The organism is Duganella sp. CF458 (assembly GCF_900113115.1).
Classification (GTDB): domain Bacteria; phylum Pseudomonadota; class Gammaproteobacteria; order Burkholderiales; family Burkholderiaceae_D; genus Rugamonas.
In genome coordinates this window covers 166,873-223,593 of sequence record NZ_FOOF01000009.1, presented here as the reverse complement: position 1 = coordinate 223,593, position 56,721 = coordinate 166,873, and the positions used below count along the sequence as shown (strand labels likewise).

The 56,721-nt window shown below is 62.3% G+C and carries 51 protein-coding genes (2 of these 51 cut by a window edge); 21 read left to right on the top strand and 30 right to left on the bottom strand.

Going from position 1 to position 56,721, the window contains the following annotated elements; all coding sequences use genetic code 11:
- Nucleotides 1-816, top strand: the 3' portion of a protein-coding gene (locus BM269_RS15785; RefSeq protein ID WP_090438521.1) for a GNAT family N-acetyltransferase. Its footprint begins 30 nt before the window's first position; 816 of the gene's 846 nt are visible here — the last part of the coding sequence; its start codon lies beyond the left edge, outside the window; the stop codon is at nt 814-816.
- Nucleotides 806-1,594, top strand: coding sequence for a PIG-L deacetylase family protein (locus BM269_RS15780; RefSeq protein ID WP_090438518.1), 789 nt, complete (start codon nt 806-808; stop codon nt 1,592-1,594). The genes BM269_RS15785 and BM269_RS15780 overlap by 11 nt, the downstream gene beginning before the upstream one ends.
- Before the next feature lie 22 nt (nt 1,595-1,616).
- Here the strand turns inward: BM269_RS15780 and rffA are convergent, their stop codons facing one another.
- From rffA to BM269_RS15740, 8 genes are read right to left on the bottom strand one after another with little or no spacing between them, the layout of a single operon-like run.
- Entirely contained in the window at nt 1,617-2,783 is a 1,167-nt protein-coding gene (rffA, locus tag BM269_RS15775) for a dTDP-4-amino-4,6-dideoxygalactose transaminase (RefSeq protein WP_090438515.1), read from the bottom strand.
- Nucleotides 2,776-3,570 carry a class I SAM-dependent methyltransferase gene (locus BM269_RS15770; protein ID WP_090438512.1) on the bottom strand — a complete coding sequence of 265 codons (795 nt, stop codon included), beginning with the start codon at nt 3,568-3,570 and terminating at the stop codon, nt 2,776-2,778. Before BM269_RS15770 ends, rffA begins: the two co-directional genes overlap by 8 nt.
- Nucleotides 3,571-3,582: 12 nt before the next feature.
- The gene (locus BM269_RS15765; protein ID WP_211482701.1) at nt 3,583-3,993 is read right to left on the bottom strand and encodes a GtrA family protein; all 411 of its coding nucleotides are present in this window, start codon (nt 3,991-3,993) and stop codon (nt 3,583-3,585) included.
- Entirely contained in the window at nt 3,990-4,709 is a 720-nt protein-coding gene (locus BM269_RS15760) for a phosphoribosylglycinamide formyltransferase (RefSeq protein WP_090438509.1), read from the bottom strand. Before BM269_RS15760 ends, BM269_RS15765 begins: the two co-directional genes overlap by 4 nt.
- A complete protein-coding gene (locus BM269_RS15755) occupies nt 4,699-5,619 on the bottom strand; it encodes a glycosyltransferase family 2 protein (RefSeq protein ID WP_090438505.1) in 921 nt (306 codons plus the stop codon). The genes BM269_RS15760 and BM269_RS15755 overlap by 11 nt, the downstream gene beginning before the upstream one ends.
- Entirely contained in the window at nt 5,616-6,305 is a 690-nt protein-coding gene (locus tag BM269_RS15750; RefSeq protein ID WP_090438502.1) for a WbqC family protein, read from the bottom strand. Before BM269_RS15750 ends, BM269_RS15755 begins: the two co-directional genes overlap by 4 nt.
- Nucleotides 6,306-6,333: 28 nt before the next feature.
- The gene (locus BM269_RS15745; protein WP_139232755.1) at nt 6,334-8,595 is read right to left on the bottom strand and encodes a hypothetical protein; all 2,262 of its coding nucleotides are present in this window, start codon (nt 8,593-8,595) and stop codon (nt 6,334-6,336) included.
- The gene (locus BM269_RS15740; RefSeq protein ID WP_090438496.1) at nt 8,592-10,133 is read right to left on the bottom strand and encodes a hypothetical protein; all 1,542 of its coding nucleotides are present in this window, start codon (nt 10,131-10,133) and stop codon (nt 8,592-8,594) included. The genes BM269_RS15745 and BM269_RS15740 overlap by 4 nt, the downstream gene beginning before the upstream one ends.
- Before the next feature lie 232 nt (nt 10,134-10,365).
- Between BM269_RS15740 and BM269_RS15735 the strand changes: the two genes are divergently transcribed.
- The 9 genes from BM269_RS15735 to BM269_RS15695 are packed head-to-tail and all read left to right on the top strand — an operon-like array spanning nt 10,366 to nt 19,083.
- Nucleotides 10,366-11,391 (top strand): glycosyltransferase, encoded by a 1,026-nt coding sequence (locus BM269_RS15735; protein ID WP_090438493.1) that lies wholly within the window; start codon nt 10,366-10,368, stop codon nt 11,389-11,391.
- Nucleotides 11,391-12,548 (top strand): NAD(P)/FAD-dependent oxidoreductase, encoded by a 1,158-nt coding sequence (locus tag BM269_RS15730; protein ID WP_090438491.1) that lies wholly within the window; start codon nt 11,391-11,393, stop codon nt 12,546-12,548. Before BM269_RS15735 ends, BM269_RS15730 begins: the two co-directional genes overlap by 1 nt.
- Nucleotides 12,545-13,336 carry an NAD-dependent epimerase/dehydratase family protein gene (locus BM269_RS15725; RefSeq protein ID WP_090438488.1) on the top strand — a complete coding sequence of 264 codons (792 nt, stop codon included), beginning with the start codon at nt 12,545-12,547 and terminating at the stop codon, nt 13,334-13,336. Before BM269_RS15730 ends, BM269_RS15725 begins: the two co-directional genes overlap by 4 nt.
- Nucleotides 13,333-14,172: a sugar phosphate isomerase/epimerase family protein gene (locus BM269_RS15720; RefSeq protein ID WP_090438484.1), complete on the top strand. Its 840-nt coding sequence runs from the start codon at nt 13,333-13,335 to the stop codon at nt 14,170-14,172. The genes BM269_RS15725 and BM269_RS15720 overlap by 4 nt, the downstream gene beginning before the upstream one ends.
- Complete coding sequence (locus BM269_RS15715) at nt 14,169-14,519, top strand: DMT family transporter (protein ID WP_090438481.1); 351 nt, start codon at nt 14,169-14,171, stop codon at nt 14,517-14,519. Before BM269_RS15720 ends, BM269_RS15715 begins: the two co-directional genes overlap by 4 nt.
- 22 nt (nt 14,520-14,541) lie before the next feature.
- The gene (locus tag BM269_RS15710) at nt 14,542-15,345 is read left to right on the top strand and encodes a glycosyltransferase family 2 protein (RefSeq protein ID WP_090438478.1); all 804 of its coding nucleotides are present in this window, start codon (nt 14,542-14,544) and stop codon (nt 15,343-15,345) included.
- The gene (locus tag BM269_RS15705) at nt 15,338-16,705 is read left to right on the top strand and encodes an FAD-binding oxidoreductase (protein ID WP_090438475.1); all 1,368 of its coding nucleotides are present in this window, start codon (nt 15,338-15,340) and stop codon (nt 16,703-16,705) included. Before BM269_RS15710 ends, BM269_RS15705 begins: the two co-directional genes overlap by 8 nt.
- Nucleotides 16,698-17,441, top strand: a complete 744-nt coding sequence (locus BM269_RS15700; protein ID WP_090438472.1) for an SDR family NAD(P)-dependent oxidoreductase — start codon at nt 16,698-16,700, stop codon at nt 17,439-17,441. The genes BM269_RS15705 and BM269_RS15700 overlap by 8 nt, the downstream gene beginning before the upstream one ends.
- Nucleotides 17,442-17,472: 31 nt before the next feature.
- Complete coding sequence (locus BM269_RS15695) at nt 17,473-19,083, top strand: glycosyltransferase family 39 protein (RefSeq protein WP_090438469.1); 1,611 nt, start codon at nt 17,473-17,475, stop codon at nt 19,081-19,083.
- Nucleotides 19,084-19,260: 177 nt separating this feature from the next.
- Here the strand turns inward: BM269_RS15695 and BM269_RS15690 are convergent, their stop codons facing one another.
- From BM269_RS15690 to galE, 11 genes are all read right to left on the bottom strand, one after another.
- Nucleotides 19,261-20,346, bottom strand: a complete 1,086-nt coding sequence (locus tag BM269_RS15690; protein ID WP_090438466.1) for an acyltransferase family protein — start codon at nt 20,344-20,346, stop codon at nt 19,261-19,263.
- Between the two features lies 1 nt (nt 20,347).
- Nucleotides 20,348-24,850 (bottom strand): methyltransferase, encoded by a 4,503-nt coding sequence (locus BM269_RS15685; protein ID WP_090438464.1) that lies wholly within the window; start codon nt 24,848-24,850, stop codon nt 20,348-20,350.
- Nucleotides 24,847-26,196, bottom strand: a complete 1,350-nt coding sequence (locus tag BM269_RS15680; protein ID WP_090438461.1) for an ABC transporter ATP-binding protein — start codon at nt 26,194-26,196, stop codon at nt 24,847-24,849. Before BM269_RS15680 ends, BM269_RS15685 begins: the two co-directional genes overlap by 4 nt.
- Nucleotides 26,186-27,040 carry an ABC transporter permease gene (locus tag BM269_RS15675; RefSeq protein ID WP_229204668.1) on the bottom strand — a complete coding sequence of 285 codons (855 nt, stop codon included), beginning with the start codon at nt 27,038-27,040 and terminating at the stop codon, nt 26,186-26,188. The genes BM269_RS15680 and BM269_RS15675 overlap by 11 nt, the downstream gene beginning before the upstream one ends.
- The gene (rfbC, locus tag BM269_RS15670) at nt 27,037-27,582 is read right to left on the bottom strand and encodes a dTDP-4-dehydrorhamnose 3,5-epimerase (protein ID WP_090438458.1); all 546 of its coding nucleotides are present in this window, start codon (nt 27,580-27,582) and stop codon (nt 27,037-27,039) included. Before rfbC ends, BM269_RS15675 begins: the two co-directional genes overlap by 4 nt.
- Nucleotides 27,579-28,466: a glucose-1-phosphate thymidylyltransferase RfbA gene (rfbA, locus tag BM269_RS15665; protein WP_090438456.1), complete on the bottom strand. Its 888-nt coding sequence runs from the start codon at nt 28,464-28,466 to the stop codon at nt 27,579-27,581. Before rfbA ends, rfbC begins: the two co-directional genes overlap by 4 nt.
- Nucleotides 28,467-28,468: 2 nt before the next feature.
- Complete coding sequence (rfbD, locus tag BM269_RS15660; protein ID WP_090438453.1) at nt 28,469-29,365, bottom strand: dTDP-4-dehydrorhamnose reductase; 897 nt, start codon at nt 29,363-29,365, stop codon at nt 28,469-28,471.
- Nucleotides 29,362-30,429, bottom strand: a complete 1,068-nt coding sequence (gene rfbB, locus BM269_RS15655; RefSeq protein ID WP_090438450.1) for a dTDP-glucose 4,6-dehydratase — start codon at nt 30,427-30,429, stop codon at nt 29,362-29,364. The genes rfbD and rfbB overlap by 4 nt, the downstream gene beginning before the upstream one ends.
- Before the next feature lie 147 nt (nt 30,430-30,576).
- Nucleotides 30,577-31,359 (bottom strand): glycosyltransferase family 2 protein, encoded by a 783-nt coding sequence (locus BM269_RS15650; protein WP_090438447.1) that lies wholly within the window; start codon nt 31,357-31,359, stop codon nt 30,577-30,579.
- A 205-nt stretch (nt 31,360-31,564) separates the two neighbouring features.
- Nucleotides 31,565-32,452 carry a UTP--glucose-1-phosphate uridylyltransferase GalU gene (gene galU, locus BM269_RS15645; protein ID WP_090438444.1) on the bottom strand — a complete coding sequence of 296 codons (888 nt, stop codon included), beginning with the start codon at nt 32,450-32,452 and terminating at the stop codon, nt 31,565-31,567.
- Between the two features lie 102 nt (nt 32,453-32,554).
- Nucleotides 32,555-33,562, bottom strand: a complete 1,008-nt coding sequence (gene galE, locus BM269_RS15640; protein WP_090438441.1) for a UDP-glucose 4-epimerase GalE — start codon at nt 33,560-33,562, stop codon at nt 32,555-32,557.
- 313 nt (nt 33,563-33,875) lie between these two features.
- Between galE and rnk the strand changes: the two genes are divergently transcribed.
- Nucleotides 33,876-34,259: a nucleoside diphosphate kinase regulator gene (gene rnk / locus BM269_RS15635; RefSeq protein ID WP_090438438.1), complete on the top strand. Its 384-nt coding sequence runs from the start codon at nt 33,876-33,878 to the stop codon at nt 34,257-34,259.
- 15 nt (nt 34,260-34,274) lie between these two features.
- On the opposite strand, the gene BM269_RS15630 is transcribed toward rnk, so the two are convergent.
- Nucleotides 34,275-35,474 (bottom strand): diguanylate cyclase domain-containing protein, encoded by a 1,200-nt coding sequence (locus BM269_RS15630; RefSeq protein ID WP_090438435.1) that lies wholly within the window; start codon nt 35,472-35,474, stop codon nt 34,275-34,277.
- Nucleotides 35,475-35,530: 56 nt separating this feature from the next.
- Entirely contained in the window at nt 35,531-37,969 is a 2,439-nt protein-coding gene (locus tag BM269_RS15625) for a penicillin acylase family protein (RefSeq protein ID WP_090438432.1), read from the bottom strand.
- A gap of 120 nt (nt 37,970-38,089) precedes the next feature.
- On the opposite strand from BM269_RS15625, the gene BM269_RS15620 reads away from it, so the two are divergent.
- Together BM269_RS15620 and BM269_RS15615 are read left to right on the top strand one after the other, a co-directional pair.
- Nucleotides 38,090-38,794: a glutathione S-transferase N-terminal domain-containing protein gene (locus BM269_RS15620; protein WP_090438429.1), complete on the top strand. Its 705-nt coding sequence runs from the start codon at nt 38,090-38,092 to the stop codon at nt 38,792-38,794.
- A gap of 62 nt (nt 38,795-38,856) precedes the next feature.
- Nucleotides 38,857-39,837, top strand: a complete 981-nt coding sequence (locus tag BM269_RS15615) for a cyanophycinase (RefSeq protein ID WP_090438426.1) — start codon at nt 38,857-38,859, stop codon at nt 39,835-39,837.
- On the opposite strand, the gene BM269_RS15610 is transcribed toward BM269_RS15615, so the two are convergent.
- Nucleotides 39,827-40,366 (bottom strand): DUF2058 domain-containing protein, encoded by a 540-nt coding sequence (locus BM269_RS15610; RefSeq protein WP_090438423.1) that lies wholly within the window; start codon nt 40,364-40,366, stop codon nt 39,827-39,829. The two genes, BM269_RS15615 and BM269_RS15610, sit on opposite strands and share 11 nt — an antisense overlap.
- A 51-nt stretch (nt 40,367-40,417) precedes the next feature.
- Between BM269_RS15610 and BM269_RS15605 the strand changes: the two genes are divergently transcribed.
- The 3 genes from BM269_RS15605 (at nt 40,418) to BM269_RS15595 (ending at nt 43,577) form a co-directional block, all read left to right on the top strand.
- Nucleotides 40,418-41,266 (top strand): CAP domain-containing protein, encoded by an 849-nt coding sequence (locus BM269_RS15605; protein WP_090438420.1) that lies wholly within the window; start codon nt 40,418-40,420, stop codon nt 41,264-41,266.
- Nucleotides 41,267-41,352: 86 nt separating this feature from the next.
- Entirely contained in the window at nt 41,353-41,784 is a 432-nt protein-coding gene (locus BM269_RS15600) for a nuclear transport factor 2 family protein (protein ID WP_090438417.1), read from the top strand.
- A gap of 14 nt (nt 41,785-41,798) precedes the next feature.
- Nucleotides 41,799-43,577 carry a tetratricopeptide repeat protein gene (locus BM269_RS15595; RefSeq protein ID WP_229204667.1) on the top strand — a complete coding sequence of 593 codons (1,779 nt, stop codon included), beginning with the start codon at nt 41,799-41,801 and terminating at the stop codon, nt 43,575-43,577.
- A 78-nt stretch (nt 43,578-43,655) separates the two neighbouring features.
- Here the strand turns inward: BM269_RS15595 and BM269_RS15590 are convergent, their stop codons facing one another.
- Nucleotides 43,656-44,534, bottom strand: coding sequence for a CsgG/HfaB family protein (locus BM269_RS15590; RefSeq protein WP_090438416.1), 879 nt, complete (start codon nt 44,532-44,534; stop codon nt 43,656-43,658).
- A gap of 157 nt (nt 44,535-44,691) precedes the next feature.
- Here BM269_RS15590 and BM269_RS15585 point away from each other — a divergent pair, with 157 nt between their 5' ends.
- Nucleotides 44,692-46,560, top strand: coding sequence for a putative bifunctional diguanylate cyclase/phosphodiesterase (locus BM269_RS15585; protein ID WP_090438413.1), 1,869 nt, complete (start codon nt 44,692-44,694; stop codon nt 46,558-46,560).
- Here BM269_RS15585 and pepN read toward each other — a convergent pair.
- The gene (gene pepN, locus BM269_RS15580) at nt 46,557-49,211 is read right to left on the bottom strand and encodes an aminopeptidase N (RefSeq protein ID WP_090438411.1); all 2,655 of its coding nucleotides are present in this window, start codon (nt 49,209-49,211) and stop codon (nt 46,557-46,559) included. The genes BM269_RS15585 and pepN overlap by 4 nt on opposite strands.
- Nucleotides 49,212-49,281: 70 nt before the next feature.
- Here pepN and BM269_RS15575 point away from each other — a divergent pair, with 70 nt between their 5' ends.
- Both BM269_RS15575 and BM269_RS15570 read left to right on the top strand, forming a co-directional pair.
- Nucleotides 49,282-49,731, top strand: coding sequence for a GNAT family N-acetyltransferase (locus BM269_RS15575; protein ID WP_090438409.1), 450 nt, complete (start codon nt 49,282-49,284; stop codon nt 49,729-49,731).
- Nucleotides 49,728-50,057 carry a nucleotide pyrophosphohydrolase gene (locus BM269_RS15570; protein ID WP_090438406.1) on the top strand — a complete coding sequence of 110 codons (330 nt, stop codon included), beginning with the start codon at nt 49,728-49,730 and terminating at the stop codon, nt 50,055-50,057. The genes BM269_RS15575 and BM269_RS15570 overlap by 4 nt, the downstream gene beginning before the upstream one ends.
- Before the next feature lie 13 nt (nt 50,058-50,070).
- Here the strand turns inward: BM269_RS15570 and BM269_RS15565 are convergent, their stop codons facing one another.
- Nucleotides 50,071-50,481 carry a hypothetical protein gene (locus BM269_RS15565; RefSeq protein ID WP_090438402.1) on the bottom strand — a complete coding sequence of 137 codons (411 nt, stop codon included), beginning with the start codon at nt 50,479-50,481 and terminating at the stop codon, nt 50,071-50,073.
- Between the two features lie 507 nt (nt 50,482-50,988).
- Between BM269_RS15565 and BM269_RS15560 the strand changes: the two genes are divergently transcribed.
- Nucleotides 50,989-51,791, top strand: a protein-coding gene (locus tag BM269_RS15560; protein WP_373994395.1) for an IS5 family transposase whose coding sequence is annotated in 2 segments (ribosomal slippage) — nt 50,989-51,328 and nt 51,328-51,791 — 804 coding nt in all. Because the reading frame shifts where the segments join, the coding sequence is not laid out codon by codon here.
- A gap of 8 nt (nt 51,792-51,799) precedes the next feature.
- Here the strand turns inward: BM269_RS15560 and BM269_RS15555 are convergent.
- The 5 genes from BM269_RS15555 to BM269_RS15535 all read right to left on the bottom strand — a co-directional run.
- The gene (locus BM269_RS15555; RefSeq protein ID WP_090438399.1) at nt 51,800-52,561 is read right to left on the bottom strand and encodes a tRNA(His) guanylyltransferase Thg1 family protein; all 762 of its coding nucleotides are present in this window, start codon (nt 52,559-52,561) and stop codon (nt 51,800-51,802) included.
- A complete protein-coding gene (locus BM269_RS15550) occupies nt 52,551-52,997 on the bottom strand; it encodes an ATP-binding protein (RefSeq protein ID WP_090438396.1) in 447 nt (148 codons plus the stop codon). The genes BM269_RS15555 and BM269_RS15550 overlap by 11 nt, the downstream gene beginning before the upstream one ends.
- Entirely contained in the window at nt 52,997-53,914 is a 918-nt protein-coding gene (locus tag BM269_RS15545) for an alpha/beta hydrolase family protein (RefSeq protein WP_090438748.1), read from the bottom strand. Before BM269_RS15545 ends, BM269_RS15550 begins: the two co-directional genes overlap by 1 nt.
- 307 nt (nt 53,915-54,221) lie before the next feature.
- Nucleotides 54,222-56,411: a DEAD/DEAH box helicase gene (locus BM269_RS15540; RefSeq protein WP_090438392.1), complete on the bottom strand. Its 2,190-nt coding sequence runs from the start codon at nt 56,409-56,411 to the stop codon at nt 54,222-54,224.
- Nucleotides 56,412-56,529: 118 nt separating this feature from the next.
- Nucleotides 56,530-56,721: the 3' portion of an SDR family oxidoreductase gene (locus BM269_RS15535; RefSeq protein ID WP_090438389.1), read on the bottom strand. 618 nt of this gene lie beyond the right edge of the window; 192 of the gene's 810 nt are visible here — the last part of the coding sequence; its start codon lies off the right edge, out of view — the gene reads right to left on this strand; it ends in the stop codon at nt 56,530-56,532.

Sequence of the window (56,721 nt, the reverse complement as noted above, 5' to 3'; positions counted from 1 at the left end):
GCGGCATATGCTGAGTATGTCCGCTTGTTCGCCGATTGCTTCCCTGGCGTCGACAAATTCAACCGGGACTATCTCGACTGGTTATATCGTTGCAATCCTGACGGCCAGGTTGTCGGTTTTGATGCGCGCGATGGGGAACGCCTGGCAGCCCACTACGTCTGCATTCCAGCGCGGGCAAAAATCGGCAGCGAGGAGGTGCCGGTTCTGTTGTCGCTTAACACAGCGACTCATCCGGAATATCAAGGCAAGGGCTTGTTTACGAAACTGGCCGAACTTACTTACGCTGCAGGTGCAGAGCTCGGCTACGATTCCGTGTATGGTGTGGCCAATGCCAACAGTACGCCAGGGTTCACCCGCAAACTGGGTTTCCAGCTGGTCGGGCCTTTGCAAGCCAGCGTAGGTGTCGGCCCTTTAGGGATCAACTTCTCGCAAGACACGTCGTCACTGCAGTTCCGGCGGATCTGGAGTGAACAGGCCCTGGCTTGGCGCTGCGCCTGTCCTGTCAATCCCATCAGCGCCAGGGCATGCAAAAGCCGCACGACACTTCTGGCCGCGGTGCCTGGCGTCCCCATGATGGCGGCGGCGGAAGTGGACCTGATCGCGCCGAAGGAGAGCAAGGCGGCTTCGATCTCACCGCTTCGGCTATTCCTCGGCCAGGTGCCGCCTGCCTGGCAGCGTCGCGCGCTCTACATAGCTATTCCCAAGCGCTTGCGCCCTTCGCCCCTTAACCTGATCTATCGCTCGCTGACAGGGCGGATAAAGGCCATCGACCCTGACGCGGTTTTCCTTGGGTTCATTGACTTCGATGCGTACTGATTCCGGTTCCCCACTTGCTCTTTTCCTGTTTCCGCATCAAGACGATGAGTTTGGCGTGTTCTATCAAATCGAGCAGGAGCGGCGGGCCGGCCGGAGAGTCTTTTGCATCTTTGTGACAGACGGCTCGACTACTGCTGACCCGCTGCGCCGCAACGCGGAATCGCATGCCGTTCTCCAACGGCTGGGAGTCGCACCGGACGCCATATTGTTTGTTGGCCAGGAGCTGGGCATTGCCGATGGCCTCTTGCATACGCGCGTGGAAGACTTGGCCGAATGGCTCAATGCGTTTATCGCTTCCCACCCGGAGATTGTTTCCTGTTACGTGCCGGCCTGGGAGGGAGGACACCCTGACCACGACCTGCTGCATGCGATCACGCTGCATGTGCCGGCCATGCGAGGCCGGCTCGATATCATCAGGCAGTTTTCGCTCTACCAGGGAGAAGGTTATCGCGGCCCGATGTTTCGCGTGCTGTCTCCCCTGCCCGGCAATGGCCCGGTGGAGCGGCAAGCGGTTGGATGGGTGGACCGCTTGCGCTACCTCCGTCTTTGCCTTGCCTATCCATCACAATGGCGTAGCTGGGTAGGACTGTTCCCCTTCGTCTGCCTGCACTATCTCTTCGATGGAGCCCAGCAACTGCAGCGCGTCGATGGCCAGCGCCTCGCGGCGCAACCGCACGCTGGTCCTCTCTACTATGAGCGACGGGCTTTCCTCGATTGGTCAACGCTGCGCGCCGCCATAGATCGACTCCAGGCCGCTCTCGGGACAAATAGGGATTGAATAAGCAAGTAGCCCCGTAGGGTTAGCTGGCGCAGGCCAGGTGGCCCGAACGCTTGACGCTGGCAGTCAGCACTTCCACCACCTTTTCCTGTTGATGTGGCGTGATCCCCATCCACAGCGGCAGGCGCACCAGGCGTTCCGACAGTGTGTCGGTCACCTCGAGGCGGCCGTGGGCGCGGCCATAGCGCTGGCCGGCAGGTGACGAATGCAAAGGGACGTAGTGGAACACTGCACCGATTCCGTTGCGCTTGAGCTCGTCAAGCACCGCCTGGCGGTCCAGGCCAGGATCGAGCAGCACGTAATACATGTGCGCGTTGTGCTCGCATTCGGCCGGGATCACCGGGCGCCGCAGCGCACCGCACAGTTCCAGTGGCTCCAGAAGATCGTGGTAGTACTCCCAGCGCGCCAGCCTTTCGCGGGTGATGGCATCGGCCTGCTCGAGCTGCGCCCACAGGAAAGCAGCCACCAGTTCGCCCGGCAGGAATGACGATCCCACTTCCTGCCAGGTGTATTTGTCGACTTCGCCGCGGAAGAAGCGGCTGCGGTCTGTGCCTTTCTCGCGGACCGTCTCGGCACGCAACACCAGCTCTGGATCGCGCACCAGCAAGGCGCCGCCTTCGCCGGCGATGACGTTCTTCGTTTCGTGGAAACTATAGGCACCCAGATCGCCGATGGCGCCCAGCGCGCGCCCCTTGTACGTTGCCATCACGCCCTGGGCGGCATCCTCCACCACGGCCAGGCCGTGGCGGCGGGCGATGTCCATGATGGTGTCCATCTCGCAGGCGACACCGGCGTAATGCACCACGGCGATGGCGCGGGTGCGCGGCGTAATGGCCGCCTCGATCAGGCGCTCGTCGAGATTCAGGGTATCGGCGCGGACGTCGACAAACACCGGCACCCCACCGCGCAGCGCAAAGGCATTGGCCGTCGAGACGAAGGTATAGGACGGCATGATGATCTCATCGCCGGGCCGGATATCGAGCAATAGCGCAGCCATCTCCAGTGCGGCGGTACAGGAATGGGTCAGCAGTGCCTTGCTGCTGCCGGTACGCTGCTGCAGCCACGCATGGCAGCGCTTGGTAAATGGTCCATCGCCAGCCAGGCGGCCATTGAAATGGGCCTCGGCAATGTAATGCAATTCCTTGCCCGTCATGTAAGGCCAGTTGAATGGGATCTGTTTGTCACTCATGATGCGAATATTCCTTCTGCTTTTCTTCAATGCTGCTCGATTTCCTTGCCACCAACAAGCGCGTGCCCCCCAATCGCCAGGAGCCGCCACAGCGTATCCAGGCCAGTTCGAAGCTGAGCACAACTTCGAGCAGGCGGTTCAACACGGGATGCACACGCAAGCCGGCGATATCGTCGCCGCTGATGTCTTTCTTGCCGCGCATCGCCAGGCGCGATGCCAGCATCATCGGCAGCAACAGGCTGACAAACGAAGTGCTGCGCACCAGTTCAAATCCGGCCGCAGCGACCTTGTGATGCAACTCAGCGGCCGTGTAGCGCCGCTCATGGCAGGCATACTCATCGACCGCGCTCCACAACCAGCGATGCTGGGGCACCGTGATATAAACATGGCCGCCCGGCTTCAGCGCCGCGTGGATGCGATCCAGGACCAGCTTGTCTTCTTTAATATGTTCAATGACGTCAAATGCGCCGATCGCGTCCCACTCCTCACGGTACGGCATGGCGCGTGCATCCATCTGGGAAAATTCGGCGCGCGACACGCGCTGCCGCGCATAGTCCAGCCCTTCGGCCAGGTGCTCGCTGCCAGCCATGCGCGCTTGCGGAAACTGCGCGGCAACCGCGCTTAATACAAACCCCGTCCCACAGCCAATCTCGAGGAAGGAACGCATGCCCGGCTGATACGCGCGTAAAGCCCAGAGTATCAGCTTGTTACGAGACCGGAACCAGAAATTCCTGGCCTCCACCGCGGCCAGTTCTTCGAAATAGTGGGGTTTGAATCCGATCTGCATGGGACGAACGCCTTACCCTTTCTCCCGGAATACGAGATATTTAAGTTCGACAAACAATACCAACGCCACTATCACCATTGCCGCGAGCTGCACTACCTGATGCGGGTAGCCAAAGCGGTCGACAAATACGTACAGCAGCAGCCAATTCAAGCTATAACCGGATCCATGCGCGAGAAAATAATAAAACGCGCTGCGGCCAGTCCCGCTGCGGTCGCGAAAAGTCCAGTTCCTGTTTCCAACAAAGCCGGTCAGCGCGCCAGTAACATAGACCAGCGTCATCGCCACCTTGGGTGCGCCGCCCCACCAGGCGATCAGCAAAAATACCAGGTAGCCGACGCTGTTGCTCAGTGCACCGACCAGCAGGTAACGCAACAATTGCGCATGCGACTCTCGCATACGCTCCATTCCCAGCCAGCGCATCATGCGGATACAGGGGCGCCGCGCAAGGCTGTCCAAAACGCTTCGGACGCGATCTGCGGGAAGCCGCTCACCGCTTCACTGAACATGCACAAGCGCTGCTTGAGCAGTACCGCTTCTTCACCAGCCTGGGCCTGGACATCGGCATCCTGCCCGCGCAGGCGCAGATTGACGCCCGCCGCCAAGGCCAGGCAGCCGCAACGGAATACCAGGTCCATCAGCTGGTCCGCGTCGTCGCCGTCGCGCACCGGAATCACGGCTTGCACCAGGGGCTTGCCGCCATCCAGCGTCTCGTCGACATCATGCACCGTGACGCCGACAAAACGCACGCCAAAGGCCAGCGCATCGCGGATAGGGCGCGCGCCGATAGCGCCGCCAAATGCCGGCAGCAGCGAGTAATGCAAATTGACCAGGCGGCCGCGATATTGGTCGGTCACCGCACCGGCCAAGATCCGATGTACCGTGGTGATGACCAGATCGGGCTGGAAGGCATCCAATGCCGCCAACAATGCCGCCTGGCCGGCGTCACTGAAATCGATGCAGGTTTCGTGAATACCCACGCTTCTGGCAAACGCATTGGCCGGGCATTCCCGGTCGGTGATCACCGCTGCCAGTGCTACTGCACCAAACCAGCCCTGGGCCATGGCCTGATGGATGAAGCGCAGGTTGCCGCCACCACCAGAGCATAGGAATACCACACGCTTGCGGTGATCAGCGACCATACACCCGCCTGACGATGGTGTAGGGGCGGCGCTTGGTCTCCGAATACATTTTCGACAGATAGACCCCAACCAGGCCGATAAAGAAGATCACCAGGCCGCCCAGCATCCAGATCGAGGCCATCACGGAAGTCCAGCCGCTGATCGGCTTGGACCACAACAGCCAGTTAAGCAGCAAGAACAACGTATATGCCCCGGCAAGCAGGGAGATGCCGGCGCCGAGATAGAAAATCCCGATCAGGGGCGCGTTGCTGAACGAGGTCACGGCATTGACCAGCAACGCAATCTTCTTGCGCAAGGTATAGCTCGAGCCGGACCGGGCTTTCTTGCTGACGACCTGGGCGCGCTGGTCGAAACCGGTGATATGCCACAGGCCGGCCATGAATACTTCGCGCTCGTCGTGCAGCAACAGGGCATCGACATAACGGCGCGTCATGACCCGTGCAGTGACGATATTGGGCGTCAAGCCGAGCCCGGTGGATGCATTGAACAGTGACCAGAACCATTGTCCGCTCCAGCGCTCGAACCATCCCCCCTTGCGCGCTTCCTGAACGCCGTACACGACGTCGCAGCCGTCGGTATCGAGCTGGGCGCAGAACGACGCGAGCCACTCGGGATCTTCCTCCAGGTCGACGTCCAGCAAATACACGCGCTCGCCGCGGGCATGCGCCAATCCCGTCATCATGGCCTTGTGGTGGCCGAAGTTGCGCGACAAGTCGACCACCACGACATGCGAATCCTGGGCGCTCAGCTGGACTGCCAATGCCAGGCTCGCATCCGGCGAGCCATCGTTGACGAACACGATCTCGTAGTCATCGCCGACCTGCGCGCGTGCCGCCGCGCTGGCGCGCTGGTGAAACTCGCTGATGTAAGCCGCTGACTGGTACAGCGTGGCGACAATCGACATTTTCATTGACCAACATACCTCATGTAACGGGCCGCATCGGGTCCACAATTGAACAGCAAATCGACAATACTAACATGGTGGGTAAACTCCCCCCAGCGCTGTGGATAGGGCGGATAACCGGCGTAATCGAACCAGGTCAGCTTGATGCCGGCAGCCTCCATCAAAGGCTCATCCATATACTCCTTGGCTGCCGGCCCGGAGACATATTCGCTGGCACCGACCTGCTGGCAAAGCGATACCAGGCGCTCGGTGCGCCCTTCGCCCAAGGTGAAATCCCAGGAATTATGGATCCTGGTGCGAATGCCAAGGTAACTGCAAATGGCCACGATCAAGCGCCGATTCAGCGCGGACAGGTTGTCGTGCGTTTCGGACAGATAGATCGGCGCCAGCCATTCCGCGACTTCCTTGAAGAAAGGAGCCCGCGCGTAATTGTTTTGCAAGGCTGTCCAATGCTTGCGTTGCCAGGAACTGTCCGGCAGGCCGACGTCGCGAATGCGGCGGCGGATATCCTGCCCGGCCGGCACGGTCAACCATTGCACCCCGCTGGGCGTCTTGATCAGGTTGCGGTTGCGCCAATCGTTCTTGGTAAATTGCATGTCGTCGTAGAGGATAAAATCGTCGACGGCGGCGATCAGGTCAAAATAACCTTTCCAAGGAATGTAGTTCGATTGCAGGATTGCTGCTTTTTTCATCAGGATAGTCTATTCGCGGGGGTATGGATTATATCTCCCGGCCCCGCAGCCGGCGCGCCAGCAGCAGCGCCAGTACCAGCAGCCAGAATGCATGGGCAATCCACGCATACCGTACAAACGGCATGAACCGCAGCCGAACCTGCGTGGCGTCCGGTGCCAGCTTCACCCCTTGGAACACGCCATTGACCTGGCCGGTTGGCGCCTCGCGCCAGGTGCCGCCGGCGAGCACCTGGGCCTGCCAGTCGCGATGATACTTTTGGCTCAGAACCAGCCAGGATGCCTGGCCCGGCGTGACATCGAATTCCAGCACGTCGGTCTGGTCGAGCCGTTTCGCCGCAGGCAAGCGCTGCAAGCCGCGCGGGTCCTCCAGCACCAAGTCGTGCGCGCCTTCAGCGCTGCCGGCCACCACCTGGATCGCTTCGCCCATCCGGTCCAGCACCTGGTAGACATGGATGCCAGCTTCGTCGCCCAGCAAGCGCAGGTTCGAATGCGCAAGGGGCGTTGCCGACAATATCGCGCCAACGTTAGTCATCCAGAACATGGCTGACCCATAGTCCGGAGCGATGCTGCTATTCAGGCGGCCAAACGTCAACACGTCACCGCCAAGCGCATCCATCAAGGTGTGGTAGCGGCGTGACGAAAGGCTGTTGTAACTATGGACAGAGGGCAGGCCGACGCTGGCATTCAGGTTCGGCGGCAATACCGGCAAGCCTGGCGCGGCGACGGCAAAGCGCGCGCCCGCCGTCAACCCGGCACGAATTGTCTCGGCCAGCGGGGACGAGGTCGCAATTTGCCGTGGGTCCTGATGCAACATCAGCGGCGCCGTGGTGATCACCAGCGACATGGCCGTCGCGGCAAGCGGCCATGCCGGATGCTTGCTCCTGAGCTGCCACAGCAACAGGACCAGCATGACAGCCATGGCGCCCAGCACGCGCGGACGGATCGGCATGCCGGTTGTCCGGCTCAGCACGAACGCGCCAAGCAGCACCGCTGCTGCCACAGCGGCCGCAAGCAACACGGCGCGTGAGCGCCCAGCCCCGAGCGGATCTTTGAGCAAGCCATCGACCCCATAGGCCGTGATGATGGTCAGTGGCAGCAGCAGGCAGCAGAGAGGATTGGTGCGCGACAGGTTCAGGCCCAGGTGCTGGACGCCAAACGTATAGATCGCATCGACGAACGTCAACAGGCAAATGCACAAGACCGCCAACCACCATCCCCAATGCTGGCGCAGGCGGGTAAACAATGCGGCTACGGCAAAGAACAGCACCGGCAGCGTGACGCTGATAGCGTTGTAAGCGTAGGGGAAGGCGGCGCCGGCCGGCTCGCCGAACAGCTCCGGAACCGTCCCGAATGCAACAAACTTGAAGGCGTCCAGCGCAGTGGCAAAGCGCGGCAGGACCACCGTGAAGAAGGACACTGGCGGCATCACCCGCAGCGATTCTTTCACCTCGCCGGCCACATCGAGATAAACCGGCAAGGCCAAGGCACCACCCAGTAGCGCCGCACTGGCGGCCAGTAGCAGGTAACGTAAGGCAAGGGAGCGGTCCTTGCGAAGTTGCCGCCACAATATCACCAAGCCATACCCCGCCAGCAAGTAAGCGTGGTACACGACCATTTGGGGATAGGCCGTCATCGGCAGGCTGTAAGCGCTGAAAGCCAGGATGCTCCAACTGGCCAGGTCGGCTTTACGGGCCAGTCGCGCCAGCCCCCACAATCCCATGGCGCTCCAGCACAACGCAGCGCCGAACATCGGAAAAGTCAGCCAATAGGTCAGGAAGGGCGAAAAGGCCAGGCTGCATCCAGCGATCAGGCCGGCCATCGGCGCGATACCGGTCTCCCGGCAAAAACAGAGCACAAAGAGGCCGGACAGGAAGACCAGCGACAGCGACAGGATTGTCATGAAGCGCCACGGACTATCGCACAGGTGAGAGATGATCCAGGAAGGCGGATAGGCGACGCTGAAACCGGAGGTATGAAACAGCGGGCGCCCTATTTCATTCTGCTTGCTCCACAGGGGCAGCCAGCCCGGGCCGGTGTGGGCGACCTGCGGCTGCACCTCGGGTATGTAACCATTGGCGAAATCGCTGAATTTCCGGTTTTCGCGATGCTGTGCATCCACGCGATCGGCCAGCCCCAGTTCGGCATGCTGGCGGTAGGGGGCGATCACCTCGCCGCGCCCCCAGTAATTAAATGTGAGCAGGACGAACAGCAGCAGGTAAAGCGCGCAGGCAATACGGTAGCTGTCAACAGGCAGCCAGGATTTCACTTGACGCAAAGCCAGGCCCATCATTTGAGCAAATCATTGGCGACATACACCTGGTACGCCGGGTTCGGGCCGCCGTCAATGCGCGTGAAATCATTCTGCAGGTAGCGGTAAGTCAGCGGATGGGTATGCTGGTAGCGCAGTTCGTCGCGACCATCGAGCGCGACGTCAAGTATGAAGACCATGCTGGTACGGGCTTGCTTCATACGTTCAATCTCCCCCTGCTCAACTCTGGCCGAGCGCGGAAACAGCGGATAGATATCCCATACCGGCGCCTTGCGGCCCAACGTAGCGTAGGCGCCCGGCCACAACGGCATTGCCGCCAGTGCACGCCCGTCCGGGACGTAACGGACCGCCAGCGAACGCAGCATCGCCACGTTGTTGACCGTATCGGGATCGACCAGCAGACGGTCGGAGGACAAATCAAGTTTAGTCCACTGTCCACTGTTGCGTGCTTGCCAGCCAGGGTGATAGACGAAGATGACCCAAATGCTGGACATGCACAACAGGGCGGCAGCAGGCCATTTCACCTTGCGGGCCTGCGTGGCCAGCAGCGCCATGCAACCTATCATGAGCGGGAAGATGTTCTGCGCCAAATGGCCGATATCGGCGCGCGACAAAGCGTACTGCGCGTATGGCAATGCCAGAAAGGCGGTCGCGACGCAAACCGGCTCGACGAACTGATTGCGCCACTTCCTCCACACCACCCACGCGATCGACAGCAGCCCATAAGCCAGCATGCCGACAAAGAACAGTCCGATCAGGAATGCGCGCAGCGCGTCGCCGGTGGCCTGCCCGGCCCATTGGACCTTCCAGGGCCAAGGGACTGGCAACGTCAGGTTGGTGGCGCCAGCTTCAAACAGCAGCAGGACGCTGTCCCAGAAACCCTGGCTGAACCCGGGCACAAGCAATAGCATGAGCAGCACGGGCGCAAACCCTGCTACGACGCCGCACGCCCACAGTACAGCGCCGCGCAGCAGTGTCGGACCTTCGCTTCGGCGCAGTGACAGCCAGATGATCACGCCTGCGCTGGCTAGCGCGCCGTACATGCCGTGGTTACGGCCAAAAACAGCGGCCAGGCCAACGCACAGCCCAGTCACGAAGTAGCGCCGGGCATCGGGTTGCCGAACCAGATAGCTGAGCGCCGCGACCAGCAGTATCGAGAGGGTGGCATCGAACAATTTATGGCGCGGCCACATCCACATGAGCAAGGTGATGCCGCACACCACCAGGTAGGCCAGTTGCCGGCCGCGGCCAGCAGCCATGATCAACCATAGTGCGGTCGCGAGGCCGATCGCTTGGAACAGCGCGACTGCTGCGCGTAGGGCGATGATGCCGTCGGCGCCGGCCAGCTTGAGCAGTGCGGCCGACCAATAATAGCGCCCGGGATCATAGGCCATGAAGTCGCGCAGCGGCACCTCGCCAGCCAGCACGCGCTGCACGCCATACCAAAGGAAACCTTCGTCCGATAAGTTATAGCCGGTTGCGCCTTGCCATAGGAAGGAGAAATACACCAGGAAAGCGGCCAAACCCAAGGTGAATGCAAGCAGCTTTTTATCGGTCATTTTTATTCGTACGGGTTCGCCGTGTTGCACAGGGGGAGGTCGCGAGGCCGTCATCCTACCATTGGCCCTGGTATTTGGTGAGCAAAAATGGTCAGTTTGACAGCACTCAAACGCCGTCCAAGTGGCCGGCACGGCTCGATTGACACCAAGTGCCGGCTCACTTAAAATTTAATGTTATTTATGCAAACGGGATAGCCACGTCTTCCGTTCGCGTCTAAGGAGGTTCTTTTAAATGGCGTTTTTCCCGGTTTTTCTATCGGTGGTTTTTGTAGTACGCAACCAGTCCGAACGAATTGAAGGAATCCTTGCACACGCGGCGGCCAAGATTGCGCCCCTGGTAAGCGACTACGAGCTCATCATTGTCGATAATGCATCCGACGACAACAGCGTCAGCAAGCTGAAAAACCTGACCGGCGAATCGGGCTTGCCAAACCTGCAAGTATATGCCCTGACCAAGGAAGTCGATGCCGACACCGCCTCCTGGGTCGGCCTGGAAAACGCGCTGGGCGACTTTGTCACCGTAATCGATCCCCTGGTCGACGATATCGGCTTCCTCCCCGAGATGCTGGACAAAGCCGTCAGCGGCGCCGACGTGGTGTTCGCGCGCAACGCACAGGCCCCGGTACACGGCCTGGCCTACCGCAGCGCCTTTGCGGTGTTCAACTCCCTCTACAAATGGTTTAACGGCATCCACCTGGCCAAGGATGCGCCGCAATACCGCGTGCTCAGCAAACGGGTGGTCAACTTCATCCTGCAACACCCGCAGCCTGCCATGACCTACCGCCACCTGCCCGCTACCGGTGGTTTCGCCCGCGAGTATCTTGAGTACAGCGCGCAGCCTACGTTACCGTCCTCGAAGAACTTGTGGGACAGCATCGACCGCGGCATGCGCCTGCTGGTGTCGACCACACGCGCGCCGATGCGCTTGGTGACTGCCTTATCCCTGTTTGGTGCCGTAGCCAACCTGGTCTACTCAGTCTATGTGGTCGCCATCGGCCTGTTCAAGACCTCGATCGCGCCGGGCTGGGTCAGTTTGTCGCTGCAGCAATCCGGCATGTTCTTCCTGATTTCGCTGGTGCTGCTGGTGCTCGGCGAATACATCCTGCACATGGCCAGCCTTTCCAATGAAGGGCCGCTGTATCACGTGGGCCAGGAATTCACCAGCGCCCGCCTGACCCAGCGCGAGAAACTCAATATCGAAGTGGTCGGCGCAACGCCGGCGGCAACTGCGGCGGCACACGCGGAACGAGTCGCTTGATGGCGGCGGCGGTACAGTACGACGCGGTCATCGTTGGCGGCGGTTTTTACGGCGCGGCCATTGCGATCTACCTGACCAGGCAGCGCGGCCTGCAGCGCGTGCTGCTGGTCGAACGCGAGACGGCACTGATGCAGCGGGCATCGTATCACAACCAGGCCCGTGTGCATAATGGCTACCACTATCCGCGCAGCTTCACCACCGCCTACCGCAGCCGCATCAACCTGCCAAGATTCGTGCGCGACTGGCCGCAAGTGGTCAAACAAGACTTCACCAAGCTGTATGCAATTGCGCGCCGCAACTCCAAAGTCACCACCAAGCAGTTCGAGCGGTTTTGCCGGGAAATCGGGGCGCCGATCCGCCCGGCTGACCCTGCCCTGCTGAACCTGTTCGAGCCGCGCCTGATCGAAGGCGTGTTCGAAGTCGAAGAATATGCCTTCGACTCAAGCAAGCTGGCAGCCTGGGCCAAGCGGGAACTCGAAGAATGCGCCGTCGAGCTGCGGTTCGAAACCCGCGTCATGGAGATTTCACGCGGCCCCGATCAAACCTCGAAAGTCAGGCTGGACGATCGCCACGGAATCAGCGAAGTGACGTGCGGCTATGTATTCAACTGCACGTACAGCGGGCTCAACCAATTTGCCGGCGATTTCCCTGGCACGCAAACGCGCTTGAAGCAGGAAATCACCGAGATGGCGCTGATGGATGTCCCGCCGGTACTCAAGGAACTGGGCATTACAGTCATGGACGGCCCGTTCTTCTCGATGATGCCGTTCCCGGCGCGCCAGCTGCATACACTGTCGCACGTACGTTATACGCCCCACTTGCACTGGGCCGATGCACCAAGCCTCGATCCGTACGGTAAGCTCAGCAACTACGCGCGCGCGACCCGTGTCGATCGTATGGTACGCGACGTGGCCCGCTACCTGCCAAGCATGGCACAGGCGCGCTACGCCGACTCGCTGTTCGAGGTGAAAACCGTCCTAGTCAAAAACGAAGGCGATGACGGCCGCCCTATCCTGTTCGAAAAACACGCCGAACTGCCAGGCTGCTACTCGGTACTCGGCGGCAAAATCGACAATATCTACGATGTGCTTGAAAAGCTCGACGCCGAACATTTTGTTCCCGCTGCGGGCACATCCGACCTAAGGAGTTCAGCATGACCAATGCACTTATCGGCCACAGCGGTTTCGTCGGCGGCACCCTGCTGCGCCAGACCACGTTCGGCGCACAATTCCGCTCCACCGACATTGACCAGATTGCCGGGCGCGAATTCGACACCCTGGTGTGCGCCGGCGCTCCGGCACAAAAATGGATCGCCAACCGCGACCCGGAAGCCGACCGCGCCAAGATCGATGGCCTGATCAACCACCTCAAGACCGTCCGCTGCAAGACCTTCATCCTCATCAGCACTGTCGACGTGTTCGGCGCTCCGCAGGGGGTCGACGAAGACTCCCCAGTGACGGAAGCCGGGCTGCACGCTTATGGCTTGAACCGGTATCGCCTTGAACAGTTTGTTGCCAGCCATTTCCCGAATCACCTGATTGTCCGCTTGCCAGGCCTGGTCGGTCCCGACCTGCGCAAGAATGTCATTTTCGACTTCCTGAACCAGAACAATGTGGGCGCGATCGATAGCCGCGGCGTTTTTCAGTTCTACCCAATGGTCAACCTCTGGTACGACATCCAGGTCGCACTGACAGCGGGGATCAAGCTGCTGCACCTGACCGCGGAACCGGTCAGCGTTGCCGACTTGTCCGAGCAAGGCTTCGGCGTGCCGTTTAACCAGCCTAAGGAAGGCGCTGCGGCCCGCTATGATATGCGCACCCGCCACGCTGCGCTGTTCGGCGGCAAGGAAGGCTATCAATACAGTGCGCGCGAGACCATCCAGGCAGTGCGCTCCTATGCACAGTCTGAACCGCGCACACTGCCGGCGGCCGGGGCTGCAGCATGAGGCTGTCCATTTCCAATATCGCGTGGGATACCGCTGAAGACGAGGCCGTCGCCGAACTGCTCAAGCGTTACGCGGTGGACGCCATCGACATCGCGCCCGGCAAATATTTTCCCGACCCAGCCAAGGCCAGCGAGGACGACATTGCTGTCGTACGCTCGTGGTGGTCGTCACGCGGCATCGAGCTGACTGGCATGCAAGCCCTGCTGTTCGGTACCAGCGGCCTGAATGTGTTCGGCGACGCAAGCTCGCAAGATGCCATGCTGGAGCACCTGGATGCGGTATGCCGCATCGGCGCGGGCCTGGGCGCCACGCGCCTGGTATTCGGTTCGCCAAAGAACCGTGATCGCAGCAGCTTGAGCGATGAACAGGCGCTGGCGGTGGCGGTACCGTTTTTCCGCCGCCTGGGCGCGATCGCGCAGGAGCGCGGCGTGACCATCTGCCTGGAACCCAATCCTAGCTGTTACGGCGCCAACTTCATGACCACCGCAGCGGAAACCGCGGCGGTGGTGCGCGCGGTTGCCCATCCTGCGGTCAAGATGCAGTTCGATACCGGCGCACTGACCATCAATGGCGAAGACCCGGCCCAGGTGCTGCGCGAGTACGCCGACCTGATCGGCCATCTTCATGCCAGCGAACGCAACCTTGTCACGCTGGGCGATGCCGATACCGATCACCATCGCATCGGACCGCTTCTTGCGGCGGCGCTCCCGGCCCATGTGGTGACCATCGAAATGGTGGCCAGCAACACGGAAGCACATATCGTGGCCATCGAGCGCGCGCTGCAGTGCGCGAGCAAGGCCTATCGCGATGGCATCACGGCACAAGGGCAGCAATGATCTGGCTTACCGTGCTTTTCGCCATTGTGCTCAATGCCCTGGCCAGCGTGATGCTGAAACTTGCCAGCCAGCCGCCGTTCCAGCTCCCGTCGCTGGCGCAGCCAATGACGTTCCTGACTAACTGGCCCCTGTTGGTTGGCCTGGTGTCGTATGGCCTCGCATTCGTCATGTATACGGTTGCCGTATCGCGCTTGCCGCTGGGTGTGGTGTATCCGGTACTGACTTCGGGTGCGATTGCGCTGGTGGTGCTGATTGCCTCCTTCTGGTTCAAGGAGCCAATGCATCCCTCGTCCATGCTCGGTGTTGTGCTGGTGCTGGCCGGCGTCGTCCTGATCACCCGTCAATAAGCATCTTTTTAATGGATTTGCCGTGACTTCTGCCCTTCCGAATGCCGCCCCTGCCTTATCCATCCTGATTCCTTGCTATAACGAGGAAGCCAGCATCGGTTCCACTGTCCGCGTGCTGGTCCAGGCGATGGACGCGGCGGCAATGTCGTATGAAATCCTGTGCGTGAACAACGCCAGCAAAGACAGCACCGAATCGGTGCTGCAAGGACTGTCCAGCGAATTCCCGCACGTGCGTTACGTTAATACGCCGCCGCTGGCCGGCTATGGCGTGGCAGTACGCTGGGGCTTGCAGCACTTTGCCGGCGACGCGGTGGTGATCGTCATGGCCGACGGTTCGGAGTCGCCGGAAGACATCCTGCGCTTTGCCGGCAAGATCGCCGAGGGCTACGACTGTGCGTTCGGCAGCCGCTTCCAGCCTGAGAGCGTGGTCGAAGGCTATCCGAAGTTCAAGATGCTGTTGAACCGCCTGGGCAACCGGCTGATTGGCTGGACCACCGGCTTCGACTACGACGACTTCACCAACGGGTTCAAATGCTACCGGCGCGAGGTGATCGATGCGATCCAGCCGCTGTACGGCGAAAAATTCAACCTGACCATCGAGATGTCGATCAATGCGACGATGACCAAGCCACGGATTGCGGTGGTGGCCAACTCGTGGCGCGACCGCAGCGAGGGCACCAGCAAATTTGACGTGCTGGGGCAATCCTCGCTATACCTGTTCACGCTCGGTTATTGCTGGCTGCGCCGCAAGATGCAGGGCAATAGCTGGGCAGATTTCAGCAAAGCCCTGTCCCGTCCTGCACGCACGCCTGCCGCTTATGACTAAGCCTTTGCCGGACAATCTGCCGCTGCAAGTGGTCGAACGCCACGGCTTTGGCAACTACCGCCACGCGATGCAAGCGTTGTACCGTCCTGAGCGCCTGCAGGATATCCTGACGCTGCCGGAACAGATGGCCAGCGTTCCCCTCCTCGCTTGTGGCTTGGGCAATAGTTATGGCGACGCCGCGTTCAACACCGGCGGCGTGCTGGCGAGCACCGAACGCATCAACCGCATGCTGTCGTTCGATCCTGAGCGCTCGGTCCTGCGCGCCGAGGCCGGTGTGACGGTGCTCGATGTCATGCGCGCCTTCGCGCCACGCGGCCTGACCTTGCCTGCCACGCCGGGACTGAGCAAGATTACCCTGGGCGGCTGCGCCGCGTTCGACATCCACTCGAAGAACCACTGGCTAGTCGGCGGCTTCGGGGAATCGGTGCTCGGCATGCAAATGCTACTGGCCGATGGCAGCCGCATCGAATGTTCGCGCCAGCACAACGCGGACCTGTTCCATGCAACGCTGGGTGGCATGGGCATGACAGGCATCATCCTGGAGCTGGAAGTCGCCTTGCATCCGCTGCCGGGCATGACGGCGGCCAACCGCTCGATCCCCTTCCAAGGCGTGCCCGCCCTGCTGGAACACATCGCCGAAGTACAAGCGCAGCCCGGCACCACCCACCTGGTGGCATGGCTGGACCTCCTGAACCAGCGCGAGGCCAGCGGTTATGTCATCGCCTCCAGCCTCGAGAACGGCCCGCAGGACCAGAGCATCTGGGACGACAAGAAAGCGCCCCCCCTTGGGCTGATCGCGCCATTTTTCAATCGCTGGTCAAACAAGGCCTTCAACCTGGCCTTCTCCATGAAACACCGGAGCCAGCCGTCCTCGAAAGCCGACCTGCGTTCCTTCCTGTTCCCATGGGATGCGCTGCCAAACTGGAACCTGCTTTATGGCCGCAAGGGCTTCGTCGAATACCAGTGCTGCCTGCCGTTCGAAGGCGCGCAAGTTTCGCTGGCGCGCGTACTCGACTACGTGCTCGCCAACAAGCAAAAATTCCCGGCTTATTTCGCTGCCATCAAGCGCGTGCGCGATGGCGCCGGCATGCTGTCCTTCCCGATCAACGGCTTCAGCGCCTTGTTTGACTTCCCGGTGTCGGACGGCTTGTGGGCATTCCTCGACCAACTGGATGAAATCGTCATTGCAGCCGGCGGCCGGGTCTACCTGGCCAAGGATGGCCGCGTTTCGGCCCAGGCCTACCACCGCATGTACCCGCGCATCGAAGAGTGGCAGCGCGTGCGCAGCACCTACGATCCCCGTAATCTGTTCGCGTCTGACATGGCCAGACGCCTTAACCTGGTGAGTAAAAATGGCTAATCGCATCCTCTTGCTTGGCGCAACTTCGACCATCATGCGCCAAGTGGCATTGAATCTGATCGGCAAAGACGACAAGGTGTGCCTGGCTGCCAGGAATACCGAAGAACTTGCCGTCATCGCCGCCGACCTGCGGATACGCACCGGTGCAGCCCTGATCACCACGCATAAATTCGATACCAGCGATTTCGCGACGCACCAGGAACTGGTGGAAACCGCGCAGCACGAACTTGGCGGGCTCGATATCGTGGTTGCCGGCACCGGCGCCCTGGGCGACCAGCTCAAGGCACGCCAATCGCTGGCCACGATCAAGGACATCATCGATTCCAATTATGTGGGGATTGCCACCACCTTCTCTGTGGCAGCCAATATCCTGGAGCAGCAAGGATCCGGTTGCCTGTGCGTGCTGTCCTCGGTGGCGGGCGACCGCGGCCGCCAGAGCAACTACTTGTATGGTTCGGCCAAGAGCGGCATGAGCGCCTTCATGCAAGGCTTGCGCAACCGCCTGGCCCCGGCCGGCGTGCGGGTGATTACCATCAAGCTGGGATTTATCGATACCAAGATGGTGGCAGGGAAGTCAGGCACGTTCCTGATGGCATCGCCAGAAGCTGCCGGCGCCCATATTGCTAAACGCGTGCGCGAAGGAGCGGACGTGGTGTACTTCCCGTTCTTCTGGCGCTACATCATGCTCATCATCCGGAATATCCCAGAGTTCATCTTCAAGCGCATGAAGCTGTAACCCAAAGACCTGAATAAAGATAACAGCCCTGATGTCTACTCCTCCGACCAGTCCGGCGCGCACTGCGCAAACCGGCGTCAACCGCAAACTCTTGACAGCACTTGCCTTGTTGGCAATCCTGGTGGGCGCGTATTTACGCTTTCACACCCTGGCCAGCATTGGCCTCTGGTCGGATGAATTGTTTACGGTTGCGGCGGCGCTCGATGTCGGCGCGGGTCATTCCTGGCTCAGCTACACGTCCAAGGTGATTCCAGAGCTGACCATGGACGACTCGTTCTTAACCTGGAAGGCAGCCGACAATACTCCGCCTTTGTTCGAATTGCTCCTGATCGTTTGGTCTAAGCTGTTCGGCGTATCTGACTTCGCGCTAAGGTCATTGCCGGCGGTGCTCGGCTCGTTGGCCCCGCTCGTGTTCTATTTCGGTTTGCGCAGGCCACTCGGCGCCCTGCCGGCACTACTGGGCGCAATTTGTTTCTGCGTCGCCCCGGCCGCCATTACTTTGTCGCAAGAGGTGCGGGCGTATATGTTGACAATGCTTCTGTCGACCATCGCAGTAATCTTGCTGATCAACCGCGTGCTGGCGGAAAACTCCGGATCCGAAGCCGAGAAAGCGGCCTTGCCTTCGTTCTGGCTGGACGTAGTCGTCTACATTCTGCTGGGTTATTCGCATTACACTGGCTTGTTTACCTACGGCCTGCTTTCCGCAGTCTATTTCTTTCTGGTCATTGTCCCCCGCAAGCGCTATTCCCACTTTTTCAAGCTGCTGTTGGTGCCTTTCGCGATCGCGCCATGGTTCGCACTAAGCTGGAAGGCGTTCCGCTTCACCAGTCAGGGTGGCCTGGCCTGGACCACCTATAGCACCAGCGACATCCTGGGCATGATGTTTCCGAAGACCCTCGATTTCTTCCTCGCCGGCGCCGGCCCACTCCTGCTGGCCGTTTGGTTGTCCGCCTTCATCTGCGCCCTGTGCGGCCGTGACGAGGGTGGCCGCTGGTTTCTTTCCAGCGCTAGTATCAAGCAAAGTCTGCAGCGAAAGAAAGCTCTTCTGGCGCTAATGCTGATCGCGGTCATCGCCCTGCAATTCGGCTATAGCGTTTACAACTCCTTCCATGCGCGCATGTGGCACCCGCGCTACTTTGCAGCTTCATTGCCGATCTTGCTGGTCTCGTTTGCCTTGCTGTTTTCCGCCATGCGCCCCGGTAAGCTGATTGCGACGGCGATCACCGCAGTCTTTGTCTGTTTCAGCCTGCTCGGCCTGAAGCCGTACTACGCCCAGCACTCCCAGCCAGGCGAGGAATATGACGCTTCTGCGGCATATGTTTCCAAGATCGCCGAGCCCAATCACGTGGTGCTGTTGGGCTGGGCCGCCAATGCGGCCTTTTACAACCACTATCTGAAGCAGTACCCACTTGCAGGAGGCCAAGCGTTCAAGTTGCTGCCGGTGTCAACACCTCAAGACACGTCCGACTTCTGCGCCGCTATTCGTCCGGACGGCAAACAAGTGATTGTGCTTCAGCACAACGGCATGCAATACGCTGAACAGCTCGCATCGTGCCCGTCATTGACGCTGATTCAGCGACAAGGCTTTCAAGGCTTAAACGTGACGACCTACCGCGCCCACAGCGCGAAGAGCGCACCGTAATCGTTTGACAAACCGGCGGAAGAATAGGACGATGAAATTGGGTTGGGCCAAGGCTTTGGCAAACCCAACAGTGTCATAAGAAACAAAATGGCCGCCCTTCGGGCGGCCATTTTTACGCAGGTGCGGGCGCTTTCATTTCGCGCCCAGCATTGGGTTACACAGCTGGACTCATGCAGTCTACGAAAGGGCCCCCACGGCTTTTTTCGGTAACGCCAACTTCCCCTTCAGTTTCAACGCCGGTTGCTCTACCAGTTTCCAGGACACGATGGCAAGGCCGATAGTTATCACGGATGACAGAATCAGCATCTGATATGGCTTTAGCGGCGGCATCATGTACGCAAGCGTTTGCTGCACAGGGAAGGCGTAGATATACAGGCCGAACGAGATATCCCCCCAGCGGTCCAAAGACGGCAGATTCAGCTTTGGATGAATGGCAACCAGGAGCACCAGGTAAGAGAAGAATACCGACTTGATAAACAGCGAGAAGGCGTAATTGCGGGTGATATAAGTCAGCACAGCCAATCCCAGCAGCCCAGCGAATCCTAAGCTGATCCGGCGACGGTTGACGTAGAAGAAAGTGCCAAGCAAGAACAGCAGGCCAAGGTGGGCGTGGCGCGGATCAGCCGCCATGAAAAACGTACCGGCGGGTGCCTGGGCATAGACCAGGCAAGTCAGCAGGAACAGGGCGTTGAAGACATATGCACGCCACAGCAGGGACAAGGCGCCCAGCACCGCCACCCAGAAATACATTCGCACTTCGATCGGTAGCGTCCACAGCGAGCCGTTCACGGAGCCAGGGAAAGGATTTGCTGTGAAAACGCCCGGCAGTTCAAACTGAATGCCAGCCACCAGGAACAGGTTATTCTTCAAATAGCCAACCGTCGCGGGCGACTTGAAATATGCAGCCACCGGCTCGCTCGTCACGCAAGCACCGATCAGAATGCAGAAAATCAAAGCCACCGCCAAACCTGGAAGAATGCGCAGCAGGCGGGCTTCGACGAATACCCAGAAATTTCTGCGTTGTACGTAACTGGCGCAAATCAGGAATCCGCTGATCACAAAGAACATGTCTACTGCAATGCTGGGCAAACTTTCGCCCCAACGCGGAATCAGCATATTGCTGATCGGATCCTCGCCGATTTTAAGTCCGCCCGACAGCACATAAGAGTGGCCGTACAAGACCGCGAAGGCGGCCAGAAAGCGCATCAGCGTGAAATTGTTCAGCCGCAGGTTCAGGCAATTTTGGATCGACAAATGATTCATGTTAGGACTTGATAGTGATATCGTGCATCGGGCTGCGGCTCAGCGAGCGCTTGACTGCGCGCTTGAGACCGTACGGCACCGCCGAGCTGGCCCAGCGCAGCGACGGATGGGTATGCAAACGCCATAAGCCGCGCAGCACCGCGTGGCGCCAGCCAGTCTTGTTCAATGGTCCGCGCACGATGTGCGCCGCATCGAATTCGAACGATGGCTTGCCGCTGACCGGCGGCTTGAGCGCGCGCGCCAGCAGGGGCAGGTAGTCGCGGGCGTAGAATTCCACTTGCGATTGGTCGCCCTGGAACACCGGTGCGCTGACGGTGCCGGCCTCAAGTGCAGTAATGAAGTCGCCGATGTGGCGATAAAGTTGGGCCACCGGCTCCATATGATCGAACAACGCAGCGCTGGCGCGGCCGGACAGGCGCTCGGGGAAGGCGCCCAAGTTCGGCGCCATGATCGGCAAGCCCGATGCCAGTGCATGGCTCAGCGTATAGCTGTAGGTTTCCGGCCACTGCGCCGGGAACAGGATCAGGTCGACCCCATGCTGCGCGATCAGCGCCGACAAGTCCTCCACCTTGTAAGGTCCCGTGGTCTCGACTGCGTTCAACTGGCGGTACGAATAGCCAATCAGCTTGAAGGTAAAGCGGGCACCCTGGCTCTGCGCCATTTCCGCCAGCTTTTCGAGCACGTCAGCGCCTTTTTCGCGACCGACGGCACCCAATACGCCGACCACGTAATGCTGCTTGGCGCTCAGCTGGCGCGGTGCTTGCCGCACGTTCAGGTGCGGCTCCACGTGCGGTGCCACGACAGCATGCTTGAACTGGTACATGTCGCCGAACAAGGTACGGGTGGCGTTGGTCGGAAAGATCACGCAGTCGGCCTGCTCGATCAGGGGCCGCAACTGTTCGCGCCATTGCGCCGCCGTGACGCCTGCCGGCAGTGGATACAGCGGATTGTGCTGATCTTCCACATAGTGTCCGGGGAAGCGGCCGTCGGCCGCGGTCAGCGTGGGGTTGGCGTTGAGCCAAAAGTAGTCGTGCGCGGTCAGCAGCGTGGTCGCCCCCAGCTCGCGGGACAGGTTTTGCAGCACCGGATCGAGGTTATACGTATGGTGGTAGTGCACCGCACTGATGCCCACCTGCTCGAGCAACTTGCGCAGCTTGGCGTAATCGGCCGGCATGTCGAACAGCAGCTTGTCGGTCAGCTTGCACGAGCGCAGGCTCAGGCTCACGACGGCTGGACCATCCTGTGGGGCCAGCACCAGGTGTGCCGCGCCCTGGTCGAAATCCCCTGCCAGTTCTTCAATGTGCTGGCCGACCCCGCCGCCGGAACCGTGCGAGACGTGCAAAACCTTTGGCAAGGCCAGGGTCGCCAGCAGCTGCAGGTAGCGTTCGACGCGTGCCGAACGGACCGGGTCGCGCTGGATGAAGGCCTGGACGTCGGCGTGATAATTCGGGTGCAGGCTGTCGAGCACGCCCATGGCGCGATCGACCAGCGCTTGCTTGTCAGTGGAGAAGCTGACGCCACCTTCATGGAAGGCATACATATTGGGCGACAGGAGGTTGAGCCAACCGGCCTTGATGGCGCGCTGGCACAGGTCGTTTTCTTCACCATAACCACGGCCAAACTTCTCGGTATTCAGATAACCGATCTGGTCCAGGCAGGCGCGGCGGATGAACATGCAGAAACCGATACCGGTCGGCGCCGAGACGCACGGCAAGTGCGACTGGCGGAACACGGCGTCGATCGTGTGCACGTCGAGATTGAAGGCCTGCGGATTCTCTTCCAGGAAGTTGGGGAAACTGCAGATGGTGGCATTGTTCGAGAACGGCGTGACGGTCGCCACGCGCGGGTGCGAGTATGCCTCGGCCTGCAAACGTTCCAGCCAGTCGGCCGGCACGATCACATCGCTGTTGAGCAGCACCACGTCTTGCGCAGGGAAATGAGCCATGCCGCGGTTGACGGTCCCCACGAAGCCCAGGTTGACCGGGTTTTCCAGCACTTCGAAGCGGCCGGGCCAGACTGCCACCAGCGATTCGAGCATCGCTTGCATACCCTGGTCCGGGCTGCCGTCATTGATGGCCAGCAGTATGGCGCCTTCCATTGCCAGCACGCCCGGCATGGCGGCCTCGATGCAGCGGCGCGTCATGTCGATGCCGCGGTACACCGGCAGAATCACCGACACCGTATGGGTTGGCGCAATCGGATCCGGAATCACGATGTCGGCCGGCGCAGCAGCAGGCGCCTGCGCTTCGGCTGGCGCCGCAGCAAGCGGCGCCTGGCCATCTTTTTTCAAGCCAAGCATCTTCTGGAACGGGTCCGCGGCACCTGCGATGTCGCCGCGCAGCACGCGTCCGACCCAGCGGTAAGGCTTGGTCAACCACCAGGAGCGGGAATTAATGATGCTCACAAATGCGGCTTCGCGCTGGCGCAGCATTTCACGCAGATGGCCATTTTCCGCGTCGCGGCTGTTGACGTTGTGACGCAGCTCAGCCAGCGGGCCGGCCTGTTCGGTGAGCAGACGCTGCAGTTCGCCGACCGCCACGTCACGTTCGCCGATCACATGCAGCTGGGCTTGCACTGTCGCATCGCGTTCGCCGACCACTTGCAGCAGGGTTTGTGCTTGCTGGTCGCGCTGGGCAATGAGATCTTGCGCGTACAGTAATTGGGCATCGCGCTCTGCCATGGCTTGCGTCAACTGTTGCAACTGCATCGCCCCTTCGCCGACACCTTGCTGGAGCCCGGCGATAGTCTTGTCGCGCTCACCGATGATATAGCGCAGGTGTTCGACTTCCGTCACCCGCTCCTTGATAGCCTGGGCCAGGGTCTGCATCGGCAGCTGGTTGTGGCGGCCCCAGTCGGCAAACAGCGACGCCGGGCGGCCGGTGACCGCCTGCTGGATGTCAGCCTCGATGGCAATATACCGGGCATAGTCGGCATCCTGCAATGACAGTCCCAGCTCCGCCAGCACAGCATCGATGAATTGCTGGCGCGTGACGCCATCGGCCTGCTGTGCCGGGCGGCCAATGCGCGTCATGGAATTGATCAGGGCCAGCAGGGAGCGGAACAGCAAGTGTCCGACCTCGATCGGCAGTTCCAGCTGCCATTCGGTGTCGATCAGTGCCGGACTGCCATCGGCACGCACCACGATGTTCTGCGGAATAACATCAAAGAAGCGCCCCGGCAGCTCCGCATACGGCGAAGCGAGCGGGCTGCCGTCCTCGGGTAACGCGCCGAACTGCGCCAGGATGCGGATATAGCGCTGGATAAACGCCGCCACCTGCGGGTAGGTCCAGCCGTCGTGCATGACAATGCGCATGAACTCCAGCGTCAGCACCTTGCCCAAGGCATACTCGTCCGATTCAGGCACCGTGAACTTCATCGCCGACAGCCCGGCCTGCCCGGACGCTGCGCCCAGGCGGTGGTAGCGTACTTGCACCGGCGCGTCGCCGCTGCGCACAAAGCGGGTTTCCTTGCAATACTCAGGCACCCGGTCGACGCTGTAATGATAGGCCAGGACATCGGGTTCAACCGCTTTCGCCCCTTGCGGCGTCGCCACCACCAGGAAGGAGTTGGCCATATCCATGCCCAGCCCGTTGGCGATCACTTCGGGGTAAGCCAGTTCCATCGAGAAGTTGCTCAGCGCCGGCATTTGCGGATCGCGCCGCGCGCTTTGCCAGGCCAGGGCGGCGGCATCGAAGCCGGCATCGGCAAAACCTTGCTCGGTGATGATGGACACCGGCAGCTTGTAGTCGGGATAAGGGGCCAGGAATTCCGCCGGCGAGAAACCGGCGTTGACCAGCAGTCGGCCCAGCACTTCACGGCCGAAGGTTTGCGGCTGGTCCGAGCGGTAGCGGCCTTCGATGCCGATCATCGCATGGCCCAGGTGGTCTTCCGGCGCACCGGCGAAATACTTCAGGCCAAGCTGGTTTTCGATCGCAATGATCAGGCGGCCACCCGGCTTGAGCAGGCTGCGCACGCGCTGCAGCATCTGCAGCGGCGGATGCGCGCCGGCGGTGAACATGTTTGCATACTCCAGCACGCCGATCAGGGTGATCACATCGAACTGATGCCCGCACTTGAACTGGTCGAATTTCTCGCTGAGCACGGTCACGTTTTCAAGCTCGCGCGTCCGCGCGCGCGCAATCGAGGCACGGCGTGGGCTGCCTTCCAGCGCCAGCACGTTGGCGCCGGCTTCGCCCATGTAGCGCGTGATGGCGCCGCAACCGGCGCCGATTTCCAGCACGTCGGCGCCGCGCAGCAGCGTGCCGAACGGGCGCATCAGGTTGGCGCGCAAGCTGCCCAGGTGGTACAGCGAGGGCCAGTCGATGCAGTGCTGGCGCAGCTCGGGCGAGAGCACCGAGACGTCGCTGACCAGGCGAATGGCGCGCGCGATGCGCTGCTCCACCTCGTCGCCGTCACTGTAGGCGATGCCGCCAAAACCGGGGGCAATCCAGATGTCATGCTCCGTATTGAGTGCATAGCCCGCACGTTCCAATAATGCCCTCATGCCACAACCTCTTTCGCCATCATATTAAGTTCCAGATCTACCAGGCCGAACATCACCGTATTCGGGCCTACCTGCAAATGTATTGAATCGTAGCGGCGGTCGTGCGGAACGGCTTCTTCGCCCTCTTTCGACGCAATGCCCAACGAAATGAAATAGTCGCCCGGCGCCAGCCGGCACACGAACGCGGCATCGGCCTGCATCACCGAGCCGCTGCGCCCCAGTTCATGGAAGGGCGCGCATTCCAGCGTTTCCGAGTTGACGCCATACACCGTCACGCCTTCCTTGGTCTTGATCGTGATGCCAAGGATGGGGCGGTAAAACTGCGCATGAAACTTGACCGTGACCGACAGCCTGATCTGCTGGCCGGTCGCCACCACCGTTGGATACGGCACGCCATCGGCGGCCAGGTGGAAGTCCAGGATGCTGGCGGTGCCATCCCCCCAGCGGTACTCATGCGGATTGTAGCCATGGCGCGTGGCGAACACATCGTCGCTGCGGCTCAGGCCAAGCTCGCTGTTGGCGGCCGCGGACGGCGCGATCGTCTCCGGCGTGCCGGCAGCGGCCTCCGGCTGTGCCTGCTTTTCCTTGCCGAACAAGAGGTCTAGATAACGGTTGACCACCTGCTTCGGCTTGCCCGTTTCCAGTTGCACGCCCTGGTTCAGCAGGATCGCCTTGGTGCAGTGCGTCACGATCTGCTCGCTCGAATGGGTGACCAGCAAGATGCTGGTGCCGTTGTCTTTCAGTTGGCGCAGGCGATCGAAGCACTTGGCCTGGAATTTGGCGTCGCCCACCGACAAGGCCTCATCGACAATCAGGATGTCCGGGTCGATCTGCGACTGTACCGCGAAGGCCAGGCGCACCGTCATGCCGCTGGAATACGTCTTGATCGGCTGGTCCATGAAGCTGCCGATATCGGCAAAGGCGGCAATGCGGTCGAAGCGCTCGTCGATCTCGGCTGGCGTCAAGCCCAGCACGGCTGCGTTCATGTAGACATTTTCGCGCCCGGTGAACTCGGGATTGAAACCGGACCCGAGCTCGAGCATGGCGGCGATGCGGCCGCGCGTTTCCACCTGGCCGCCGGTCGGCGACAGCGTGCCGCAAATGATTTGCAGCAGCGTCGACTTGCCGGAGCCGTTGCGGCCGATAATGCCGACCGTCTCGCCCTGCTTGACCTCGAACGACACATCGCGCAAGGCCCAGAACTCGCGGAAATACTGGCGCGCCGGCGCGCCGCCGCGCTGCAGGCGCGGCAGGACGAATTGCTTGAGGCGGTCACGCGGGCTGTCGTAAATCTCGTAACGCTTGCTCAGATTGCTGACGCGGATCGTCGTGTTATCAGAGGACATCGGCAAAACCTTTCCGGGTCTTCTGGAACCACGCAAAACCGGCCCACGCCACCAGGACGGCCGCCAGCATATAAATGCCCAGGCCCAGCCAGTCAGGCTGATGGCCCCAAATCAACACCTCACGCGCCTGTTCGATGATGAAGGTCAGCGGATTGGCCATGATGATGGCGCGGAAATCCACCGGCACCGCCGTAATCGGGTAAAACACCGGCGACAGGAACATCAGCAGCGTGGTGACGATGACGATGGTCTGGCCGACGTCGCGCAGGAACACGCCGAGCGAGGCCAGGATCCAGGCCAGGCCGGTGGTCAGCACCACCAGCGGCAACAAGACCAGCGGCAGGAATAGCGCGGTCCAGTGGATATAGCCGTTGAACAGCGCGAAGGCCGCCAGCAGCACGGCCAGGCTCACCATGCCATGGAACAGGGTCGCCGCCATGGTGACGACCGGCATGATCTCGAGCGGGAACACCACCTTCTTGACGTAGTTGACGTTCGACAGGATCAGGCCGGGTGCGCGATTCAGCACTTCGCTGAACAGGCTGAGCACGATCATGCCGACAAACAGCACCAGCGCGAACAAGGTCTTGCTATCGTTGCCGCCGATGCCGCCCCAGCGCGATTTGAAAATCTCCGAGAAGACGAAGGTGTATACCAACAGCATCAATACCGGATTGAAGAACGACCAGGCCAGGCCCATGGCCGAACCCTGGTAGCGTCCGATCACATCGCGCCGGGTCAGTTGCAGGATCAGGGCGCGGTTGCGCCACAGGCTGCCGGCCAGGGCGCGCGGGGAAGTCGGTTGGGAAGCATGCGGGTTGATTGCCGCTAATTCATGACTCACGCAAAACACTCCGCTTCGGCCAGCAGCTTGCCCTGCTGGTCTTTGGCCGACAAGGCCGGTGCTTCGGATAATGGCCAGGCGATGGCCAGCGCCGGATCGTTCCAGGCCAGGCTGCGCTCGAATTCAGGCGCCCAGTAATCGGTGGTCTTGTACAGGAATTCGGCGCTTTCGGACAGCACCACGAAGCCGTGGGCGAAGCCTTCCGGTATCCAGAACATGCGCTTGTTCTCGGCCGACAGTTCGACGCCGACGTGCTGGCCGAACGTCGGCGAGCTGCGGCGCAGGTCGACCGCGACGTCATACACCGTGCCCTGCACCACGCGCACCAGCTTGCCTTGCGCCTGCTGGATCTGGTAATGCAGGCCGCGCAGCACGTGGCGCGCCGAACAGCTGTGGTTATCCTGCACGAACGCGACCTCTCGCCCGATCAGTTCGTTGAAGCGGCGCTGGTTGAAGCTCTCGTAGAAAAAACCGCGCGCATCGCCGAACACTTTCGGCTCGATGATCTTCAGGTCCGGGATGGCGGTGGGGATCAGGTTCATGGACGCACGCCCTCTTTGGCCAGGCGCAGCAGGTATTGTCCATAGCCGTTCTTGGCCAGCGGCTTGGCCAGCTCGACCAGTCGGTCGGCATCGATGAAGCCCTTGCGGTAGGCGATTTCTTCCGGGCAGGCTACTTTCAAGCCCTGGCGGTGTTCGATGGTCTGGATGAAGTTGCTCGCTTCGATCAGGCTCTCGTGGGTACCGGTATCGAGCCAGGCGTAGCCGCGGCCCATGATTTCCACGTCGAGCTGCTGGCGTTCCAGGTAAATGCGGTTCAGGTCCGTAATCTCGAGCTCGCCGCGCGCGGACGGCTTCAAGCCGGCGGCGATGTCGACCACCTGGTTATCGTAGAAATACAGGCCGGTGACAGCGTAATTGCTCTTCGGGACAGCCGGTTTTTCCTCCAGGCTCAGGGCCTTACCGCTGGCATCGAAATCGACCACGCCATAACGCTCGGGATCGGTCACATGATAGGCGAACACGGTGGCGCCATCCGTTTTGGCATTGGCCTTCTCGAGCTGGGCCGGCAGGTCATGGCCATAGAAAATATTATCGCCCAGCACCAGCGCGCTCGGCGCACCGCCGAGGAAGTCCTTGCCGATAATGAAAGCCTGCGCCAGGCCGTCCGGGCTCGGCTGCACGGCATATTCGATGTTCAGGCCCCAATCGGCGCCATCGCCCAGCAATTGTTGGAAACGCGGCGTATCCTGCGGGGTCGAGATGATCAGGATGTCATTGATACCGGCCAGCATCAGTGTGCTGAGCGGGTAATAAATCATCGGCTTGTCGTAAATCGGCAGCAGCTGTTTCGACACTGCTTTGGTGACCGGATAGAGCCGGGTGCCGGAGCCGCCGGCCAGGATGATGCCTTTGCGTTTTAACATGATTATTTTTCGATAAATTCAGTGAGCATCCGTTCGACACCGGTCTGCCATGGCGGCATCACCAGGCCGAAAGCGGATTGCAGTTTGTCGGTCGCCAGGCGCGAATTCCGCGGGCGCGCTGCCGGCGTCGGAAATGCATCGCTGCCGACGGCAACGATGGCCTCAGGCGCCACCTTGATGGCCAGGCCCGCCTGGCGGGCTTGATCAATCACGAAGCGGGCATAGCCATGCCAGGACGTGGCGCCGCTGGCTGCCAGATGATAGACACCGCCGAGTTCCGGACGGCGCACCGTAGCCCGTACGGCATGCGCCGTGACATCGGCGATCAGCTCGGCGGCGGTGGGCGCACCGACCTGGTCGTCCACCACCGACAACTTGTCGCGTTCGCCGGCCAGGCGCAGCATGGTTTTGGCGAAATTGCCGCCGCGGGCCGCATAGACCCAGCTGGTGCGGAATATCAGGTGGCGGCAAGCGCTGGCGACGATGGCTTGCTCGCCTTCGAGTTTGGTCTGGCCGTAGACGTTGAGCGGGCCGGTGGCGGCGTCTTCCGGCCAGGCGGCCTCGCCCGAGCCGTTGAACACGTAGTCGGTCGAATAGTGCACCAGCAAGGCGCCCAGGCGCGCCGCTTCCTGTGCCAGCACGGCCGGACCGGTCGCATTGACGGCGCGGCACGCTGCCGCTTCGCTCTCAGCCTTGTCGACCGCCGTGTAGGCGCCGGCATTGACGATGACGTCGGGCGCCACGGCACGCACCGTGGCGGCCAGGCCTGCGGCATCGCCCAGGTTGCCGCACAAGTCCCGGCTGCCGCTGCCGAGCGCGATCAGTTCGCCTAGCGGCGCCAGGCTGCGCTGGAGCTCCCAGCCGACCTGTCCGTTCTTGCCCAGCAAAAGGATCTTCATGCCTGGCGCTCGAGATAGTTCTTCTCGACCCAGGCGCGGTACGCGCCGGATTGAACGTTGGCAACCCAGTTCGAGTTGTCCAGGTACCACTGCACCGTTTTGCGGATGCCGCTATCGAAGGTTTCGGCTGGCTTCCAGCCCAGTTCACGCTCGATCTTGCTGGCGTCGATGGCGTAGCGGCGGTCATGGCCCGGACGGTCGGTCACATAGGTGATCTGGCTGCTGTAGCTGGCGCCGTCGGTACGCGGACGCAGGCCGTCCAGCAGCGCGCAGACGGTATGCACGATTTCCAGGTTCGGTTTTTCGTTCCAGCCACCCACGTTGTATACCTCGCCCGGCTTGCCCGCTGCCAGCACGCGGCGGATCGCACTGCAGTGGTCCTTCACGTACAGCCAGTCGCGCACCTGCTGGCCGTCGCCATACACCGGCAGCGGCTTGCCGGCCAGGGCATTGACGATCATCAGCGGAATTAGTTTTTCCGGGAAATGGTAAGGGCCATAGTTGTTCGAGCAATTGGTGGTCAGTACCGGCAAGCCGTAGGTATGGTGGTAGGAACGCACCAGGTGGTCGCTGGCAGCCTTGCTGGCCGAGTACGGGCTGTTCGGCTCGTAGCGGTGGGTTTCGGTGAAGGCAGGATCGTCCTTGCCCAGCGAACCGTATACCTCGTCGGTCGAAACGTGCAGGAACCGGAAATTGGTCTTATCCTCGCCTTCCAGCGCGCCCCAATAGGCGCGCACGGCCTCGAGCAGGTGGAAAGTGCCGACGATATTGGTCTGGATGAAAGCTTCCGGGCCATGGATCGAGCGGTCGACATGGCTTTCGGCGGCAAAATTGACCACCGCGCGCGGCTTGTGCTCAGCCAGCAGGCGCGCCACCAAGGCACTGTCGCCGATGTCGCCTTGCACGAAGATGTGGCGCGCATCGCCGTCGAGCGCAGCAAGCGTCTCCCGGTTGCCGGCATAGCTCAGGATGTCCAGGTTGACCAAGGCTTCATCCGATTGCGCCAGCCAGTCCAGCACAAAATTGGCCCCGATAAAGCCTGCACCACCCGTTACTAATATCATCGTGACTTCCTTTAATACAAGTTATTACAAGTTATTAATTAGCTTCTACCGTTCAGGCAAACGGGAATTTTACCGCATATGAGAAAGGCAACCCCGGCAATTTGACCCGTGCACAACATCTGAAACACATCTTACATTTGCGCTTACTTAACTATTTGGCTTTCGCCTTGCGTGGAATAAGACGCGCATATAGACCAGGGAAAGGAAAAACTTAGCGGCACTTTGCAGGTGCCACCACATGAAACGCAATTGCCGGTGGCTGTCGCGCTGGGCCTGGTGAATCACGCGCGCGTGCTTGCACACCAGGATATGGCAGCCCGCCAAGCGGGCCCGTGCCCCAAACTCGACATCTTCAAAGTACAGGAAGTAAGCGTCATTGAAGCCGCCGAGGCGCTGATAAGTTTCATGCGCCACCATCACGAACATGCCGGCCACCCAATCCGGCTGCAGGGTATCGCCATCCTGCCTGAGGGTATCCGGCACGATCGAACGCCCCAGCAAGCGGCACAGCAAGCGCTTGGACAGGCCGTACGGCGTCGGGAAATTACGCGCGCTGTCTTCGACCTGGCCTTGCGTATCGAGGATCACCGGGGCACAGATATTCAGGCTGTCTTGTTCAGCCAGCTTCAACAGCGGGCCAAAGGGATCTTCCCGCAACTCGATATCGGGATTGAGGATGACGAAATAGTCGCCATTACTTTCCCGAAAGGCCGCATTGTGGTTGGCGCCAAACCCTTTCGGCGCCGGATTTTGCAGCAAGCGGACCGGATAAGGCAGGGCGTCGAGCGCCACCGGCTCCGGCTCCGGCAGGTTGAGGGTCAGGATGACTTCAAAATCGCTTCGACCGAGTCCCGCCAGTTGTTGCAGCAGCGTCGCCACGTGGGCGCGATGACCGTGACTGACGATCGAGAGGGTTAACTTTTTACGCATGTGTCCATAGTACCCGGCCTGTGCCCAAGGCCCAGTCAAGCCAGGTGAAAGTGTCGTGATCGCGGCCGTGGTGGGTGGCCCTTTTGATCAGGTCCCCGATTCAGCCCGCAGGCATTGCCACTTGCCGGGGCCGAACGGGGTGGCGCCACTGGAAGCGCCGGAGCGGCCAATCCAAGCCGCCGCCAGGATTTCAATACTTCGATGTTTATCCAGCAGTCACCGCGTGGTGCTGACGCTGCTCCAGCCAAGCGGAAAACTCGGCGCCGATTTCTTCGTGATGCGAGCCCAGGTCTACCGTGGCTTGCAAAAAGCCCAGTTTGCTGCCGCAATCATAGCGCGCGCCTTTATAGCGATAAGCAAACACTTTTTCGCGGCGCAGCAGGTTTGCAATGCCATCGGTCAGCTGGATTTCACCGCCAACGCCGCGCGGCAGGTTTTCCAGTTCCTTGAAAATCCCTGGCGTCAGGATATAGCGGCCGGCAACGGCGAGGGTGGTCGGCGCTGCTTCCGGACTTGGTTTTTCAACAATACCCGTCACATTGACGATGTCTTGTCCCACATCTTCAGCGCTGACGATCCCATAACGCTTGGTCTCTTCACGCGGAACATTCTGCACAGCAAGAATACTTGCCCGCCACTCGGCAAACTGCTCGACCATCTGCGCCATGATCGACGGTTTGCCGACCATCAGGTCGTCGGCCAGCAGGACCGCGAAGGGCTCGTTGCCGACCAACTCCTTGGCGCACAACACAGCGTGGCCGAGCCCCAGGGCGCGGGGCTGGCGCACATAGGTGCACACCATATCCTCCGGCGCGATGCTGCGCGCAATGTTCAGCAAGGCGGTTTTGCCTGCCAGTTCCAGCTCGTTTTCCAGCTCGTAGGCGGTATCAAAATGGTCTTCCACGCTGCGCTTGGTACGGCCAGTCACGAAAATCATGTGGCGGATCCCGGCGGCATAAGCTTCCTCGACCGCATATTGGATCAGCGGCTTATCCACGACCGGCAGCATTTCCTTGGCAGATGCCTTGGTGGCGGGCAGGAAACGGGTTCCTAGTCCCGCGATCGGAAATACAGCTTTTTTGATTTGACTCATTACTAGAGATTCCCCAATGAATTAACTGCCAATATGCGTGCAAAATTGGCCGACATTCTAACATTTAGCGAACCCTCTCCCCAAAACCGGTCAATTGTCCTGTCAGGCGAAGCCGTCTGGATTCTGCTTTTGCCAGTTCCAATGGTCGCGGCACATGGCCGCCAGGTCGCGCTGCGCGGTCCATCCCAAATCACGCGCCGCCCGGGCCGGATCGGCGTAGCACGCCGCCACATCACCGGCACGCCGCGGGGAAATCCGGTACGGGACGGCCTGCCCGCTGGCCTGTTCGAAGGCCTTGACCACCTCCAGGACGCTATAGCCGATGCCGGTGCCGAGGTTGACTTCCGTACATTGAGGCAGCTTCAGCCGCTCCAGTGCGCGCAAATGCCCGTGCGCCAGGTCGACCACGTGGATATAGTCGCGTACGCCGGTACCGTCGTGCGTGGCATAGTCGTTACCCCAGACGTTCAGGTACTCGCGGCGCCCAACCGCCACCTGGGCCACATAAGGCATCAGGTTGTTGGGCACACCCTGCGGGTCTTCACCGATCAATCCGCTCTCGTGGGCGCCAACCGGGTTGAAATAGCGCAGGATGGCGATGCGCCAAGCCGGATCGGCGCGGTATACATCGCGCAACATGTCTTCGATGAAGAGTTTGCTGCGGCCGTAGGGATTGGTGACCGACAAAGGATGGCCTTCGGTCAGGGGCAGGTGCTGCGGCTCGCCATACACGGTGGCCGAGGAACTGAACACCAGGGTGCGCACACCGCAGTTCTGCATCGCAGACAGCAGGCGATGCGTGCCAATCACGTTGCAATCGTAGTAAGCCAGCGGATTGGCGACCGACTCGCCCACCGCTTTCAAGCCGGCAAAGTGGATGACAGCTTCGCAGCGGTGCTGGCGCAAAGCCGCTTCGAGCGCAGCCTGATCGCGAATATCACCTTCGACCAGGACAGGTTTTCGGCCGCTGATACGCGCGATGCGCGCCAGCGCTTCGGGCCGGCTATTGCTGAAGTTATCGAATATTACGATCTCATGCCCTGCGGCGAGCAGCTCGACGCAAGTGTGAGAGCCGATATAACCCGCCCCGCCCGTTACGAAAATGCTCATCAGAATACCTTTACTTTCAATCAAGGGAATATACGGTGCCGCGGCTGCGTCCGGAAACATTACCAAAATTATCATACAGCATCGATGCACGGCGCCCCTGTCCACTCTCGCGTTATACTCGCCGCATGATGCCCCTGGCCGCCTTCCCTGCATGCTGCAGCGCTGCCTCCCTTGATGGGAGCGCATCGCGCCCGCCTGTCATCACCTGGCTTTCCTAGGCTCGGTGGGACCCGGGCCGGACTGCTGCGGCAGCCGCCTCCCCGCCGAGCCGCCCGCTGCTCCCCATGCAGAACCGAAACCAGGAGAACGTTCAATGAAGCCCCACATCACCATTTCCACCCTTGACGCCGAGCGCATAGAGTCGCTGGCCGGCGTAGGCTCCGCCTTGCTCGAAGAATTGGCGCGCGCCGACATCCTGGCGCCGCAGCACATGCCGCCGGACGTCGTGACCATGAACTCCACCGTCCGCTTTGAAATCGACGGCACGGACCAAGTACGCTGCCTGACGCTGGCCTACCCGAAGGACATGGCCCGGCAGCCGGATGCCATTTCGATCCTGACCCCGATCGGCGCTGCCCTGCTGGGCTTGTCGGTCGGCGACAGCATCAGCTGGCCGCGCCCCGATGGCCAGCTGTCGCGGGTACGCCTGCTGGAAGTGCCGTACCAGCCCGAGCGGGCTGGCGAGTATTTCCGCTGATCCAGCCGGCCGAGTTCAAGTCGCTGCCGCCTTGCGCACCGCTTTGGCGGCATACATGGCCTGATCGGCATGGCGCATCAGCTGGTCGATCACTTCCCCGTGTTCGGGATAGAGGGCGATGCCGATGCTGGCGTGCGGCTGCAGGGTGCGGGCGGCCAGCACCAGGGGCGTGGCAATCACCTGCTGGATCTTGTTGGCCAGGGCCCGGGCCTGGGCGTGGTCGGCCACGTTTTCCAGCAAGGCGACAAATTCGTCGCCGCCGATGCGCGCCACCGTATCGGCTTCGCGCACGCAGGAAGTGATGCGGCGCGCAATGGCATGCAACAGCTGGTCGCCGACCACATGCCCGTGCTGGTCGTTGACCTGCTTGAAGTCGTCCAGGTCGATGAACAGCAAGGCGCCGCGTGACTGGCCGCGCCGGCAGCGCGCGATGGCGGACAGGATGCGGTCCTGGAACAGGCGCCGGTTCGGCAGGCCGGTCAACTCGTCGTAGCGCGCGGCGTGGGCCAGGTCGGCGTGCAGCGCCAGCCTTTCGATCACGGCGCCGGCCTGGCCGGCGGTAAATTCCAGCAAATCGATATCGCTGGCCGACAGCGCGCCATGGCGCCCCAGGTCCAGCCGCATTTCCCCGAAGGCGATGCCGGAGGCCGACAGGCTGACGTGGTGCCAGCCCGCCGCCTCCGGCGCGGCCGTGCCCGGCGGCGCGCTGGCATAGGCCAGGCGTTCGCCGGGCTGCAGCACCACCACCATGCCGCGCAGCGGCAGCAAGCCTTGCAGGATGCGGTCGAAAGCACTGAACAGCTCGGGCAGCGTTTCGGCGCCATGGGCGGCCGTGGCCAGCGCCAGCATGCCGGCCTGGCGCTGCTCGGCAAGTTTGCGCTCGCTGATGTCGCGCGCCACGCCGATGCGCAAGCGGTCTTGCGGCGACCAGCGCGCGGTCCACATGATGTGGGCCACGCTGCCGTCCTTGCGCAGGTAGCGGTTTTCGAAACCGAGGCCCGGGCGGCCGTTCAGCACATGTCCCATTTCCGCCACAGTACGGGCCTTGTCGTCGGGATGGATGAAGTCGAGGATCATGCGGCCGATCATTTGTTCCGGCGCATAGCCAAAGATCGCCCGGCAGGCCGGATTGACGAACACGATGCGTCCACCCTCGTCCACCATGAAGACGGCATCCAGTAACAGTTCCGGCAAGCGCGCTAGTGCATCGGTCATCGACCGAGCATACCGCAAAACCAGCCCCCGGCGGTGGCCACGGCGCGCCAGCCAGGCTACTCCGAGATCTCGACCAGCTTGTAGCCCGGGTCGGAGGTGATCTGGGCTTCGGTGTAGGGCAGCTTGATCCATTGGCCCTTGGCGTACAGCTTGGTCTCGTCGTTGAAGTGCGGACTGTCCGGGTTCGAGGACTGGCCGTAGGTCAGGATGCCTTCCGCCACCGGCCCGCTATCGTCCCAGGTCACGAACTGGATATAGCTGTTGCCGTAGGCGCCGGCGTTGGTTTTCGAGTCAGCCGTGTAAATCCAGATGCCGGGATAGATTTCGTTCTTCACGCCGCGCCAGTTCATGAAGGTATAGCGCCCGCCCGGCACGGCGAGGCTGCCGTCGGGACGCGAGATGGACTGCACTTCTTCCGGGCGGGTCCGGCGTTTTGCCGCGGTATCGAACTGGCTGCCGGCGACCAGCGCTTCCAGCTTGGCCATGGCGGCGGGAATGCCGGCGGCGCCACGCGGCGTTTCCAGCGGATCGGCCGGATTGTAGGGTACGCTCCACCAGGACGCCGCATTCAATTCACCCAGCGCCGCATACAGCTCGTGGAACAGGATGGCGCCGGCGCTGCCCGGCGCATGGCTCTTGTCCCACGCCTGCAGCACCGTGCAGGCGTCCTTGGCCGCTGCCGTTGCGGTGCCGGAAGCCAGGCAGGCGGCAGTGAATTCCGGCAGCCATTTCTGCGCCTTGAAGAAGCGCGCCTGCAAGTAGATCTGCTGCAGGTTGGCCATGGTGAAGCGGTTGCCCGCCAGTCCATCGGCACCGGCCAGGCGGTCGCGCACGATGGCGTGGCCGGTACGGGTGCGGTTGTTCTGCGGGGCGCCTTCCAGGTTCGGGCCGGTCGCGATGATTTTCGGATAGCCGGTGAGGAAGGTGGCGGCGGACGGCCACCAGTGGCTGTCGTTGGCGTTCAGGATGTAGTCGCTGCGCTTGACCCAGGGCCGCTGGGCGGCGCCGACCGCACCCGACCAGTCGCAGGCCGACGAGGTGCCGGCCATCACCACCACGCCGGTGCTGGCCATGATGTCCTGGAACGGCGCGCCTTGTGCCGCGCCTGGAACGCAGCCGGCCAGTTGCGCGTTCTGCACATTGGCCGCCACCGAGAAGTTGCCATACAGGGTGTCGCCGGCGCGGTCGGCCGCCATGGTGTTCACCCATGGCATGGCGACATAGGTGGAGGCTGCGCTGCGCAACTCGTCCACGCTGGCCGCCTTGCCGTTCAGGATGACCTGGTCGATCAGCTTGTAGTTGGCCAGGTTGGCGTCCTGGATCGCGAATCCCGACGCCGTGCCCCAGGCGAAGGAACTATCCATCAGCATCGGGCCGAACTCGGTGGTGTACAGGGTGCGCGACAGCGGGGTGATGGCCCCGTCGGCGCCCTTGACGCTGATCGTCAGCGGCACCGCCGTCATGGCCACCGGCTTGCCGTCCTTGATATAGCGGGTCGGGTTGCCCGGCGCGAGCGCCAGGTAGCGCAACGTGAAGCGGTTGTCGGTCGAGAAGGTATGGGTCCAGGCCACCTTGTCGTTAAAGCCGATCAGCGGCAGCGGCACGCCCAGCAGGGTGGCGCCGTACACGTCATAACCCTTGCCGGTGACGGTCAGGTGCAACTGGTTCAGGCGCAGCGCGCCCCACCACGGGAAGTGCGGATTGCCGAACACCATGCCCTTGCCGGACTGCGTCACGTCCTTGCCCAGGCCAAAGCCGTTGGAGCCGATGCTGTGTTCCTGCAGCGCCTGCAGCCCTTTGGCAATCGAGGAATTGGCATAGTCCGACGCTGCCAGCAGGCGCGGCTTGCTGCGCTTGAGCAGCGCGGCCGTGGCGCTTTTCGGCGGCTGCGCCGAGCCGATCTGCTTGATGAAGGCCAGCGAGCTGCCGGCCATTGCCGCTTGTGCGAAGCGCAGGTAGGCGTCGTCCTCCGTCATCGGCTGCACCCAGGCGGCGTTGTTGCAGGCCGTCGGCAGGCTGGCCGGCGGCGTCTCTTTCAGGTAGCGGTTGTAGCCGGCCACGAAGCCAGCGGTCAGGTCTTGCGCGTCCTGGCTGGAGGCGGCCTTGATCCTGGCCGCCAGCGCCGGGGTGAACTGCAGCTTGTAGAAGAAGTCGGAATCGATATTGCCGAAAGTGTCGCCCAACTGGCCAAGGTAGCCGCCGGCACCGCCGAAGTACCTGGCGCGCTCGCCGTGCAATGTCACCAGTTCTTCCGCGTACAGGCAGATGTTTTCCTTGGCAAAGGCATAGCCATAGCCGTAGCCGGCGCCCTTGAAGGTTTCCGCCTTGATGTGCGGCACGCCGTAGGAGGTGTAGCGGATCGAGGCGACGAAATTGGTACCGGTGATTGGCGCGGTGGTGGGCGGCGCCGGCGGGTCGTCGCTGCTGCTGCCGCAGGCCGCCAGCAGGGCAAAGGGAATCAAGCACAGAATACGGGATAAAACATGCTGTCTCATCTTGTCTCCTAGTTTTCGGTATTGGCAAAGTTATTTGCTTGGCAATAATAACCCGGCCCGGCATGAAAAGCAGGAATGCCCCATAATCGCCGTTCATTGTCCGACCTAGTGAGTTTGCGCATGACCGGCATTACCGACTTCCCTATCAACGCCAAATGGCCCGCCCGGCATCCTGAGCGCCTGCAGCTGTACTCCCTGCCGACGCCGAACGGCGTCAAGGTATCGATCATGCTGGAAGAAATCGGCCTCGCCTACGAGCCGCACCTGGTCAGCTTCGACAGCAACGACCAGATGTCGCCGGAATTCCTGTCGCTGAACCCGAACAACAAGATCCCGGCCATCATCGATCCGGACGGCCCCGGCGGCAAAGCGCTGCCGCTGTTCGAATCCGGCGCGATCCTGATCTACCTGGCCGAAAAGACCGGCAAGCTGCTGCCGCAGGACGCGGCGGCGCGCTACGAAACCATGCAGTGGGTGATGTTCCAGATGGGCGGCATCGGCCCGATGTTCGGCCAGGTCGGCTTCTTCCACAAATTCGCCGGCAAGGAATACGAAGACAAGCGCCCGCGCGACCGCTACATCAGCGAATCGGCGCGCTTGCTCGGCGTGCTGGAGCAGCGCCTGCAAGGCCGCAAGTGGATCATGGGCGAGCAGTTCAGCATCGCCGATATCGCGATCTTCCCGTGGGTGCGCAACCTGGTGGAACATTATGGCGCCGGCGAGCTGGTCGGCTTCGAGCAATTCACCAATGTGCGCCGCGTGCTGGGCGCCTTCGTTGACCGCCCGGCTGTGGCGCGCGGCCTGAATATTCCGGCCCGAGGCTAAATTCCTGCAAGTGACGGGCGTACAATGGCTGGGCTGGATTCACCTGGCCCGGGAGCATCGCCATGCTACGCCTTCACCGCTTGTTTGCCGTCTTCCTGCTGCTGGCCGCCGCGCTGGCAGCCCCCGCCCACGCTGGCAAGCCTTACCAGTATTACGCGGTGGGCGACCCCACTGACGTCGTCCTGCCGCAGCCGAAAAAAACCAGCCTGGTGCTGATGGGCGGCGGGCCTGACGTCGACGCCGCCTTTGCCTGGCTGATCCAGAAAGGTGGCGGCGGCAACTTCGTCGTGATCCGCAGCCGCGGCACCGACGCCTACAACCCCTATATCTACGCCATGGGCGGCGCGCGCTCGGTGGAGACGCTGGTGATCCCCAGCCGCGAAGCCGCCAACGATCCTTTCGTGATCGAGCGGATCCGCAACGCGGAAGAATTGTTCATCGCCGGCGGCGACCAGTCGGACTACATCAATTTCTGGCAAGGCACGCCGGTGCAGGCGGCAATCCAGGAACTGGCAGGGCGCAGGATCCCGATCGGCGGCACCAGCGCAGGGCTGGCGCTGATGGGTCGCTTCGGCTTTGCTGCGCTGAACGGCAGCATCACGTCGGAAGCGGCGCTGGCCGATCCTTTCGACAAGCGCATGACGCTGGAGCGCGGCTTCCTGCTGCTGCCCGAGCTGGGCAGCGTGATCACCGATGCCCACTTCGATACGCGCGACCGGCTGGGGCGCCTGGTGGCCTTCATCGCCCGCATCGTCAACGATGGCTGGGCCGGCATGGCGCGCGGCATCGGGGTGGACGTGGAAACGGCACTGCTGGTGGAAGATGGCAAAGGCACGCGCGTCGGCGCGGGCTCGGTGACCTTCCTGCAGTCGGTCGGACTGCCGCAGGTATGCCAGCCGAAACAGCCTTTGACCTACCTCAACCTGCAAGGCCAGCGCATGTCGGGCGGCGGCAGCTTCGACCTGCGCAACTGGGCCGGCTATGGCGGGGCGACGCTGCCGTTTACCGTGTCCGCCGAAGCCGGGGTGCTGCTTACCAGGTAAAGTCGTCCGGGATCTTGTAGTCGGCGTAAGGATCGTCTTCCGCCGGCTGCTCGCCGGCGGCCTTCTTGATCGCCACCACCACTTCCGGCATGCGCTCGGCGATCTTCTCGCCCACCACCTTCGGCAAGAGTTCGGCCACACCGTCCAGCACCACGATCACCAGGCGGCCGTTGACCAGGTGCTGCTGCACCTGGTCCGACACGTAGATGCGCTCGATCTTGCTGCCGATGGTGAAGTGGTAGGCCACATCGCCGTTGCCCTTGGGCTGGCGGTGCTGCTGCACCATCTGGACCACCTGGGCCAGGATGGCCTTCTGGGCGGCGGCCGCATCGCGCTGCGCGTTCAGTTCGCGCGCCCGCTCGGCGTTCTTGCGCTGCAGTTCCAGCGCGGCCTCGCGCGACTGGTCGACGGCCTTGGTGCCGCTGCGCAGTTCTTCCTTGTGCTGCTTGGACTTGTCCTGCTGCGCCTTGTTGACTTTCTTCTTGTCGACCAGGCCAGCCTTCATCAGTTGTTCTTGCAACGAAACCATGTTTACACTCCTTTATTGCCCGCAGTTTAACAGAGCAGGTATAGTCGTCCAATGAACCGGCTGATCCTCTTCGCAAGCGCCTGGGTGGCGCACTTGCCCGCCGCCCAGGCGGGCGACGCGGAACAACTGGCGGCCATGGTCAATGCCTGGCGCGCGGCCCCGGCCACCTGCCAGGGCAAGCTGCGTCCCGCCGTGCCGCTGCTGACGCCAAGGCCGGTGCTATCGCGCATTGCGCTGCGGCCGGGCATCATCCTGCTGGCCGCTTTGGATAGCGCCGGCTACGATCCCGAAGTGGCCGACGCGGTCAACGTGGAAGGGCCTGGCGATGCGCGCAGCGCCTTCGACATCTTGCGCGAATCGTATTGCGCCACCCTGGGCAGCACGCGTTACCGCGATATCGGCGCCCACCGCTCCGGCAACGAATGGACCATCGTGCTGGCAGCACCGACGCCCAACCCGGTGGCGCTGTTGCCGGGCAATGCCGCAGCGGCGCAGCAGGTTTTCCAGGCGACCAACGCGGCCCGTGCCGAGGCGCGCCAATGCGGCGACAGCTGGATGGAAGCGGCGCCGCCGCTGGCCTGGAACCGGCAGCTGGCCGACGCGGCGCAGGCGCATAGCGAGGACATGGCGCTGCAAGGCTACTTCGCCCACAAGAACAAGCAAGGCAACGAGGTGCCGCAGCGGGCGGAAGCGCATGGCTACCGCTGGCGCCATGTCGGCGAAAACATCTCGCGCGGCCAGACCAGCGCGCAGGAAGCCGTGACGGGCTGGCTCAACAGCCCGGGCCATTGCCGCAACCTGATGAATCCCAAATTCACCGAGTTCGGCGCCGGCGTCAGCATCCGCCACAGCAAGCGTCCGGCGGCCTACTGGACCCAGGTCTTCGGCGCCCCGCGCTGAGCTTGACATCCGCCCCTTGCGTACTAGGCTTATCTGATCGGCAGCCTGCGGCATGCCGCTGCAGGTGCCGGTGATTGGGGGATGCCATGGACACCAAAAAATTCATCAGTGAATGCTACCAGCTGTATGCGGCAGGCGACCTGAAAGGCCTGCTGGCACGCTTCAACAACGATGCGGACTTGAACAGTCCAGAGTCTGACTACCTGCCCATAGGCGGCAGCTATCACGGCCAGCAACAAATAGCCGAGTACTTCGTGAAGATGAATGAAACGGTCCAGTGCACCTACCTGGAACCCAAGACCATGGTGCAGGAAGGTGATACTGTAGTGGTGACCGGCGATTCAAGCTGGATCGCGCGCAGCACCGGCATTGCCTACGACAACCCGTTCGTCCATATCTTCAAAATGCGCGACGATAAAATCGCGGCAGTGCGCAGCTATTGGGACACCAGCAAGCTGGAACATGCCTTGCATCCTGCCACCACCGGCCAGGCTGCCGGGAAACCGTTGCACCACTAAACAGGAGAGCCGATATGCCGACTGCCCGTGCCCTGCCCCTGATGCTGTGCCTCGCGGCCGGCGCCCTGCCGACCGGTTCGCAGGCGCTGCGCGAACCGGTGTTCGACCCGCTGCTGGATGGCGCCCTGTGCGCCAACCCGGCCGGCGGGCGGCCCATCATGCTGGCCATGCTGGCGCAAGCGGAAACGGCGCCATTCAAGCCGGTGCAGCAGGCGCGCACGGCCCAGCAGGCCAGCCCGCCGCCGCTGTACCAGGACCTGGGCAAGCTGCATTGGTCGATCACCACGCGCAGCCCGCGCGCCCAGGCCTTCTTCGACCAGGGCTTGCGCCTGCTGTTCGCCTTCAACCACGCCGAAGCGGCGCGCGCCTTCCATGCGGCCCAGCAGGCCGACCCGCAGTGCGCCATGTGCCACTGGGGCGAGGCGCTGGTGCTGGGGCCGAACATCAACGCACCGATGTTCCCCGAAATGGCGGCGCCGGCCTTCGCGGCGGCCGAGCGCGCAGCGGCGGCGGCCAGCAGCGCCAGCCCGGTGGAACAGGCACTGGTACGCGCCGTCGGCAAGCGCTACGCCGCGCAGCCGCCGGCCGACCGCGCACCGCTGGACCAGGCGTATGCCGCCGCCATGACCGAAGCGGCGCGCAGTTTCCCCAACGAGGACACGGTGCAGGTGCTGTTTGCCGAATCGCTGATGGACCTGTCGCCCTGGAATTATTGGGAAGCCGGCGGCGCCAGCCCGAAAGGCCGCACCCAGGAAATGGTCGATGCGCTGGAACGGGTGCTGGAGCGCAATCCCAGCCACCCTGGCGCGATCCACTACTACATCCACGCGGTGGAAGCGTCGACCCATCCCGAAAAGGCGCTGCCCTATGCGCGCCAGCTGGCCAGGCAGATTCCCGGCGCCGGCCATATCGTGCACATGCCCTCGCACATCTACTACCGTGTCGGCATGTACAAGGATGCGCTGCAGTCGAATCTCGATGCCATCGCCATCGACGAGAAATACTTCCGCGCGGCCGCCAGCGATGCCGTGTACAAGGGCGCCTACTATCCGCACAACATCCACTTCGCCATGGTGTCGGCGCTGATGGGCGGCGACGGCAAGGCCACGCTGCAAGCCACGCAAAGGCTGGAGCAAGCGATCAGCCCCGAACAGTTGCGCGCGATCCCGCCGATGCAGCCGGTGCGCGCCTCGCCCTATTTCGCGCATGTGCAGTTCAGCAGCCCCGAAACGCTGCTGGCCCTGCCGGCGCCGGCCGAGGAATTCGTGCTGCTGCGCGCGATGTGGCATTACGCGCGCGCGGTCGGCTTCGCACGCAAGGGCATGTGGGACGACAGCCAGCGCGAGGTGGACAGCATTGCCGCCATCGAGCAGAAGGCCGACTTCAAGCCGCTGGTTGACTGGGGCGTGCCGGGCGCCGATATCGTGCGCACCGCGCGCCTGGTGGCGGCGGGCAAGCTGGCCGAAGCGAAAGGCGAACTGCCCAGCGCCATCACCCTGTTCACGCAGGCGGTCGCGGCGCAGGACGCGCTGCCCTATACCGAGCCGCCGTACTGGTATTACCCGGTACGCCAGTCGCTGGGCGCGGCGCTGCTGAAAGCCGGCAAGCTGGATGAGGCGGAAGCGGCGTTCCGCGCCTCGTTCGCCAAGACGCCCAGCAACGGCTGGGCCTTGCGCGGCCTGGTCGCCGTGTATGAGAAACGCGGCGACAAGGCAGCGGCGGCGGCCACCCGCAAGCGCTTCGCCGCCACCTGGCTGGGTCCCAAAGGCGGACCGGAACTGGCCCGCCTGTGAGCCGGGCTGGCGGCGCGGTCGCGCGCAAGCGCCAGGGCCGCTGCCTCCCGATGGAGGCGCTGCGGCCCGGGCGCGGTATTACTTCTTCTTGGCCTTGGCTTTCGGCGCCGGCACCTGCGACTGCGCGGCGACGGGCTGCTGCGAAGCGGCGGTGGTGCCGCCCTGCACGCCCAGCGCGCCGCCGGTGCCCAGGCCGCCCGCGACTTCCTGCTGCTTGTAGTTGCGCACTGCGCGCACCACGTTGTTGTACGAATCCATGAAGGCCGCCACCAGGATCTTGCCTTCCGGGGTATTGGTGTAGCCGCCGGCGCCGCCGGCCGCGCCGCCGCCGAACATGGCGCCGAACATGCCGAAATCGGTGTTCTTGGCGCTGCCCTCGGCAGCCGCCAGCTGCACGCCGGAACGGTTGTCGATCATCAGCAACATGGTCGACGCTTCATTGGTCTTCATATTGCCGGCCACCACGCCGGCCACGCTGCCGATCAGGCCAAAGCCGCCCAGCGCGCCGCCGACGCCCGACGTGCCCTTCTGGCTGAAGGTGATGGTCGGGCTCATGGTGTAGTCGGCAGCGGCGATCTGGCCTTTGCCGTAGTTGCTGTTGGCGCGCATTTCGCCGGATTTTTCCAGCGCGCGCTCACCCATCATATGGTCCATGGCCGCGCCGCGTTCCACCACCACGAAGCAGTTCGACTGCTGGATCATCATGCGCAGCACCGGGGTGGTGGAGCCCAGCTTGTACTGGCTCAGTTGCTGGAACCACGGCATGCTGCGGTCTTCAACCACCGACAGGGTGCCCAGCGGCCGCTCGCATTTTTCCAGTTGGGTGCTGGCATTGGCAGCGGTGGCGCCGCCGGCGCTGCCGGTGGCCACCGTACTGCCGCCGCCCAGGGTTGGTTGGGTGCCGGCACAACCCGCCAGCGCCAGGGCCGCTACGGCCGCGAACAGTTTGGTTTTCATATGAAGGTCCCCTGATTATTGGATGAAACCGACGATTTTATAAGAAAGGCATGTCATAAAAACTATCAAATAGTCACTCTTGCGCCACGGCTACAGCGGTGACACGGCGCGCCATTGGGCGTACCATCAAGGTTCCTAAGAGCAAGGAAGCAAGCGCATGGCTGCCCCCGACCAGATCACCCACTGGCGCGAAAAAATCTTTGCCCGCCTGGTCCAGATCGTGCTGGTACTGGGCTTGGCCACGGCCATTCCCAGCATCGCGCAATCGCTGCGCGAGGGCCTGTGGGGCGTGGTGGTGGTCGACCTGATCGCGCTGTCCTGGCTGACGGCCCTGTGGCGGCTGCAGGAAGTGGTGTCCTACCCCTTGCGCGCCATGCAGTTCCTGCTGATTACCTTCGTGGTGGGCGTGGCGCTGATGCTGCAGGTCGGACCGGTGGCGCACACCTACCTGTTGGCGGTACCCTGCCTGGCCGCGCTGCTGGTGGGGCTGAAGCCGGCCATGTGGCTGCTGCTGGCCGGCGCGCTGGCCATCGTCTTGACCGGCTTGGCGCCGGCGCCCGATCCGGCTGCGATGGGCATGGCCGACGACGCCATCACGCGCGCCGCCATCGTGGCGCTGAATTACCTGTTTATCGCCGGCGTGCTGACCATGAGCTGCGGCGTGCTGCTGCGCCACCTGGCGCGTTCGCTGGCCGAGGGCGAGCAACTGGCCTTCTACGACCCGCTGACCGGGCTGCCGAACCGGCGCCTGCTGCTGGACCGCCTGGCCGGCCTGCTGGCCAGTTCCGAGCGCCAGCACCTGTTCAGCGCCGTGATGTTCGTCGACCTCGACCGCTTCAAGACCATCAACGATGCGCGCGGCCATGCCACCGGCGACCACCTGCTGCGCCTGGCCGCCCAGCGCCTGGAAGAGCTGGTGCGCAAGAGCGACACCGTGGCGCGCATCGGCGGCGACGAATTCGTGGTGCTGCTGGCGCACCTGGCGCCGGACCTGGCGGCGGCCGGTAACGCCGCGCAAGCGGTGGCGGAAAAGATCCGCGCAGCGCTGGCGCAGGAATTCGAGATCGCCGGCCAGGGCTACGGCTGCTCGGCCAGCATCGGCGTCACGCTGCTGCCCAGGTACGGCCGGCAAGCCGACGACCTGCTGCGCGAAGCCGATACGGCGATGTACCGCGCCAAGGGCGCCGGCCGCAACGGCATTGCCTTCTTCGAGTCGGCCATGCAGGCCGATGTCGAACGGCGCCTGACGCTGGAACGCGAGCTGGCGCAAGCGATCGAGCAGGAGCGGCTGCACATGGCCTACCAGCCGCAGTTCGATTGCCAGGGCCGGCTGCACGGCGCGGAATTGCTGATGCGCTGGGAGCGCGACGACGGCGCCATGGTGGCGCCGGCCATCTTCATCGCGCTGGCCGAAGACGCGGGGTTGATCGTGCCGCTCGGCTTATGGGCGCTGCAGCAGGCCTGCCTGGCGCAGCAGCGCATGTCGGAGCTGGGCCTGTCCTTGCCGCTGTCGGTCAATGTCAGCCCGCAGCAGTTCCGCCAGGCCGATTTCGTGCAGCAGGTGCGCCGCATCTTGCAGGAGCATGGCGTGGCGCCGGCGCTGCTGATCCTGGAGGTGACGGAAGGGTTGCTGGTGGAGCGGCTCGACGAAATCGTGGCGCGCATGAACGAGCTGGCGGTGCTCGGCGTGCGCTTTTCCATCGACGATTTCGGCACCGGCTATTCCAGCCTGGCGTACCTGAAGCGCATGCCGCTGTACGAGCTGAAGATCGACCGCAGCTTCATCATGGACATGCCGGACGATGCCAGCGACGTGGTGATCGTGCAGACCATCCTGGCCATGGCCGGCCAGATGGGCTTGCGGGTGGTGGCGGAAGGGGTGGAGACGCAGGCCCAGGCCGACTTCCTGGCGGCCCACGGTTGCCATGCACTGCAAGGCTACCTGCTGGGCCGCCCGGCGCCGCTGCCGGCGCTGCTCGACCTGCTGACGGCGCAGGCCGCGCTCTCCCCCAAGGCCAACGTTTAGTTCAGCTTCACCGTCAGCGCCTTGCGGATCGCCACGCAGCGCTGGTCTTCCTGGTGTGCCACCAGCAGCGAACGGCGGGTGCCGGCGCTCAAGCCAGGATTGGCGTCGGCCGTATCGGCCAGGCGCTGCACGCTGGCGGCGGTGCAGGTGGCCGGGATCATGGCGCCGGCATAGTCGCGCATGAAGACCGGACCGGCCGCCTTGTCCAGCTGCGGCAGCTGCGCCAGGCGGGCCGCCGCGCTTTGTTCATTGAGCGCCACCTGCGAGGACGGATACAGCGCGTGCATCGCGGTGCGGATGCGCGAGAACGGCAGCTTGGTCTGGGTATCGCCGATCCTGGCCAGCCATTCCTGCTTCACCTTCGCATCCGGCCGCGCCGCTTGCGCCGCCACCGCGGCCAGTTCGCCGCTGTCGGACTTGTCCTTGGCCTGCTCGGCCGCAATGCGCGCCTCGGCACCCGGATAATCCTTGCGGTTCAGCACAGCGATCATGTCCCAGCGCACGTCCTGGCTCAGGGTCAGGCCGGCCAGCTTCTCGCGCCCGTCCAGCAGGGCGGCGATGCGCTCCAGCGATTCCTTGCTGCCGGCCGTGCCCAGGTAGGCAGTAAACCAGCGGCGCTGGAAGTCGCCCTTGCTGGCCTTGGCCTGGCTCCAGGCCATTTTTTCCAGGCGGCCCACCACGGTGCGGGTGTAGGCGCCGTCGCTGGACATGGTGCGCAGGTAGCGGATCGACTGGCCCATCTTGCCCAGCACGTCGCCCAGCAGCACATAGTCTTTTTCCTGCGGCGCGTTGACCAGCACCGTGTCGAGGAATTCGTTGAGCGGCAGCGCGCCGTCGCGCACGTTGTCCCACATGCTATGCCACAGCATGGTGCGCAGCAGCTTGTCTTCCACCTTGCTGACGTCCTGGCGCGCGGTGGCGAAGGAGCGCGTATCGAGCTTGGCTTTCACGAAGCCCCAATCCTGGTAGTTCGGATATACCAAGTCCGGGCAGGCGGCGCCTTTCAGCTCCGCCACTTCGGTGTTGGCACCCTTGTAGGTGACCGGCAGCACCTTGGCGATGGCCAGCTGCTTGCCCTTCTTCTGCATCAGGGCCAGTTGCACGCGCTGCTCGCGCAGGGTCGGGAACTGCGCCACGGCGCTTTGCTGCAGGCTGAAGGCGTCGATCTTGCCGGCCTTGCAGCTGTAGTTGGCGGTGATGGTGTTCACGCCCGGCTGGTACAGCCAGTCCTGGGTCCACTGGCCCAGGTCGCGGCCGGCCGCTTCGGCCAGGCTGCCGATGAAGTCATCCAGCTTGGCGTTCTTCCACTGGTACTTGACCAGGTAGTTGTGCACGCCCTTACGGAAGGTTTCTTCGCCCAGCAGGTGGCGCAGCTGCTTCAGGGTCGAGGCGCCTTTCGAATAGGTGATGGCGTCGATATTGTCGAAGGCATTGGCGGTCGACGGCACCGGGGTTTCGATCGGGTGGGTGGTGACGCGCTGGTCCATCACATACGCAGCCGACTTGCCCTGGGCGTAGAAATACTGCCAGGCGGAGTCCTTGAATTCGGTGGCTTCGGCGGTGGCCAGGGTGCCCATGAAGGACGCGAAGCTCTCGTTCAGCCACAGGCCGTTCCACCACTGCATGGTGACCAGGTCGCCAAACCACTGGTGCGCCATTTCGTGCATGATCACGCTGGCCAGGTCGTGCTTCTCGGCGCTGGACATCTTGTCCTTGTGCAGGAAGGAGTGTTCGGCGAAGGTGACGGCGCCGGCGTTTTCCATCGCGCCGTACAGGAAGTCCGGCACCAGCAGCTGGTCGTATTTGCCGTACTGGTAAGGGATGCCGAAGTAATCGTCAAACCAGGCCAGGCCTTGCCTGGTGTACTCGAACCATGGTGCCGGATCGACCTGGTCGGCCACCGACTGGCGCGCGAACAGGCGCATCGGGTACTTTGCGCTGGTGGCGTCTTCCCATACTTTGTACGGGCCGGCGTGCAGCGAGAAGTTGTACGGGCTGAGGATCTTGGAGACCGGGAAGGTCCAGCGCTTGCCGTTGGCGGCGTCTTCCACCTTCGATTCGCGCGCGGTGGACACCACGGTCCAGTCGGCAGGCGCGGTGACGTTGACCTGGTAGGTGGCCTTCAGGTCCGGCTGGTCGAACAACGCGAACATCTGGTGCGCGGCGGCCGGCTCGAAGTGCGAGTAGGTGTAGACGCGGCCGTCGACCGGGTCGACCATGCGGTGCAGGCCTTCGCCGTTGGTGCTGTGCTTACGCTCGAAGTCCACGGTCACGCTGTTGCGGCCGGCCTTCAGATCGGCGGCGGCCAGCGTGATGAACCAGTTGTTGTACTGCGGGGCGGCGACCTGCTTGCCATTCACCACCAGGCGCTTGACGGTGGCCTTGTCCAGGTCCAGCGTCAGCGGCTGCGCGTTGTCCTTCAGGTCGAAGCTCACGGTGGTGGTGTTGCTGAAGCTTTCCTGGCCGGTCAGCGTGAAGTCGAGGACATAGGCGACATTCGACACGCGCGCCGAGCGGGCGGCGGCATCGACCTGGCTCAGGTAAGGGTTTTCGGCGCGCGGGGTGGCGACGCTGTTGTCGGCGGCAATGGCGCTGGTGGCGACGAGTGCACTGACTGCCAGTGTAATGGCATGAGGAACTAGCGATTTCATGGTTATCCTTAGACATGTCTCGCCCCGGACCGACCCCGGTCTGGTGGCGCAGGGATGATACCATTGGGCGATGGACATCAAACTCGAGACCCCCAACCAGCCCGAAGTCGTCGCCTTGATCGACCTGCTGGATGCCTACCAGCTATCGCTGTATCCTCCGGAGAGCGTGTATGCGCTCGACATGAATTCGCTGCTGCAGCCGAACGTGCTGTTTGCCGTGGCGCGCAACCTTGACGGCGCGGCGGTGGGCTGCGGCGCCATCGTGGTGACGCCGGAATATGGTGAGGTGAAACGCATGTTCGTGCATCCGTCTGCACGCGGCCAGGGCGTGGCGCAGCGCCTGCTCGGCATGCTGGAAACGGAAGCGCTGGCGCGCGGCTGCCGCCAGTTCATGCTGGAGACCGGCCCGTCGCAGCCGGAAGCGATCGGTTTATACCAGCGCCTGGGTTACAGCGTGCGCGGGCCGTACGGCGATTACCGCGACGATCCTTTGAGCGTGTTCATGGAGAAGGCGGCATGACGGACGCGCTACACGATCTGGTCGATCTGCGTGAGCGCACGCGCGCCTTTGCCGCCGCGCGTGACTGGGAGCAGTACCACACGCCGAAAAACCTGGCGATGGCGCTGTCGGTGGAGGTGGCCGAACTGGCCGAGCATTTCCAGTGGCTGCCGACCGGGCGTGTGGGCGAACTGGCACAGGGCCAGCAAGAAGCCATCCGCCAGGAGCTGGCCGACGTACTGCTTTACCTGGTGCAGATCGCCGACAAGCTCGATGTCGACCTGCACGCTGCGGCGCTGGATAAGATTCAGCTCAATGCCGTCAAATACCCGGCACCAAAGGCTTGACTGGCGACGGCGGCTACTCACGCATTGACTGGGCCAGCTGCCATATACTTTGCCCCGGAAGTAGGATCCATATGTGTTTCCAAGCGTTGCGCGTGGTCGACGCAAGCTGATTCACCATGCATGCTGGCGATGTCGCCTGGCCGTCGAACATGATTTGGTCTCCGACAACTGCAGCATGGAACGTTTTGCGTTTGACGACTACCCTCAGTTTGGTTCCCTCTGGCAGAAACACATGCTTCCACTGATACCCGCCCAGAAGAGCAGGCGAGTCTTCCTTCGGTGGAGCGCTTTGCTGCTCGATCCAGGCAGAGATTGCCTTGCTTGCGACTGTCGCGACTTCCTCGCTCACGGTTGAACCATCCAGAAATTTGCAGAGTTCCTGGAATACAGTGAAGGTGATCGGAATTCCGATGGTGGGTTCCATTTCTTCTCTCCTTCCTCGCAGACTCGAAAAATGCGCCTTAATCGTGCTCAAAGCGGCTTTTTCCTGCTCATTCACTGCTCCTTATTGCTCGTTTGCTGCTCATTTGTGCTCGTTTATTGCATTATTTTGCTCGTTTGCTGCTCGTTTTTGCTCAGGATGATGTCGGGAGCAAAAACGAGCAGCAAACGAGCACAAACGAGCACAAATGAGCAGCAAACGAGCATAAAAGTGCACTGAAAGAGCAACAATAAGCGCGCAATGAGCAGGGATAAGCAGAAACGAGCACCTTTGTGAACAGATCCGGCCGAACTAGGAATTGGGAGGGCTCCCCCAGAGTCCTCCGATTGTTCGCAATGGATTAGAGAGGGTGAAGTCGGCGGGAGTTCCGCCGGAACGCGAAAAATCTATCTGGCGGCCTAAGAAGACGTTTCAAAATGACCACGGGGGGCTGTTAACTCTTCAAGACTTCTGTTAACTTTTCTCATCATGGCAACCAGGAGCAATGGGATGGGAAAACAGATTCTTGACGATGAACTGTGGTCATTAATTGAACCATTACTGCCGCCACCGAAACCGCGTCGTTTTCGCTATCCGGGTAGAAAATCCATCTCGGATCGGGCCGCATTGACCGGCATTCTTTTCGTCCTGCAAAGCGGCATTCGTTGGAACCAGTTGCCGCAGGAGATGGGCTGCGGTTCTGGCATCAGTTGTTGGCGGCGCCTGCGCGACTGGCAAGAGGCCGGCGTCTGGGAGCAACTCCATCTACTGCTGCTTACCAAGCTGCGTATGACCGAGCGCTTGGATTTTTCGCGCGTCATTGTCGATTCGGTGGGGGCTGGTCAAAAACAGGACCAAACCCCACAGACCGTGCGCGCCCAGGCTCCAAGCACCATCTCGCGACCGATGCCAACGGTACGCCGATCGCCATCATCCTGGCCGGCGCCAATCGCAACGACGTTACGCAACTGCTCCCGCTCATTGATGCAATTCCTCGCATCTCGGGCCTGCGTGGCCGGCCGTTAAGCAAGCCCAAACGCGTCTACGCCGACCGTGGCTACGACCACGACAAGTACCGCAAACTACTGCATGCCGCAGCCATCCCGACTTCCATTGCACGACGCGGTAAGCCACATGGTTCCGGACTTGGCAAGATCCGCTGGGTCGTAGAACGCACCCACGCTTGGATGCACGGCTTTCGACGATTGCGTGTGCGCTTCGAACGGCGCGCCGACATTCACGAGGCTTTTCTTCGGCTTGCCTGCGCGCTCATTTGCTGGCGCACTCTTCAGCGGCCAGCGGAGTCATTTTGAAACGTCTTCTAAGCGCGTTCCAACAAGTTTGCGACGAAGGCACTGTATTCGTCGCGCATCGGCAGCTCCAGGTCCGTTACGATTGCACGGCGGTGCGACACGACAGGCACATCATCCTTGGGGTTGAAGCCCACTTTCTCCTCAACGCCCCAATACAGGCCCACGCCGCGTTTCTGCCAGTTCGGCAGTTCGTTGAAGTTGATACCGCGGCTGAAAAGCAGTTCGTTCTTGTCAGCCAGCGATTTGCCGGCAATCGTTGCGGCTGCGCTGTTCGGGTCCACGCCTTCCTTGCGCAGCATCCAGTAGCAGTGCGCGTTCAGCGCATTGCGGTGCGCGTCTTCGTTACGCCAGCGGAAGTAGTCGACCACCAGGCGCTTGGTGGGCAGTTCGGAAATCCTGCAATCGAAGGCACCCAACTGTCCCAGCATCAGGCTGAATTTGGCCGATGCTTCGCCAGCGAGGATGGAGTTGTATTTCCTGGTCTTGCGGCCAAAGACATTGATGTCCGGGTCGAACAGCAGGGAAATTTCGTCGCTCTCAGTGTAGCCGTAGATGACCTTGAAGCCGCAGTGCATCAGGTGCTTGGTGGTTTCGATCATCAAGTCGCGGAAGCGGATGTCGAACGGCGCTTCAAAACCCGCAAGCTCCTTGGTCAGCCGCGTGAAGCGGCGGCCGTCGATCCGCGCGACCATGTAAATGCCTGGCAGGACGCATTGGTCATGCGCGGTTTCATACACCCGCATGGATTCGTCGAGTTCATCAAACTTCACTATTCCATTCCTTTACGACGCGTTGGCCGGCGATCCAGTCAACGTAGAACAACTCATCAAAGCCTTCTTCGGGGCTCGGGATTTCGAGCCGCTTGTGGGTGCTGAAGATGCCGACCTGGGGGATGCACTCGGCGCCCTGGCGCTGGCTATTCCAGTCAAGCGACCGGTCCAGGTCACTCTTGAAGTAATAGCACTTGATGCGGTAGCCGCGCTCCTTCAGCAGCGCGATATAGCGCGCCCTCACCTCTCTACTGACATTGGTGTTGTCGATCACCAGCGGCATTCCAGTGTCAAAACACAGCGCTAACATCAGCTTTTCCCGGTTCTTCGTTTTCAGCAGATCGTTACTGATACGGACGTGGGAATTGAAGAAGTGCTCTTTGTAAAACGTCGATTTGCCGGATGCCTGGATACCGACGAACAGCACCGCTTCCATCAGAGCCCCAGGGCCTTGCGGATCTGGGCCCTGATGATCACCCAGGATTTCGAGTCGGCTGACACCTCGTCGAAATGGCTGCCGCCTGGCAGCACCAGGACTTCGGCAGTGTCGCCGGCCGCCTTGGCGCGACGGGCGTAGTTTTCGCCCGTGACAGTTGGCGAGATGGTGTCGAGCTCACCATGGATCAGGATGGTGTGCACGCCGGCTGGCAGCATTTCAGCCGGCGAGGTGTCGGCAAAGATGTCGGGACGCCGCTCGCTAGGCTTGCCTGCGATGAAGGCGGATTCGCAGTCGCAGCTGGTACGGATCAGGGCCGCCTCGTTGCGCAGGTCGGCCAGGCCACCCAGGCTGATCACGGTCTTGATCGGCAAAGGCTGCGGCGCCCAGGCGGGACTCCATTCCGGCAGCTTGTGGCGCGACACGGCCCACTGCGCAAGGTGGCCGCCTGCGGAATGGCCGACGGCGACGATGCGGTTCAAGTCGAGCGCGCTGGCGTGCGCTTCGTGCTTCAACAGGTCGACAGCAGTGGCGACGTCCTGGTACATGCCGGGATAACCGCCGCCTTCTTCGTCGTAGCGGCGATATTCCACGCTCCACACCGCGATGCCATCCTTGGCCATCGCGCCAGCCATATTGCGCATTTGCGCGATGCCGTCATAGTGCCGCGTCCAGCAGCCGCCATGGAGCAGCAGCACTACCGGGTGCGGGCCCGGGCCGGCGGGCTTGAACAATTCGACGAACTGGCTTGGCGCAGGACCGTAGACGATGCGCTTGTCGGGCGCGGGGCCCTTCAATGCAAGGTATTCGTCCAGGGTTAGTGGCTTGGTCACGACGGCGTCCGCCGGCGCGGCGGAGGCGCCAACGGCAGCAGCGCCGGCGGCGGCGCACAGGGAATGGCGGATCAGTTTGTGCATGGCTTTCTCGGTGAAGTCCGGAACAGCCAGCAGCATAGCTTGGGGATGGCTAATTCGGCAACAAGCCTTGTGGACGGCGTTGTCCGTGGCACGGCTTAGGGGTCCCTTCGCAGGACTGTCGCAGGCTACTACTGAAAGCTACTGAAAGGACCACTGAAAACTACTGAAAACTGCGGATTTCAGCGCTGGTAGCGCTATGAGCCGGTAAATTTCAGTAGCTTTCAGTAGTAGGTGCCGAGGGGGCGGGAATGAGAGTGATAGTGGAAAAAGGGGCCGGCGACGCCTGCCCCTCTCGTTACGGCTTGGATCAGCGTTTCGGCTTGGCCACCGGCTTCTTCGGCGGGGTATGCTTGCCCGACATCGGCGGCATGGCGTCGGCCAGCGACATTTTCAGTTGCTTGCCGCCGACCCAGACTTTGCGCAGATGCTTGAAGATATCGTCCGGCATACCGTCCGGCATCTCGACGAAGGCGTGGTCTTCGAGGATCTCGATGCGGCCGATGAAGCGCGATTCGAGGCCGCTCTCGTTGGCGATGGCGCCAACCAGGTTGCCGGCATTGACGCCGTCGCCCGAACCGACTTCAACGCGATAGGCACGCATCGGCATCGGGGTTGCACCGCCCTCGCCTGCTTCGGCCTTGTCTTTTTTCTTGCGTTTCGGCGCTTCCTCGAACATTGGCTCGTCGTCATCGGCGCGCGAGGACAGTGGCGGGGCAGCGCGTTCAGGACGCTCGGCACGCTCCGGGCGCTCGGTGCGTTCAGGCTTGGCGGCGCGCGGTGCCTTGGCGGCTGGCGCCGGCGGCGCTGTTTCGCCGTCGCGATGCAGGCGCAGCGGCTGGCCGGCGACGCGCAGCGCGGCAATTGCGTCGATGTCGCCTGGCTGCAGGTCGGCCGGCATGTCCAGCAGCGAGTAATCGTCGTAAATCTCGATACGGCCGATGAACTTGGAATCGATGCCGCCCTCATTGGCAATGGCGCCCACGATGTTGCCCGGCTTGACGCCGTGCTGGTAGCCCACTTCCACGCGGTAGGTGGCCATGCCCTGCTCCGGTTCGCGCTCGATGCGTTCCTTCTTCGGGCGCGGCTCACGTGGCTCACGCGGTTCGCGCAACTCGCGGCCTTCGCGCCCATGGCCCTGGCCTTCCTGGCGCGGCGCACCGTCTTCGTGCCAGCCTTTTTCGCGCGATTTGTCGAGCAGCAGCGGCTTGCCGCCGCAAGCCATCATCGCCAGCGCAGCGGCCACTTCGACGGCAGGGATATTGTGCTCGGACTCGTACTCGCGCACCAGGTTCTCGAAGAACGACACGCCTTCCTGCGCCAGGGCATCGGTGATCTGGTCCTTGAAGCGCTGCACGCGCACGTCGTTGACCGCCTGCAGGGTCGGCAGGGTCATGGGCGTGACCGGCTGGCGCGTGGTGCGCTCGATCAATTTCAGCAGGTTGCGTTCGCGCGGGGTGATGAACAGGATCGCATCGCCGCTGCGGCCGGCGCGGCCGGTACGGCCGATGCGGTGGGTGTAGCTTTCCGGGTCGTACGGCACGTCGTAGTTGACCACGTGCGAGATGCGCTCCACGTCCAGCCCGCGCGCCGCCACGTCGGTGGCGACCAGGATGTCGATCTTGCCGTCCTTGAGCTGGCCGATGATGCGTTCGCGCGCCGCCTGCTGCATGTCGCCGTTGATGGCGCCGGCCGAGAAGCCACGCGCCTGCAAGCGCTCTGCCAGTTCCTCGGTGCCGATCTTGGTGCGCGAGAAGATGATCATGCCGTCGAACGGCTCCGCTTCCAGGATGCGGGTCAGCGCGTCCAGCTTGTGCATGCCGGACACCAGCCAGTAGCGCTGGCGGATATTGGTGTTGGTGGTGGTCTTGGCCGCCACCATCACTTCGGCCGGGTCGTTCAGGTAGGTGGTGGCGATGCGTTTGACCTGGGCCGGCATGGTGGCCGAGAACAGCGCGGTCTGGCGCGACGCCGGGGTTTCCTGCAGGATGCGCTCGACGTCTTCGATGAAACCCATGCGCAGCATTTCGTCCGCTTCGTCCAGCACCAGGGTCTTCAGCTGCGACAGGTCGAGCGAGCCTTTTTCCAGGTGGTCGATGACGCGGCCCGGGGTGCCGACTACCACGTGCACGCCGCGGCGCAGCGCCTGCAGTTGCGGGCCGTAGGATTGGCCGCCGTAGATCGGCAGCACGTGGAATTTCGGGATGTGGGTGGCGTAGCGCTGGAACGCTTCCGCCACCTGGATCGCCAGTTCGCGCGTCGGCGCCAGCACCAGCGCCTGGGGCGCTGCCTGCTTGATGTCGATGCGCGACAGGATCGGCAGCGCAAAGGCGGCGGTCTTGCCGGTGCCGGTTTGCGCGGTGCCCAGCACGTCGCGGTTTTCCAGCAGGTGCGGGATGGTGGAGGCCTGGATCGGAGACGGGGTCTCGTAGCCTACTTCTTTCAGCGCCTTCAAAATGGGGGCACTGAGGTTCAAATCGGAAAACAGGGTGTCTGACATGGCGGCACTCGTAAGGTTATTGTTGTATCGCCTGATGCGACGGAAAGCGCTATTTTACCCTCTTCAACCGGCGGGCCAGGTGTCTGCCCCTGCGGGTCAGACACCGCTTTACCGGTTTTCAGGTATGCGGCTTGACATCATCCTTCAGCGCATTGAGCGCCATTTTCTCGATCAGCCCCGGCGCCAGCAGCTTGAGCCAGCGCCCCAGCTTGCCCTTGGCGGTCATCACCACCTCGCGCTTGCGGCCCGCCATGCCGTCAATGATCAGCTGCGCGCATTCGGCCACCGGCATCGCGGCCTCCTCGCGCAG

What these genes read in the sequence shown, in the direction of transcription:
- rffA (WP_090438515.1), bottom strand. Translation starts at nt 2,783, where the DNA reads ATGAGTGACAAACAGATCCCATTCAACTGGCCTTACATGACGGGCAAG.
- BM269_RS15745 (WP_139232755.1), bottom strand. Translation starts at nt 8,595, where the DNA reads ATGATGGGCCTGGCTTTGCGTCAAGTGAAATCCTGGCTGCCTGTTGAC.
- rfbB (WP_090438450.1), bottom strand. Translation starts at nt 30,429, where the DNA reads ATGATATTAGTAACGGGTGGTGCAGGCTTTATCGGGGCCAATTTTGTG.
- BM269_RS15705 (WP_090438475.1), top strand. Translation starts at nt 15,338, where the DNA reads ATGACTAAGCCTTTGCCGGACAATCTGCCGCTGCAAGTGGTCGAACGC.
- BM269_RS15780 (WP_090438518.1), top strand. Translation starts at nt 806, where the DNA reads ATGCGTACTGATTCCGGTTCCCCACTTGCTCTTTTCCTGTTTCCGCAT.
- BM269_RS15750 (WP_090438502.1), bottom strand. Translation starts at nt 6,305, where the DNA reads ATGAAAAAAGCAGCAATCCTGCAATCGAACTACATTCCTTGGAAAGGT.
- BM269_RS15585 (WP_090438413.1), top strand. Translation starts at nt 44,692, where the DNA reads ATGGCTGCCCCCGACCAGATCACCCACTGGCGCGAAAAAATCTTTGCC.
- BM269_RS15595 (WP_229204667.1), top strand. Translation starts at nt 41,799, where the DNA reads ATGCCGACTGCCCGTGCCCTGCCCCTGATGCTGTGCCTCGCGGCCGGC.
- BM269_RS15615 (WP_090438426.1), top strand. Translation starts at nt 38,857, where the DNA reads ATGCTACGCCTTCACCGCTTGTTTGCCGTCTTCCTGCTGCTGGCCGCC.
- BM269_RS15600 (WP_090438417.1), top strand. Translation starts at nt 41,353, where the DNA reads ATGGACACCAAAAAATTCATCAGTGAATGCTACCAGCTGTATGCGGCA.
- BM269_RS15605 (WP_090438420.1), top strand. Translation starts at nt 40,418, where the DNA reads ATGAACCGGCTGATCCTCTTCGCAAGCGCCTGGGTGGCGCACTTGCCC.
- rfbA (WP_090438456.1), bottom strand. Translation starts at nt 28,466, where the DNA reads ATGTTAAAACGCAAAGGCATCATCCTGGCCGGCGGCTCCGGCACCCGG.
- BM269_RS15625 (WP_090438432.1), bottom strand. Translation starts at nt 37,969, where the DNA reads ATGAGACAGCATGTTTTATCCCGTATTCTGTGCTTGATTCCCTTTGCC.
- BM269_RS15695 (WP_090438469.1), top strand. Translation starts at nt 17,473, where the DNA reads ATGTCTACTCCTCCGACCAGTCCGGCGCGCACTGCGCAAACCGGCGTC.
- BM269_RS15760 (WP_090438509.1), bottom strand. Translation starts at nt 4,709, where the DNA reads ATGGTCGCTGATCACCGCAAGCGTGTGGTATTCCTATGCTCTGGTGGT.
- BM269_RS15620 (WP_090438429.1), top strand. Translation starts at nt 38,090, where the DNA reads ATGACCGGCATTACCGACTTCCCTATCAACGCCAAATGGCCCGCCCGG.
- BM269_RS15740 (WP_090438496.1), bottom strand. Translation starts at nt 10,133, where the DNA reads ATGACCGATAAAAAGCTGCTTGCATTCACCTTGGGTTTGGCCGCTTTC.
- BM269_RS15565 (WP_090438402.1), bottom strand. Translation starts at nt 50,481, where the DNA reads ATGGAACCCACCATCGGAATTCCGATCACCTTCACTGTATTCCAGGAA.
- BM269_RS15700 (WP_090438472.1), top strand. Translation starts at nt 16,698, where the DNA reads ATGGCTAATCGCATCCTCTTGCTTGGCGCAACTTCGACCATCATGCGC.
- BM269_RS15730 (WP_090438491.1), top strand. Translation starts at nt 11,391, where the DNA reads ATGGCGGCGGCGGTACAGTACGACGCGGTCATCGTTGGCGGCGGTTTT.
- rfbD (WP_090438453.1), bottom strand. Translation starts at nt 29,365, where the DNA reads ATGAAGATCCTTTTGCTGGGCAAGAACGGACAGGTCGGCTGGGAGCTC.
- BM269_RS15575 (WP_090438409.1), top strand. Translation starts at nt 49,282, where the DNA reads ATGGACATCAAACTCGAGACCCCCAACCAGCCCGAAGTCGTCGCCTTG.
- BM269_RS15590 (WP_090438416.1), bottom strand. Translation starts at nt 44,534, where the DNA reads ATGAAAACCAAACTGTTCGCGGCCGTAGCGGCCCTGGCGCTGGCGGGT.
- BM269_RS15725 (WP_090438488.1), top strand. Translation starts at nt 12,545, where the DNA reads ATGACCAATGCACTTATCGGCCACAGCGGTTTCGTCGGCGGCACCCTG.
- BM269_RS15735 (WP_090438493.1), top strand. Translation starts at nt 10,366, where the DNA reads ATGGCGTTTTTCCCGGTTTTTCTATCGGTGGTTTTTGTAGTACGCAAC.
- galE (WP_090438441.1), bottom strand. Translation starts at nt 33,562, where the DNA reads ATGAGCATTTTCGTAACGGGCGGGGCGGGTTATATCGGCTCTCACACT.
- BM269_RS15720 (WP_090438484.1), top strand. Translation starts at nt 13,333, where the DNA reads ATGAGGCTGTCCATTTCCAATATCGCGTGGGATACCGCTGAAGACGAG.
- BM269_RS15680 (WP_090438461.1), bottom strand. Translation starts at nt 26,196, where the DNA reads ATGTCCTCTGATAACACGACGATCCGCGTCAGCAATCTGAGCAAGCGT.
- BM269_RS15755 (WP_090438505.1), bottom strand. Translation starts at nt 5,619, where the DNA reads ATGAAAATGTCGATTGTCGCCACGCTGTACCAGTCAGCGGCTTACATC.
- BM269_RS15650 (WP_090438447.1), bottom strand. Translation starts at nt 31,359, where the DNA reads ATGCGTAAAAAGTTAACCCTCTCGATCGTCAGTCACGGTCATCGCGCC.
- rnk (WP_090438438.1), top strand. Translation starts at nt 33,876, where the DNA reads ATGAAGCCCCACATCACCATTTCCACCCTTGACGCCGAGCGCATAGAG.
- BM269_RS15610 (WP_090438423.1), bottom strand. Translation starts at nt 40,366, where the DNA reads ATGGTTTCGTTGCAAGAACAACTGATGAAGGCTGGCCTGGTCGACAAG.
- BM269_RS15630 (WP_090438435.1), bottom strand. Translation starts at nt 35,474, where the DNA reads ATGACCGATGCACTAGCGCGCTTGCCGGAACTGTTACTGGATGCCGTC.
- BM269_RS15770 (WP_090438512.1), bottom strand. Translation starts at nt 3,570, where the DNA reads ATGCAGATCGGATTCAAACCCCACTATTTCGAAGAACTGGCCGCGGTG.
- pepN (WP_090438411.1), bottom strand. Translation starts at nt 49,211, where the DNA reads ATGAAATCGCTAGTTCCTCATGCCATTACACTGGCAGTCAGTGCACTC.
- BM269_RS15570 (WP_090438406.1), top strand. Translation starts at nt 49,728, where the DNA reads ATGACGGACGCGCTACACGATCTGGTCGATCTGCGTGAGCGCACGCGC.
- BM269_RS15540 (WP_090438392.1), bottom strand. Translation starts at nt 56,411, where the DNA reads ATGTCAGACACCCTGTTTTCCGATTTGAACCTCAGTGCCCCCATTTTG.
- galU (WP_090438444.1), bottom strand. Translation starts at nt 32,452, where the DNA reads ATGAGTCAAATCAAAAAAGCTGTATTTCCGATCGCGGGACTAGGAACC.
- BM269_RS15715 (WP_090438481.1), top strand. Translation starts at nt 14,169, where the DNA reads ATGATCTGGCTTACCGTGCTTTTCGCCATTGTGCTCAATGCCCTGGCC.
- BM269_RS15685 (WP_090438464.1), bottom strand. Translation starts at nt 24,850, where the DNA reads ATGAGGGCATTATTGGAACGTGCGGGCTATGCACTCAATACGGAGCAT.
- rfbC (WP_090438458.1), bottom strand. Translation starts at nt 27,582, where the DNA reads ATGAACCTGATCCCCACCGCCATCCCGGACCTGAAGATCATCGAGCCG.
- BM269_RS15690 (WP_090438466.1), bottom strand. Translation starts at nt 20,346, where the DNA reads ATGAATCATTTGTCGATCCAAAATTGCCTGAACCTGCGGCTGAACAAT.
- BM269_RS15765 (WP_211482701.1), bottom strand. Translation starts at nt 3,993, where the DNA reads ATGATGCGCTGGCTGGGAATGGAGCGTATGCGAGAGTCGCATGCGCAA.
- BM269_RS15550 (WP_090438396.1), bottom strand. Translation starts at nt 52,997, where the DNA reads ATGGAAGCGGTGCTGTTCGTCGGTATCCAGGCATCCGGCAAATCGACG.
- BM269_RS15545 (WP_090438748.1), bottom strand. Translation starts at nt 53,914, where the DNA reads ATGCACAAACTGATCCGCCATTCCCTGTGCGCCGCCGCCGGCGCTGCT.